The organism is Arthrobacter rhombi, from assembly GCF_900163545.1.
In the GTDB taxonomy this organism is placed as follows: Bacteria; Actinomycetota; Actinomycetes; order Actinomycetales; family Micrococcaceae; genus Arthrobacter_H; species Arthrobacter_H rhombi_A.
In genome coordinates this window covers 1-56943 of record NZ_FUHW01000033.1, presented here as the reverse complement: position 1 = coordinate 56943, position 56943 = coordinate 1, and the positions used below count along the sequence as shown (strand labels likewise).

Annotated in this window: 53 protein-coding genes, 1 tRNA gene, 1 other RNA gene and 1 pseudogene (1 of these 56 only partly in view); 26 read left to right on the top strand and 30 right to left on the bottom strand. The window is 64.7% G+C overall.

The features are described from left to right. The 9 genes from FM101_RS09615 to argS all read right to left on the bottom strand — a co-directional run. Positions 1-196, bottom strand: the 5' portion of a protein-coding gene (locus FM101_RS09615) for an L-threonylcarbamoyladenylate synthase (RefSeq protein ID WP_428844154.1). Its footprint begins 593 nt before the window's first position; the window shows 196 of its 789 coding nt (coding positions 1-196); it begins with the start codon at positions 194-196; the stop codon falls past the left edge of the window. Continuing rightward, a complete protein-coding gene (gene prmC, locus FM101_RS09610; RefSeq protein ID WP_086998913.1) occupies positions 171-1076 on the bottom strand; it encodes a peptide chain release factor N(5)-glutamine methyltransferase in 906 nt (301 codons plus the stop codon). The genes FM101_RS09615 and prmC overlap by 26 nt, the downstream gene beginning before the upstream one ends. A 7-nt stretch (positions 1077-1083) precedes the next feature. Then, positions 1084-2166: a peptide chain release factor 1 gene (gene prfA, locus FM101_RS09605; protein ID WP_086998911.1), complete on the bottom strand. Its 1083-nt coding sequence runs from the start codon at positions 2164-2166 to the stop codon at positions 1084-1086. A gap of 149 nt (positions 2167-2315) precedes the next feature. Next, on the bottom strand, positions 2316-4466 hold the full coding sequence (rho, locus tag FM101_RS09600) for a transcription termination factor Rho (protein ID WP_086998949.1): 2151 nt from the start codon (positions 4464-4466) through the stop codon (positions 2316-2318). Positions 4467-4780: 314 nt separating this feature from the next. Then, complete coding sequence (thrB, locus tag FM101_RS09595) at positions 4781-5797, bottom strand: homoserine kinase (RefSeq protein WP_086998908.1); 1017 nt, start codon at positions 5795-5797, stop codon at positions 4781-4783. Positions 5798-5800: 3 nt separating this feature from the next. Next, a complete protein-coding gene (gene thrC, locus FM101_RS09590) occupies positions 5801-6901 on the bottom strand; it encodes a threonine synthase (protein ID WP_086998906.1) in 1101 nt (366 codons plus the stop codon). Beyond that, entirely contained in the window at positions 6902-8209 is a 1308-nt protein-coding gene (locus FM101_RS09585) for a homoserine dehydrogenase (protein WP_086998903.1), read from the bottom strand. A gap of 7 nt (positions 8210-8216) precedes the next feature. Next, positions 8217-9635: a diaminopimelate decarboxylase gene (gene lysA / locus FM101_RS09580; RefSeq protein WP_086998900.1), complete on the bottom strand. Its 1419-nt coding sequence runs from the start codon at positions 9633-9635 to the stop codon at positions 8217-8219. 2 nt (positions 9636-9637) lie between these two features. Next, the gene (gene argS, locus FM101_RS09575; protein ID WP_086998897.1) at positions 9638-11278 is read right to left on the bottom strand and encodes an arginine--tRNA ligase; all 1641 of its coding nucleotides are present in this window, start codon (positions 11276-11278) and stop codon (positions 9638-9640) included. 161 nt (positions 11279-11439) lie between these two features. On the opposite strand from argS, the gene FM101_RS09570 reads away from it, so the two are divergent. The 7 genes from FM101_RS09570 (at position 11440) to FM101_RS09540 (ending at position 16944) form a co-directional block, all read left to right on the top strand. Beyond that, positions 11440-12210, top strand: coding sequence for a DUF4129 domain-containing protein (locus FM101_RS09570; RefSeq protein ID WP_158225929.1), 771 nt, complete (start codon positions 11440-11442; stop codon positions 12208-12210). Continuing rightward, positions 12207-12704, top strand: coding sequence for a hypothetical protein (locus tag FM101_RS09565; protein ID WP_086998891.1), 498 nt, complete (start codon positions 12207-12209; stop codon positions 12702-12704). Before FM101_RS09570 ends, FM101_RS09565 begins: the two co-directional genes overlap by 4 nt. Then, positions 12701-13705 (top strand): AAA family ATPase, encoded by a 1005-nt coding sequence (locus FM101_RS09560; RefSeq protein ID WP_086998888.1) that lies wholly within the window; start codon positions 12701-12703, stop codon positions 13703-13705. Before FM101_RS09565 ends, FM101_RS09560 begins: the two co-directional genes overlap by 4 nt. After that, positions 13702-15087 (top strand): DUF58 domain-containing protein, encoded by a 1386-nt coding sequence (locus FM101_RS09555; RefSeq protein ID WP_086998885.1) that lies wholly within the window; start codon positions 13702-13704, stop codon positions 15085-15087. Before FM101_RS09560 ends, FM101_RS09555 begins: the two co-directional genes overlap by 4 nt. Beyond that, complete coding sequence (locus FM101_RS09550; RefSeq protein WP_086998882.1) at positions 15084-15683, top strand: hypothetical protein; 600 nt, start codon at positions 15084-15086, stop codon at positions 15681-15683. The genes FM101_RS09555 and FM101_RS09550 overlap by 4 nt, the downstream gene beginning before the upstream one ends. 86 nt (positions 15684-15769) lie before the next feature. Beyond that, a tRNA-Arg gene (locus FM101_RS09545) sits at positions 15770-15842 on the top strand. Between the two features lie 259 nt (positions 15843-16101). Then, the gene (locus tag FM101_RS09540; protein WP_086998880.1) at positions 16102-16944 is read left to right on the top strand and encodes a hypothetical protein; all 843 of its coding nucleotides are present in this window, start codon (positions 16102-16104) and stop codon (positions 16942-16944) included. Positions 16945-17035: 91 nt separating this feature from the next. Here the strand turns inward: FM101_RS09540 and FM101_RS09535 are convergent, their stop codons facing one another. Then, positions 17036-17482, bottom strand: coding sequence for a universal stress protein (locus FM101_RS09535; protein ID WP_086998878.1), 447 nt, complete (start codon positions 17480-17482; stop codon positions 17036-17038). A 207-nt stretch (positions 17483-17689) separates the two neighbouring features. Further along, positions 17690-18580, bottom strand: coding sequence for a LysR family transcriptional regulator (locus FM101_RS09530; protein WP_086998875.1), 891 nt, complete (start codon positions 18578-18580; stop codon positions 17690-17692). A 70-nt stretch (positions 18581-18650) separates the two neighbouring features. On the opposite strand from FM101_RS09530, the gene FM101_RS09525 reads away from it, so the two are divergent. The 7 genes from FM101_RS09525 to FM101_RS09495 all read left to right on the top strand — a co-directional run bounded on the left by FM101_RS09525 (position 18651) and on the right by FM101_RS09495 (position 23199). Next, entirely contained in the window at positions 18651-19691 is a 1041-nt protein-coding gene (locus FM101_RS09525; protein ID WP_086998872.1) for a YeiH family protein, read from the top strand. 48 nt (positions 19692-19739) lie between these two features. Next, positions 19740-20192, top strand: coding sequence for a universal stress protein (locus FM101_RS09520; RefSeq protein WP_086998869.1), 453 nt, complete (start codon positions 19740-19742; stop codon positions 20190-20192). A 138-nt stretch (positions 20193-20330) separates the two neighbouring features. Further along, a complete protein-coding gene (locus tag FM101_RS09515) occupies positions 20331-20960 on the top strand; it encodes a biotin transporter BioY (RefSeq protein ID WP_179204291.1) in 630 nt (209 codons plus the stop codon). Between the two features lie 61 nt (positions 20961-21021). Beyond that, positions 21022-21708, top strand: a complete 687-nt coding sequence (locus tag FM101_RS09510) for an energy-coupling factor ABC transporter ATP-binding protein (RefSeq protein ID WP_086998863.1) — start codon at positions 21022-21024, stop codon at positions 21706-21708. After that, positions 21702-22298, top strand: a complete 597-nt coding sequence (locus FM101_RS09505) for an energy-coupling factor transporter transmembrane component T family protein (RefSeq protein WP_086998859.1) — start codon at positions 21702-21704, stop codon at positions 22296-22298. The genes FM101_RS09510 and FM101_RS09505 overlap by 7 nt, the downstream gene beginning before the upstream one ends. Then, positions 22295-22624: a CHY zinc finger protein gene (locus tag FM101_RS09500; RefSeq protein ID WP_086998856.1), complete on the top strand. Its 330-nt coding sequence runs from the start codon at positions 22295-22297 to the stop codon at positions 22622-22624. Before FM101_RS09505 ends, FM101_RS09500 begins: the two co-directional genes overlap by 4 nt. Before the next feature lie 65 nt (positions 22625-22689). Then, a complete protein-coding gene (locus FM101_RS09495) occupies positions 22690-23199 on the top strand; it encodes a DJ-1/PfpI family protein (protein WP_198962415.1) in 510 nt (169 codons plus the stop codon). 215 nt (positions 23200-23414) lie between these two features. On the opposite strand, the gene FM101_RS09490 is transcribed toward FM101_RS09495, so the two are convergent. Then, a complete protein-coding gene (locus tag FM101_RS09490; RefSeq protein ID WP_245806675.1) occupies positions 23415-23846 on the bottom strand; it encodes a VOC family protein in 432 nt (143 codons plus the stop codon). A gap of 257 nt (positions 23847-24103) precedes the next feature. On the opposite strand from FM101_RS09490, the gene FM101_RS09485 reads away from it, so the two are divergent. Then, positions 24104-24985 carry an SDR family oxidoreductase gene (locus FM101_RS09485; protein WP_179204290.1) on the top strand — a complete coding sequence of 294 codons (882 nt, stop codon included), beginning with the start codon at positions 24104-24106 and terminating at the stop codon, positions 24983-24985. 283 nt (positions 24986-25268) lie between these two features. Here FM101_RS09485 and FM101_RS09480 read toward each other — a convergent pair whose 3' ends face one another. The 3 genes from FM101_RS09480 to FM101_RS09470 form a co-directional block, all read right to left on the bottom strand. Further along, the gene (locus FM101_RS09480; RefSeq protein ID WP_086998849.1) at positions 25269-26060 is read right to left on the bottom strand and encodes an ABC transporter ATP-binding protein; all 792 of its coding nucleotides are present in this window, start codon (positions 26058-26060) and stop codon (positions 25269-25271) included. A 1-nt stretch (position 26061) separates the two neighbouring features. Continuing rightward, positions 26062-26973 (bottom strand): ABC transporter permease, encoded by a 912-nt coding sequence (locus FM101_RS09475; RefSeq protein WP_086998846.1) that lies wholly within the window; start codon positions 26971-26973, stop codon positions 26062-26064. A gap of 90 nt (positions 26974-27063) precedes the next feature. Then, positions 27064-28071 carry an ABC transporter substrate-binding protein gene (locus FM101_RS09470; protein WP_086998843.1) on the bottom strand — a complete coding sequence of 336 codons (1008 nt, stop codon included), beginning with the start codon at positions 28069-28071 and terminating at the stop codon, positions 27064-27066. A 332-nt stretch (positions 28072-28403) separates the two neighbouring features. Here FM101_RS09470 and hrpA point away from each other — a divergent pair, with 332 nt between their 5' ends. Further along, positions 28404-32402 carry an ATP-dependent RNA helicase HrpA gene (hrpA, locus tag FM101_RS09465; protein WP_086998840.1) on the top strand — a complete coding sequence of 1333 codons (3999 nt, stop codon included), beginning with the start codon at positions 28404-28406 and terminating at the stop codon, positions 32400-32402. A gap of 73 nt (positions 32403-32475) precedes the next feature. On the opposite strand, the gene FM101_RS09460 is transcribed toward hrpA, so the two are convergent. After that, positions 32476-32904, bottom strand: coding sequence for an HIT family protein (locus FM101_RS09460; RefSeq protein ID WP_086998836.1), 429 nt, complete (start codon positions 32902-32904; stop codon positions 32476-32478). Between the two features lie 59 nt (positions 32905-32963). Beyond that, on the bottom strand, positions 32964-33803 hold the full coding sequence (locus FM101_RS09455) for a sulfurtransferase (RefSeq protein WP_086998833.1): 840 nt from the start codon (positions 33801-33803) through the stop codon (positions 32964-32966). 87 nt (positions 33804-33890) lie between these two features. Between FM101_RS09455 and FM101_RS09450 the strand changes: the two genes are divergently transcribed. Together FM101_RS09450 and map are read left to right on the top strand one after the other, a co-directional pair. Continuing rightward, a complete protein-coding gene (locus FM101_RS09450) occupies positions 33891-34994 on the top strand; it encodes a PLP-dependent cysteine synthase family protein (protein WP_086998830.1) in 1104 nt (367 codons plus the stop codon). A gap of 63 nt (positions 34995-35057) precedes the next feature. Further along, positions 35058-35825, top strand: coding sequence for a type I methionyl aminopeptidase (gene map / locus FM101_RS09445; RefSeq protein WP_086998828.1), 768 nt, complete (start codon positions 35058-35060; stop codon positions 35823-35825). 21 nt (positions 35826-35846) lie between these two features. Here the strand turns inward: map and FM101_RS09440 are convergent, their stop codons facing one another. Then, on the bottom strand, positions 35847-36509 hold the full coding sequence (locus FM101_RS09440) for an MBL fold metallo-hydrolase (protein ID WP_086998825.1): 663 nt from the start codon (positions 36507-36509) through the stop codon (positions 35847-35849). Between the two features lie 125 nt (positions 36510-36634). On the opposite strand from FM101_RS09440, the gene FM101_RS09435 reads away from it, so the two are divergent. Next, on the top strand, positions 36635-37075 hold the full coding sequence (locus FM101_RS09435) for a Fur family transcriptional regulator (protein WP_086998822.1): 441 nt from the start codon (positions 36635-36637) through the stop codon (positions 37073-37075). On the opposite strand, the gene FM101_RS09430 is transcribed toward FM101_RS09435, so the two are convergent. The 4 genes and pseudogenes from FM101_RS09430 to FM101_RS09415 all read right to left on the bottom strand — a co-directional run bounded on the left by FM101_RS09430 (position 37072) and on the right by FM101_RS09415 (position 41303). Then, entirely contained in the window at positions 37072-37953 is an 882-nt protein-coding gene (locus tag FM101_RS09430; protein WP_086998819.1) for a metal ABC transporter permease, read from the bottom strand. The genes FM101_RS09435 and FM101_RS09430 overlap by 4 nt on opposite strands. Then, positions 37950-38714, bottom strand: a pseudogene (locus FM101_RS09425) (metal ABC transporter ATP-binding protein); the annotation flags it as partial. The pseudogene FM101_RS09425 and the gene FM101_RS09430, both read right to left, overlap by 4 nt. Positions 38715-38892: 178 nt before the next feature. Then, positions 38893-39984 (bottom strand): hemolysin family protein, encoded by a 1092-nt coding sequence (locus FM101_RS09420; RefSeq protein WP_086998813.1) that lies wholly within the window; start codon positions 39982-39984, stop codon positions 38893-38895. Continuing rightward, positions 39981-41303, bottom strand: coding sequence for a hemolysin family protein (locus tag FM101_RS09415; RefSeq protein ID WP_086998810.1), 1323 nt, complete (start codon positions 41301-41303; stop codon positions 39981-39983). The genes FM101_RS09420 and FM101_RS09415 overlap by 4 nt, the downstream gene beginning before the upstream one ends. Before the next feature lie 456 nt (positions 41304-41759). Between FM101_RS09415 and FM101_RS09410 the strand changes: the two genes are divergently transcribed. The 3 genes from FM101_RS09410 to FM101_RS16210 all read left to right on the top strand — a co-directional run bounded on the left by FM101_RS09410 (position 41760) and on the right by FM101_RS16210 (position 46439). Beyond that, complete coding sequence (locus FM101_RS09410; RefSeq protein WP_086998808.1) at positions 41760-45563, top strand: multifunctional oxoglutarate decarboxylase/oxoglutarate dehydrogenase thiamine pyrophosphate-binding subunit/dihydrolipoyllysine-residue succinyltransferase subunit; 3804 nt, start codon at positions 41760-41762, stop codon at positions 45561-45563. Positions 45564-45668: 105 nt separating this feature from the next. After that, the gene (locus FM101_RS09405) at positions 45669-46274 is read left to right on the top strand and encodes a GDSL-type esterase/lipase family protein (protein ID WP_086998806.1); all 606 of its coding nucleotides are present in this window, start codon (positions 45669-45671) and stop codon (positions 46272-46274) included. Between the two features lie 90 nt (positions 46275-46364). Then, positions 46365-46439 carry a 50S ribosomal protein bL37 gene (locus tag FM101_RS16210; RefSeq protein WP_428844155.1) on the top strand — a complete coding sequence of 25 codons (75 nt, stop codon included), beginning with the start codon at positions 46365-46367 and terminating at the stop codon, positions 46437-46439. 59 nt (positions 46440-46498) lie between these two features. Here FM101_RS16210 and rsrA read toward each other — a convergent pair whose 3' ends face one another. Next, complete coding sequence (gene rsrA / locus FM101_RS09400) at positions 46499-46765, bottom strand: mycothiol system anti-sigma-R factor (RefSeq protein ID WP_086998803.1); 267 nt, start codon at positions 46763-46765, stop codon at positions 46499-46501. Next, positions 46765-47421: a sigma-70 family RNA polymerase sigma factor gene (locus tag FM101_RS09395; protein WP_179204289.1), complete on the bottom strand. Its 657-nt coding sequence runs from the start codon at positions 47419-47421 to the stop codon at positions 46765-46767. Before FM101_RS09395 ends, rsrA begins: the two co-directional genes overlap by 1 nt. A 280-nt stretch (positions 47422-47701) precedes the next feature. Here FM101_RS09395 and FM101_RS09390 point away from each other — a divergent pair, with 280 nt between their 5' ends. From FM101_RS09390 to hisN, 4 genes are read left to right on the top strand one after another with little or no spacing between them, the layout of a single operon-like run. Beyond that, positions 47702-48229, top strand: a complete 528-nt coding sequence (locus FM101_RS09390; protein WP_086998796.1) for a DoxX family protein — start codon at positions 47702-47704, stop codon at positions 48227-48229. A 10-nt stretch (positions 48230-48239) separates the two neighbouring features. Further along, entirely contained in the window at positions 48240-49565 is a 1326-nt protein-coding gene (gene aroA / locus FM101_RS09385; protein ID WP_086998794.1) for a 3-phosphoshikimate 1-carboxyvinyltransferase, read from the top strand. A 2-nt stretch (positions 49566-49567) separates the two neighbouring features. After that, the gene (gene rsgA, locus FM101_RS09380; protein WP_086998791.1) at positions 49568-50671 is read left to right on the top strand and encodes a ribosome small subunit-dependent GTPase A; all 1104 of its coding nucleotides are present in this window, start codon (positions 49568-49570) and stop codon (positions 50669-50671) included. Positions 50672-50711: 40 nt separating this feature from the next. Then, positions 50712-51584, top strand: a complete 873-nt coding sequence (hisN, locus tag FM101_RS09375; RefSeq protein WP_086998788.1) for a histidinol-phosphatase — start codon at positions 50712-50714, stop codon at positions 51582-51584. A gap of 3 nt (positions 51585-51587) precedes the next feature. On the opposite strand, the gene FM101_RS09370 is transcribed toward hisN, so the two are convergent. The 6 genes from FM101_RS09370 to ftsE form a co-directional block, all read right to left on the bottom strand. After that, complete coding sequence (locus FM101_RS09370) at positions 51588-52037, bottom strand: YrdB family protein (protein ID WP_086998785.1); 450 nt, start codon at positions 52035-52037, stop codon at positions 51588-51590. A gap of 172 nt (positions 52038-52209) precedes the next feature. Next, positions 52210-52596, bottom strand: a transfer-messenger RNA (tmRNA) gene (ssrA, locus tag FM101_RS09365). A gap of 119 nt (positions 52597-52715) precedes the next feature. Next, the gene (gene smpB / locus FM101_RS09360; RefSeq protein WP_086998782.1) at positions 52716-53195 is read right to left on the bottom strand and encodes an SsrA-binding protein SmpB; all 480 of its coding nucleotides are present in this window, start codon (positions 53193-53195) and stop codon (positions 52716-52718) included. Between the two features lie 167 nt (positions 53196-53362). Then, the gene (locus FM101_RS09355; RefSeq protein WP_086998779.1) at positions 53363-54844 is read right to left on the bottom strand and encodes a M23 family metallopeptidase; all 1482 of its coding nucleotides are present in this window, start codon (positions 54842-54844) and stop codon (positions 53363-53365) included. Between the two features lie 149 nt (positions 54845-54993). Further along, positions 54994-55908 (bottom strand): permease-like cell division protein FtsX, encoded by a 915-nt coding sequence (ftsX, locus tag FM101_RS09350; protein ID WP_086998776.1) that lies wholly within the window; start codon positions 55906-55908, stop codon positions 54994-54996. Then, positions 55905-56687: a cell division ATP-binding protein FtsE gene (gene ftsE / locus FM101_RS09345; protein ID WP_086998773.1), complete on the bottom strand. Its 783-nt coding sequence runs from the start codon at positions 56685-56687 to the stop codon at positions 55905-55907. The genes ftsX and ftsE overlap by 4 nt, the downstream gene beginning before the upstream one ends. Positions 56688-56943 lie beyond the last annotated feature (256 nt).

Sequence of the window (56943 nt, the reverse complement as noted above, 5' to 3'; positions counted from 1 at the left end):
TGTTCCGTCCCCGGCCCTTGGCGGCCAGCAAGGTGGCCACCGCCTGTGCCGAAAAGGCGTCGGCGGCGATCCCGTAGACGGTGTCCGTGGGCATCACGATGCACTGTTTGGCCGTGATGGCCGTCTGTGCGGCGGCGATTCCTTCGGAGCGGGCGGGTTCGGTGGTGCAGTCAAAGCGTTCGGTCACGGGGTCCATTCTTCCATGTCGATCCGGCGGGGACGGCGGTCTCGGCCAGGTAGGCGGCTGTCACCCGGTCGGCGTCGTTGAGGTCACGATGGCCGATGACATCACGCCATCGACCGCTTTGGGCGAAGAGTTCTAGCATCGATGGTGCCTGGACTTCAGCGTGTTCCAGGGCCAGGTAGCCGCCGGAAACCAGCAGGCGGGCCCCCGTGGCGATCACCGCCCGCGGCAGGTCCAATCCGTCGTCCCCTCCCCCATACAGGGCCAGCTCGGGATCGTGGTCACGGACCTCGGGGTCCCGCGGGATGGCGCCGGGCGGAATATAGGGCGGATTCGAAACGACGATGTCGAAGGTCCCGCCCTGGGTCGCCAGGGCGGTGCGCAGATCCTCGGCGAGCAGGGTGACACCGTGCGGTGCTGTGTTGCGCTGCGCCCACGGAAAGGCTTCGTCGCTGAGTTCGACGGCGAAGACCTCGGATCCGGGGACTTCGCTGGCCACCGAGGCGGCGATCGCCCCGGAACCGGTTCCCAGGTCCACGACCCTCACGCTGCCCTGTTCGGCCAGCACGGCCCGGGCCCGGTCGATGGCCAATTGGGCCAGGACTTCGGTTTCGGGGCGCGGGATGAAGACGCCGGGCCCCACCGCCAATTCCAGGTGACGGAAATAGGCGATACCGGTCAGATGCTGCAACGGGATTCGTTGGGCCCTGCGGGCCACCAGTTCCTCATAGCCTTCGGGCGTCGGCGCCCCCGCCAGGGCCATTGCCAAGACACGCCCGCGCGAAACCGACAACAGGTGGGCGGCCAGCAGTTCGGCATCGGCACGTGGAGAAGGGACACCGGCGTCGCGCAGTTGTCCCACCGCCGTGCGCAGTGCCTGCTCCAATTCCACCGGAACCCTACTTCTGGTCGTCGCCGATGGCGTCCAGACGGGCCTGTTCGTCCATTTCGATGCAGGAGTTGATCAGCGGCTCCAATTCGCCGTTCATCACATGGTCGAGGTTATAGGCCTTATAGCCGGTCCTGTGGTCGGCAATCCGGTTTTCCGGGTAGTTATAGGTGCGGATGCGTTCCGAACGGTCCATGGTGCGCACCTGTGACTTGCGGACCTCGGAGTTCTCCGCGTCGATCTGTTCCTGCTGGTGGGCCAGCAGACGCGACCGGAGCACGCGCATGGCGGCCTCACGGTTCTGGATTTGGGACTTCTCGTTCTGCATGGCCACCACGATCCCGGTGGGCAGGTGGGTCAGACGTACCGCCGAGTCCGTGGTGTTCACGCTCTGGCCACCGGGACCCGAGGAGCGGTAGACATCGACTTTGAGGTCATTGGGGTGAAGGTCCACTTCCTCCGGCTCGTCGACCTCGGGCAGCACCAGTACGCCGGCGGCCGAGGTATGGATTCGCCCCTGGGATTCGGTGACGGGCACCCGCTGGACGCGGTGCACCCCTCCTTCAAATTTCAGGTGGGCGTAGACGCCCTGGGCCGGGTCGTTGGATTTGCCCTTGATCGCCATCTGGGCGTCCTTATAGCCGCCGAGATCGGATTCGTTGAAGGAGATGAGCTCCGTCTTCCACCCCATATGTTCGGCATAGCGGGTGTACATCCGCAGCAGGTCTGCGGCGAAAAGTGCTGCCTCGTCGCCGCCTTCACCGCCCTTGACTTCGAGGATCACGTCACGCGAGTCGTTGGGGTCCCGCGGGATCAGCAGGCGGCGCAGCTTTTCCTCGGCTACCGGCAGTTCGGCCTCCAGCGAGGTCACCTCATCGGCGAATTCGGCATCTTCGTCGGCCATCTCACGGGCAGCCTCGAGGTCTTCGGTGATCTGGACGTAACGCTGATGCGCTTCCACGATGCCGTTGAGCTGGGCACTGCGGCGGCCTAGTTTCCGGGCCTCGGCTTGGTCCTGATAGACGGCAGGGTCGCTCAGTCGCGCCTGAAGTTCGGCGTGCTCGTCGAGCAGGGACTGGATGGACTCGAACATGGCTGTACTTCTTTCTCGGCACCACTGGCGGTTGCGGGTTCTGTGTGGGCACCAGTCTAGGGACGAACGGGCCTTCTCTGGGGCTTAACGCATAACGCCCGGCCCGGTCGACGCACGATGGCGGGACCGGATCCGGGCGGTACGGGTAGCTAGGAGTCGGACTTGGACCCGAGGGTCGTCTTGGACACCAGCATCAGGAATTCCGCGTTGGACTGCGTTTCGCGGATCTTGGAGGTGAGGAGCTCCAACGCCTGCTGCGTCTCCAGGCCGGAGAGCACACGGCGCAGACGCCACATGATCTTGATCTCCTCGGGCGAGAGCAGGTTCTCCTCGCGACGAGTGCTCGATTCGCGGACGTCCACTGCGGGGAAGATCCGCTTATCCGCCAGCTGGCGGGACAGGCGCAACTCCATGTTGCCGGTTCCCTTGAACTCCTCGAAGATGACCTCGTCCATTTTGGAGCCGGTTTCCACCAGTGCGGTGGCCAGGATCGTCAGCGAGCCGCCGTTCTCGATGTTGCGGGCGGCACCGAAGAAGCGCTTCGGCGGGTACAGGGCCGCCGAGTCGACACCACCGGAAAGGATCCGGCCCGACGCCGGGGCGCTGAGGTTGTAGGCACGGCCCAGGCGGGTCATCGAGTCCAACAGGACGACGACGTCCATCCCCATTTCCACGAGGCGCTTGGCGCGTTCGATGGCCAGTTCGGCCACCGTGGTGTGATCGTCGGCGGGGCGGTCGAAGGTCGAGGCAACAACCTCGCCCTTCACCGTGCGCTGCATATCGGTCACTTCTTCGGGGCGCTCGTCCACGAGCACCATCATGAGGTGGACCTCGGGGTTGTTCACCGTGATGGCGTTGGCGATCGACTGCAGGATCAGCGTCTTACCGGCCTTCGGCGGCGAGACGATCAGGCCACGCTGGCCCTTACCGATCGGGGCGACCAGGTCGATCACGCGGGGCCCGACGAGCTTGGCCTCGGTCTCCAGGCGCAAACGCTCGGAGGGGTAGAGCGGGACGAGCTTATTGAACTCGACCCGGTCCTTGTTTTCCTCGACCGGCTTGCCGTTCACCGTTGTCAGCTTCACCAGGGCATTGAACTTCGCCCGCTGGTTGCCCGAGTTGTTGTTGTTCTCGCCGTCGCGTGGGGCGCGGATGGCGCCAACAACGGCGTCGCCCTTGCGCAGGTTGTGTCGCTTGACCTGGTTCAGCGAGACGTAGACGTCGTTGGGTCCTGGCAGGTAGCCGGAGGTGCGCACGAAAGCGTAGTTCTCCAGGACGTCCAGGATCCCGGCCACCGGCAGCAGGACATCGTCCTCGGTGACCTCGGTGTCATCGACCTCGGGCTGATTGCGGTTGCGTCCGCGACGGTTGTTCCGGTCGTTACGATCATTGCGGTCGTTGCGATTGCGGTTGCGGTCGCGGCGGTTGTTGCGCCCGCTGCGGTCGTTGGAGTCATTATCCCGGCGGTTGTCGTTATCCCGGCGGTTGTTGTTATCGCGCTGGTTGTCCTGCTGGTTGTCCCGGCGGTTGTTATTGTCCTGCTGGTTGTCCCGGCGGTTGTTATTGTCCCGCTGGTTCTCCTGCTGGTCGTTCCGGCCCGCATCATTCTGCTGGCTCTTCTGGTTCTCTTCGCGGTGTGTCTCGCGGGAGTCAGAGGAGTTTCCGGAATCGTTGTTGTCGCGGCGGTTGCGTGAACGACGGTTACGCGAACGGTCGTTCCCGCGGTCCTGGCGTTCGTCCGTGTGACCCGAGGACTGCGAACCTTCGTGCTGCTGGCCGTCATCCTGGTTTGAAGCCTGTGGGGCCTCGTTGCCTTCAACGGTCTCGGGGGAACGGCGTGAGCCGCGGCCTCGACGCTGGTTGGAGCCGGACTCGTTGGAGCTCTCGGTATCGGCTTGAGGGGTGGAGGCGGCCGGCGTCGAATCCTTCGACTCGGTCGGCGTGCTCGCCCCGTCGCTGCTGGCCCGACGGCTGCGCCCACGGCCACGGGCCGGGCGCTCCTCGGAATCGCTCTGCGGGGCAGCCTCTACCGGCGCCTTCTCGGCGGTCTTCGCCTTCTTGGCGGAGCCATCCTCGGATCCGGTCTTCGGGGTCTTTTCGCGGTCCGCGACGGAGCCGCCGCGCTGGTGGTTCGAGATGGCGGTGACCAGGTCACCCTTGCGCATCCGCGATCCGCCGGTGATCCCCAGTTGTGACGCCAACGCCTGGAGCTGGGCGAGCTTGAGCCCGGCCAATCCGGCGTTCTGTGGTGCCGTCGACGTTTCTTCCACGCCTGCGGTCAGGCTGGTGGTTTCGGTCACGAAGGTTCCTTCCCCCTCGTCGGGCGGATCATATCGGAACGATCCGCTGGGTTGTCTTCCGGTACTCCGCTTCAGATGCGGGCCGGCTGCGGACATATCGACAAACGCCGATAGTGCCCTGAAGCATTCATCCTGTGTGGTGGCCGCCGGTTCCCCGGCAATCGAGGCACGGCCAGCATGAAAGCCGCACACGGTCTGCTGCGGGTCGACACAGGGGAACCGTAAAAATGGAGTTCGCGAAGTGCACGATCCGTGCGTTCCCCGATCCCGATGGTGACCAAACGTCTCCGTCGCGGATGGCGGGGGTATTACCGCTAGTGCGACTCCACTCTAACACCCGTGAGGTCGATGCCGGGCATCAGGACACGCCACGTCACGGCGGTGGACACCGATTCGGGGTTGCGCCCTGCCGCCCCGGCAGCGGAAATGAGTTCGACGACGGTATCGGCTTCCTCAGCCGACGTCGCCAGAACGAGCACCGTGGGGCCGGCACCGGAAACCACTGCCGCATGCCCTGCGGCACGCAGTCGCGAGATCAGTTCGGCCGAGGCGGGCATCGCCGGGGCCCGTTGATCCTGGTGGAGCCGGTCCTCGGTGGCCGTCAGCAACAGCTCCGGGTGACCCGCGAGGGCGTGGACCAACAGCCCCACATGGGCTCCATTCGCCGCGGCAACACCGTGTGCGACGGTTCCGGGCAGCAGCGAACGGGCCATGCGGGTGGAAAGCTCGGTGTCGGGGATCGCCACGACCGGCAGGATCGAGGCGTCCAACTCCAACGCCGTGCTGCTGGCCCCGTGCCCGTCCTGCAGCGATAAGGTCAGGGCCCCATATACCGCCGGGGCCACATTATCCGGGTGGCCTTCCAGCCGGGCGGCGGCGGCAAAAAGCGGTTCGCGCTCGATGAGGTCACGGCGCAGGGTCTCGGGCAGCAGGGCATCGGCCGCTGCCAGCCCCGAGACGATGGCCGCCGCAGAGGAACCCAGCCCCCGGCCGTGCGGGATCACGTTATGCGCGTGCAGCCGCAGTCCCGCCGGCGCGGCGCCGGCATCGGCCCAGCGGGCGAGGATGGTGCGGGCCACCAGGTGGTGGGCATCGGTGGGCAGGCATCCAGCCCCCTCCCCCTCAATATCGACCTTGACCCCGGTTTCCGCCGTCGTGGTGACCGTCAAGGTATCGCGTAGACCCAAGGCCAACCCGAGGCAGTCATAACCCGGCCCCAGATTGGCGGTGGTCCCGGGCACCGAGACTTTCACGCGCTGGCCGGGGGCGATCACCGGGCCCTGGACCCGTGCCTGGGGAACGGGAACGCCCGGGGAATTGGTGCGGTCCATTCTTCAGGCCAGGCCGAGGGCGTCGGCCACTGCGACGACATCGAAGTCCACCTTGGTGGGGGTGACGTCCGAGCCGTCCGCATTGCGCAGCGCCCATTGCGGATCCTTGAGTCCGTGACCGGTGACCGTGATGACGATCTTCTTGCCTGCCGGAACGTTCCCGGCGGCGTGGTGCTTCAGCAGCCCGGCGACCCCGGCTGCGGAAGCCGGTTCGACGAACACCCCTTCCTTGGCCGAGAGCCAGCGGTGGGCATCGAGGATTTCCTCGTCGCTGACGGCATCGATCATGCCGCCTGATTCATCGCGGGCGGCTTCGGCCTGGGCCCAGGAGGCGGGGTTGCCGATCCGGATCGCAGTGGCGATCGTATCGGGTTCGGTGATCGGGTGACCGGCGACGATGGGGGCCGAGCCGGCAGCCTGGAAACCCCACATGATCGGCCGTTTGGTGGCCACGGGGGCCAATGTGCCTGCGGTGGCGGATGCGTAGGGCTCGGAGTACTCCTGGTAGCCCTTCCAGTAGGCGGTGATGTTCCCGGCGTTGCCCACGGGCAACAGGTGGTAATCCGGGGCATCTCCCAGGAAGTCGACCACTTCGAAGGCACCGGTCTTCTGGCCTTCGATGCGTGCAGGGTTCACCGAGTTCACCAGGAATACCGGATAGTTCTCGCTCAATTTGCGGGCCACGTCCAAGCAGTTATCAAAGTTGCCGTTGACCTGCAGGAGTTCGGCACCGTGGGCGATGGCTTGGGAGAGCTTGCCCATGGCGATTTTGCCGTCGGGGACCAGCACGGCGCAGGTGATGCCCGCCTGGGTGGCGTAGGCGGCAGCGGAGGCCGAGGTGTTGCCGGTGGAGGCGCACACGACGGCCTGGGCGCCGGAAGCCACGGCAGCGGTCATGGCCATGGTCATCCCGCGGTCCTTGAAGGAGCCGGTGGGATTCATCCCCTCGACCTTCAGGTACACCTCGGAGCCGGTGAGTTCGGAGAGGGCCGGGGCAAAGACCAGCGGGGTGCCGCCCTCCCCCAGGGTGATCACCCGGGTGGACTCGTCCACGGGCAGTCGGGATGCGTATTCGCGGATAACACCGCGCCACTGGTGGGCCACTTAGTTTCCTTCGACTCTGAGTACGGACGTCACGGCGGTGACGACGCTGAGTTCCTTGATATCTGCCACGGTGGCGGCCAACGCCGCTTCGCTGCCACGGTGGGTGACGAAGCGTAGCGAGGCCGAGCCGGGGGCATCCCCCTCGACGTCCTCGGGGCTTTGGCGCATGGTTTCGATGGACACCTTGTGGTCGGTAAAGATCTTCGCGATCTTGGCCAGCACGCCGGTCTTATCACTGACCTGCAGACCGATGCTGTAGCTGGTCCGCACCGCGTCGATGGGAAGGGCCTTGACCTGGCCCACGGTGGCTTCGGTGCGTCCGGGGCCACCCAGGACGACGCGTCGGGCCGCGGAGACCACATCGCCGACGACTGCGGAAGCCGTGGGTCGTCCACCGGCGCCCTGGCCGTAAAACATCAGTTCGCCGGCGTTGTCTGCCTCAACGAACACGGCGTTGAAGGCCCCGTGCACGGCAGCCAGCGGGTGGACGCGCGGAATCAGGGTCGGGTGGACCCTGACCCCGACGCCCTCGGTCCCGCTACCATTGCCCAGCCGTTCGGCGATCGCCAAGAGTTTGATGACCATTCCCTGTTCGCGGGCGGCGGCGACGTCTTCGGCGGTGACGGAGGTGATGCCCTCGCAGTCCACATCGTCCAGGTCGAAGGGGGCGTGGAAGGACAGGGTCGCCAGGATCGCTGCCTTCGAGGCGGCGTCATGGCCTTCGATGTCCGCCGTCGGGTCGGCTTCGGCATAACCGAGTTCCTTGGCCTTGGTCAAGGCATCGTCGAAGGCCGCGCCGGTGGTGTCCATCGCGTCGAGAATGTAGTTGGTGGTCCCGTTGACGATGCCCATGACCTTGGTGATCCGGTCACCGGCCAAGGAATCGCGGATGGGCCGCAGGATCGGGATCGCACCGGCCACGGCTGCCTCGTAGGAGAGCTGGACACCGGCTTCATTGGCTCGGGCGGCAAGTCCTGGCAAGTCCTTGGCCAGCAGCGCCTTATTCCCGGTGACCACGGTGGCTCCGCCATCGATGGCCCGGCGGATCAAGGAGGCTGCCGGTTCCAGACCGCCCATGAGCTCGATGACGATATCAGCGGAGTCCACCAGTGCCTCGGCATCGGTGGTGAACAGCCCTGCGGGCAATTCAACATCGCGCGGCGCCTCGAGGTTGCGCACGGCGATGCCTGCTAGTTCCAGTTCAGCCCCGGTCCGTTCGGCAAGCACTGCGGCGTCGTCCAGCAAAATCCTGGCGACTTGCGAACCGACATTGCCGCAGCCGAGGAGGGCCACCTTGAGTTTTTTCACGTGTTACCTACGCTCCCATGTCACGGGCCAACAAATCGTCTTCGGTTTCCCTGCGGATGATGACGCGGGCGACACCGCCACGAATGGCGATCACCGCGGGCCGGCCCAGGTAGTTGTAATTACTGGCCAAAGCCCAGCAATACGCACCGGTTCCAGGGACCGCGAGGAGGTCGCCCGCCGCGACGTCGTCCGGCAGGTAAACATCCCGGACGACTATGTCACCACTTTCACAGTGTTTTCCAACCACACGGGACATAATCGGTTCGGCATCCGTCACACGCGAGGCGAGCACCGCACTGTAGTCAGCCTCGTAGAGGACCGGGCGGGCATTGTCGCTCATCCCACCATCGACCGAAACGTAGCGTCGGGGCAGTGTGCCGTTCCCGTCCTCGACCTGAACGGTCTTGCGCACTCCGGTCTCGTAGAGGGTGAAGGTACTCGGTCCGGCGATCGCTCGTCCGGGTTCGATGGAGATCCGTGGGACCGCCAACCCCAACACAGTGGCTTCTTCGTCGACGACGGCGGCCATGGCCCGGGCCAGTTCGGCGGGCTCCCGCGGGGTATCCGCTTCGGTATAGGCGATCCCGTAGCCACCGCCCAGGTCCAGCTCGGGCAGTTCCACCCCGTGTCGATCCCGGATGGCGCCCAGGAAGCCGAGCATGGTGCGGGCGGCGATTTCAAACCCTTCGGCTTCGAAGATCTGCGAGCCGATATGGGCGTGGACGCCCAACAGGTTCACTTCAGCTGCCTCCAGTGCCCGAGCCACGGCCACCGCTGCCGGCGAACTACCGGTCGCATCGGGGACCATCGACAGACCAAATTTCTGGTCCTCATGGGCGGTGGCAATAAATTCGTGGGTACTGGCATGGACCCCCGGGGTCAGCCGGAGCATCACGTTGGCGATGGCACCCTGCGTGCCGGCGATCAAGATGATGCGTTCGAGCTCATCCTGGCTGTCCACCACGATGCGGCCCAACCCCATCTCCAGGGCGGTGCCGATCTCAGCGGCGGATTTGTTGTTCCCATGCAGGGACAGGTTCGCCGCCGGCACTCCGGCGCGCCGAGCCACCGCCAGTTCGCCGCCCGAACAGGTGTCCAGCCGCAGGCCTTCCTCGGTCACCCAGCGGGCCACCTCGATGCTCAGGAACGCCTTGCCGGCATAGTAGACGTCGACCCCGCCGCAGAGTTCGGCGAAAGCGGAGTCGAAGGCGTCACGAAAGCCGGCGGCACGGGCCCGGAAGTCGTCCTCGTCCAGCACGAAGAGGGCGGTACCGTATGCGCGGGCCAGCTCGGAGACGCGCAGGCCCTGCACGGCCAGTTCGCCGTCCTCGGTGCGGGCCACCCCGGCGGCCCATTGGACCCGGCGCAACTCGTTGATGTCCCTCGGGTAGCTCAACCAGTCGGGAGCCAGATTCGATGCGGCCACGGTTACATCTTCTCCGGTGCCGAAACGCCCAACAGGTCCAATCCGTTGGCGAGCACCTGGGTGGTGGCGTCGTTGAGCCACAGGCGGGTGCGGTTGATGTCCTCGACCGGTCCGTCGGCCAACGGGGTGATGCGGGCCGCCGCATACCAGCGGTGGTAGGCCCCGGCCAGCGATTCGAGGTAGCGCGCCACACGGTGCGGTTCCCGGAACGAAGCCGCCTGACCCACCACCGAAGGGAACTGCCCCAGCATGGCCAGCAGGTCGTTCTCGGTCGCGTGGGTGAGCAGGCCGGCATCGAATCCAGTGCGTTCCACACCCTTGGCCACGGCATTTCGGGCCGCGGCGCAGGACCGTGCATGGGCGTACTGGACGTAGAACACCGGATTGTCGTTGGTGTTCTTCTTGAGCAGCTCGGGATCCAACGCCATCGGCGAATCTGCCGGGTAGCGCCCCAGCGAGTAACGCAAGGCATCAGCCCCGAGCCAGTTGATCAGGTCCCGCAGCTCGATGATATTGCCCGCGCGCTTGGAGAGCTTGGCGCCGTTGACGGAGATCAGCTGCCCGATCAGGATCTCGATGTTGTGGTCCGGGTCGTCACCGGCACAGGCGGCAATGGCACGCAGACGCGAAACGTAGCCGTGGTGGTCGGCGCCGAGCAGGTAGATCTTCTCGTCGTAGCCGCGGTCCTTCTTCGAGAGGTAATAGGCGGCGTCTGCGGCGAAATAGGTGGGTTCGCCGTTGGCCCGGACCATCACCCGGTTTTTGTCATCTCCGAAATCGGTGGTGCGCAACCACACGGCGCCGTCCAGGTCCTCCACATGGCCCTGTTCGCGCAAACGCGCCACTGCGGCCTCGACGGCACCTTCGGAATGCAACTGCTGCTCGGAGAAGAACACGTCGAAGCTGACCCCAAAGTCCTTCAAGGTTTCCTTGATGTCCTTGAGTTGGGCCGCATAGGCCAACTCCCGCACCACGGGAAGTGCTGCCTCCTCGGTCAGTTCACGGATCCGCGGGTGCTCGGTAGCGACCTGAGCCGCCAGCTCGGCGATGTATTCACCCGGATAGCCACCCTCGGGCACCGGCAGGTCATGCAGGCGGTTGTAGACCGAACGCGCGAAGACATTCATCTGCTTGCCGGCGTCGTTGATGTAGTACTCGCGCGTCACCTCGGCCCCACTGGCCTTGAGCACGCGGGCGATCGAGTCGCCCAACGCGGCCCAGCGGGTATGCCCGATATGCAGCGGACCGGTGGGATTCGCCGAAACGAATTCCATGTTCACCACATGCCCGACCAAGGTCTCGTTTGAGCCGTAGGCGGCCCCGGCCTCGACGATCGATTTGGCCAGCTCGCCGGCGGCAGCAGCGTCGAGGGTGATGTTCAGGAAACCGGGCCCGGCGATGTCGACGGAGGCGACCCCGGGGATCGAGACCAGGCGTTCGCGCAATAAACCGGCGAACTCGCGCGGGTTCATACCGGCCTTTTTTCCCAGCTGCAGGGCGATGTTGGTGGCCCAGTCACCGTGGTCACGGCTCTTGGGTCGTTCCACCCGCACGTCGTCGGGCACATCGACGGTGAATTCACCGGCGGCAACGGCTTCGCGCAGGCAGGCGGAAATGGCGAGGGAGAGTTCTTCAGGAGTCACCCACCAAGGATAACTGTCAGGTAGGCCCGACTCCGATTCGATGACCGCACTGCCCCGACCGGTCCCTCACCAGGCTCCCGTCATCGTGCACCCCTGCCGTCAGAATGCTCCTACTGGTAGATTCACCCACCAGCAGGTCAACGATGACCAAGAGGATGGCAATGGGACGAACCACGGGCGGGATACCGCGTCCTACCGCGGCATTTCTGGCGGTTTTCCTCGGTGCCCTGCTGGTCGTTTTCGGTGCGGCGAGCCTGCCGTCCCTCAGCCACAACAGCCCGGCGGGGCTCCCCCAGCAGACCGGGGCCTTGAGCGCGGATGCCTCCCCGTCGGCAGCACCGGAATCCGAGGGGCCGATCGAAGGTACGGTGGCCCCGCAGAAGCAGCCGGACCAGGACACCATCTCGTCCATCGGCCAGACGATCGCCGCCACCATCTTTGCCGGCATCATCCTCTTGCTGGCCTTGTTGGTGCTTTCCATGCGCCGCAGGGACCGTGCCGACGCCCAACCCGAAACCGCTGTGGCCGACGAGATCGCCCGCGAAGCCACCTTGCGCGCCGAAGTGGCTGCGAGCCTCTCAGGTGCTGGGGCCACGCTTGCGGAAGCCACCGCAGATCAGCGCCCCTCCCGCCTGATTGCTTCCTGGGCCGAGCTCGAACGCCTCGCCGCGTCGGCCGGGCAGCAGCGCCGCGGCTCCCAGACACCCACCGAGCACGCCGGGGCCATGCTGGCAGCCTTCGGGGTCTCCAGCGCCCCCTTGGCCCGTTTATTGGCCCTCTATGAGCGGGCCAGATACGACGTCGGAGCCCCAGGATGGGAACCCGACGCGGCCCAGTGGCGCCGCGCCAGCGCCGATTTCATCCTGCTCGCCGAAGAAGTCTCGGCTGCCGGCCGACACCGTCCTCCCCGCCCCGCCAGCGTGAACGCATGAACCGTCCACAGCCGGGAAAACCCGGGAAATCTGCGTGGATCGGCCCGCTGTCCTTCGGCGTCATCGCCTGGGGTTTCTGTCTCTACACCCGTATCGATGCCGGCCATACCGCGATTTTCACGGCCCTCGGCGTCTGTCTGGGCTACGTGTTCACGATCCTTCCACTGTTGACGTTCTCCACCCGGCTTCCGCTGGATCCCGGGCGTCCACCCAACGGCAACCAGGGCTTCCGGGCCTTGTCCTTCTCGCTGCTCTCCAAGCGCCTCAGCCGGCATTCCCCGGCGGCCCAGGCCTTGGAGCACGCCGTCCGCACCGCGGTCCGGTTCGCAGGAGAGGCCGAAACGGTGGGCCCGGCCACCGCGGTGGCCCACCGTGAGCTGGAGGCCGGCCGCGATCTCACCTCCCGGCAGGCCACCGCAGCGGCCTACGAAGTCGATATCTGGCTCTCTCAGGACCCATCTCTGCCCCCTCCCCCGATGAAAGGTCGCTCATGACCGATCCCGCAGCAGGCCCCCAGCCGATGGAAAGCGCCACCGCCGAAGAAGTGACCGCGCGTATCGCCGCCGCGGGCGCCGCAGTCTTGGAGGGGGTCGGGCAGGCGGTGATCGGCACCCGTGACCCGTTGCGGCTGGCCTTGGCCGCCGTCCTGGCCGGGGGCCACGTCTTATTTGAGGATATGCCGGGGTTGGGCAAGACCCTGGCGGCCCGGTCCCTCGCCCAGACACTCGGACTGGGTTTTCGTCGATTGCAGTGCACACCAGATCTGCTGCCCTCCGATGTCACCGGCTCCTCGATCTTCGATCCCGTCGCCCGCAGCTTCGACTTTCAGCCCGGCCCCGTCTTCACCGGTCTGCTGCTGGCCGACGAAATCAACCGCACCTCCCCCAAAACCCAATCCGCACTCTTGGAGGCCATGGCCGAAGGGCAGGTCTCCGTCGAGGGCGCGACCCATCCGCTCCCCGTTCCCTTCCATGTCTTCGCCACCTCCAACCCGGTGGAGTTCGAAGGCACCTATCCGCTGCCGGAGGCACAGCTGGATCGTTTCCTGGTCCGGCTGGCGCTGGGGTATCCGCTGGCGGGGGCCGAAGCGGACATCGTGTCCAAGAGGTTGCTGCGCGGTCTGGTGGAGCCGGTACTGGGCGCGGTCTTGGATCCGTCCTCGCTGCGCCGGCTGCAAGAGGATTTGGCGGTGGTTCCTGTTTCGGCGGACATCATCGCCTATGCGGTACGCCTCACGGCAGCCAGCCGGGAGCTGGATGACGTCCAGGTCGGGGCGTCACCCCGGGGCTCCCAGGCGTTGGTGTTGATGGCCCGGGCCGTCGCGGCACTGGATGGGCGGGCCTATGTGGTCCCGGAGGACATCAAGGAAGTGGCCGTTCCGGTGCTGGCTCACCGGCTGGTGCTCTCCCCTGCGGCGTGGGCCCGAGGAACGGATCCCGTGGCGCTCATCGACGAAGTCACCGGCTCAGTTCCGGTCCCGGCCACGGCACCGTGAGCCCCGGATCCGGCGGCCGGCCAGCCACGACGGACCACCCGGCCTCCCGACTGGTGGATACCCGACGGCAGCCTGCGGTGGCCGGCCCCGCCGCCAGATCCCCGCAATGGGGGGTGGCAGTGCTCTTGGCCCTCCTTTTCGGCGTCGGGGCTGCCATCGCCCGCCGCCCCGATATCGCGGTGCTCGGGGCCCTGTTCGCCCTGATCGCCGTCTCCACGCCGCGACGTTTCGGCAACCAGCATGTCCCCACCGTCGAATTCGATCGCTCCACTCGTGGGCCCCTCTTGGGAGGGGCCCGACGCCGGATCCTGTTCCGTGATGCTGCCAATAACACGCAGGCGGGCCCCGCATTGATGGTCGTACGAGCCGTGGCCCCGGGTGGGCGGGAATCGGCGGTGGTCACCACGACGGCGGAATCGACCGGGCTCGGCATCCGGGTCCCGCGCGGTGGGCGGCGCGATCTATTGGTCTACCGGGTATCGGCCTTCAGCCCCGATCTGGGCATCTGCCGTCACGAGGCGGAGACCGGAAAACTCACGGCCATGCTCCAGCCGCAACCCGACCCGGTACGACGTCTGCCCATCCCTTCGGCGCTACGTGCCCATGCGGGGAACCATCACGCCCGCCTGCGTGGAGGAGGGACCGAACTGCGAGATGTCGGCCCACTCAAACCCGGCGATGACCGCCGCCATATCGACTGGAGGGCTTCGGCCCGCAGTACCGACGCCTCGGGCATACCCCTGGTCCGCCGCTACCTGGCCCCAGCCGACGCCGGGGTGACCCTGGCGATCGACGCCCGGGTTGATTTCCCCGGCCGCGTCGCCGCCTGGATCGACCCGACCCTGGACGCGCTGCGCATGGAGACCAGTCTCCAGCTCACCCGCAGTGCGGCCGGCTCCCTGGCCGCCGCCTACCTGGCCCGTGGTGACCGGGTCGGAATGCTGGACGCCGTCGGGTTCTCTTCGCCGGTCCGTCCGGCGGCCGGGTACCGCCAGCTGGAACTGGTGCGTCGGCGCCTCGCCGCCCTGATGGTTTCCGCCAGCAGCTTTCTGCCCAGGCGGTTACCGACACCGGCGCCGGGAACACTGGTCTATTTCTTCTCCCCCCTGCTGGACCACGACGTCGCTTCGATTCCGGCGCGCTGGGTGAGGGCGGGTCATATCGTCGCCGTCGTCGACACCCTGCCCGAACCAGATGCCACCGATCTCCCCTTCTCCGAGGCCCAGGCCCTGACCCTGCTCATGGCCACCCGTGCCGCAGTGCGGGCCGAGTTGGCTGCCGAGGGCATCGAGGTGTTGCCCGCGGCGGGCCTGCGGGAATCCGTGGAACGCTGGGGACTGTCCCGGGCCCGTGCCAACTCCCTGCCCGGAGGTGTCCGATGAACATGTTGTCGCGTCGGTTCCGTCCCGAACGCCGTCCCCCGTCGATGGAGCCGTTGGCCGTCGGGACATATCCGGCCTCACTGCTGGCCGTCCTGGCGGCTGGTATGCTCGTGGCCGGCTGCCTGCCAGCGGCGGTGCTCAACGCCGAGGGGTGGGACCCTCTGGCTCTCGGTTCCGGGGTGACCGTCGTGGTCGCCGTCGCCGTGCTGGTCCTACGCTGGCCCCAACACGTCACGGCCCTGATTGCCTTACTGTTATTGGGCGCCGCCTACCTGCAGGTCAGCACGGTGGGGTTGTGGACCCTGCCGCTGTATGTTGTGGCCGCCCATGGCATTTATCTGTTGTTGGCGCTGGCTGCCCTGGCACCACGATCGGCCCGTTTCACCCGGGACGCGCTCCTCGAAGCCGCCCGGGCCGCTGCGGCGCCGCAAATCGCTGCCCAGCTTCTCACCGTCGTCGTCTTCCTGCTCTCCTGGTGGGCCACACCGGCCACCGGCGCCTTCGGGGCCCTGGCCGGCATCGCCTCGGCAGGTATTTTGATGGCCGGCGCTTGGGCGGCCTCACGGGTTGCCCGGCGCCCGGAGAATCCCGACTAGTGCCCCGGGGCCGCCCGGGTTGCACGTGGGCGTCCGGTTCCTGCTAAGCTCTTTGAGGTTCCCCGCCGCGCAGCAATCTGCGGCACGCCCTCGTAGCTCAGGGGATAGAGCGTCTGCCTCCGGAGCAGAAGGTCGAAGGTTCGAATCCTTTCGAGGGCACATATATTTGGGTCACCAGGATCAGGTCCCCGGCTTCGGCCGGGGACCTTTTTCGTGTCAGGACCTGCCGCCCTCCTCCGCAGCGCCTTCCGGCCACCCGCAGCACTGTCCAGCACCAGAGGGGCACGTGTCTAGCCCCCCAGTCATCCATCGGATAGGTTAACCCAAGTGGCGCGGATCCCCGCTACCCATCGAGCGGGGGCCGATCACCATTTCAAGGCTTCTTCCCATCACTTGCCCTCATCCGACGGAGGAACATATGTCCAAGAAACCGCTTTACCTCACCATCCCCCTGGCGGCCGCGCTGGCCTTGACCGGCTGCTCCGGTTCAGCGGACTCAGCATCCGATGATTCCCCCGCGGCGGCATCATCCTCGACCCCGGGCGCCGCCGGCGAGGCATCGACTTCCGCCCCAGCGGCCAACGCCCAGTCCTCCAGTGCCCCACCGGCGCAATCAGCTGAGAGCGGTTCGTCCCCTGCAGCCAAAGGTTCCGACGCCGGGAATGGCGCAGCCCTCTCCGATACCCAGCTCAAGAAGGCAGTGACCGACTTCTTCGACGAGGATCCAGGAGCTCAGATTCTTTCGGGGAAGACGTTGCGCGCCCAGGCAGGTGCCGCCGGGGCCATGGTTGAGGGAATGAAGATTTCTCCCGAAAAGTGCAATTCAGCCCAGGGCATCGACATAGAATCAGAACTGAAAAAGAACAACATCGCGGTCGGCACGTATCCAAACCCTGAGGACCCGATGCAGTCCATCTCGATCACGATCATGTCCGCGGGCGACCCCGCAGAAACCCAGGCCACCTTCGATGAGGGAATAGACGCCTTGGACGACTGCCAGCAGATGGACGTTGAACTCATGGGCATCAAGACCAAGATGAAGATGGAGGAAGCCAAGGTCACGACCAAGGCGCCCTCATCGGTGGCCTTGCGCACGGTGATCACCGTGCAGGGCACCGAGATCCCCGGCTCCAACGTCTCGCTGCTCGACGACGGGCTGCAAGTACAGCTGCAGGTCCAAGGCAAGGAAGCAGATCAGAAGGCCATGCAGAATATCGCCGATGAGGCGCAGCGTGTCCTCGACAGCCTGAAGTCGGCGTGACCTTCACCGGAGCACAGCGCCCCGCGCTCTAGCGAGGCTCCGGGCCCCCGGAAGTACTCCGTGGGCCCGGAGCAGGGCACCGTCGCTGGACCTACTTCTTCGGCTTGCCCCGACCTTCAGGATTCGGGACCACCACAAAGGGGGATTTGGAATGGCTCGCGCAGTGCTGGCTCACCGACCCCAGCAACATCCCGGCGAAGGCACCATGGCCGCGCGTACCCAGCACCAGCAGCTGCGCCGATCCCGAGGCGACGACGAGCACTTCGGCAGGGAGGCCATGTTCGATCCGCTGGATCACCCCCGCATCACCACCCACGGCGTCCTGCACGGTATCGTCCAGCATCTTTTGGGCATTCTCTTTGACCTCAGCCCGGCTTCCGGCGTAGGGAGGCATAAACCCGAAAGAGTACGGGACATTCCAAACTGCGAGTGCCTCAACGGGGGCCTCGTACCGGCGCCCGTATTCGACAGCCCATTTCAGGGCGGCCTTGGAGTCGTCCGAACCGTCGACGCCCACCACAATAGGATTCGTTGCCATGCTGTGCTCACCTCTTCCGGTGCGCCGCAAACGCACCTTTGACGATCAAGCCCACACCGGACTGCCTTGTCGGTGGCACCAAATAGCAGGTCACCACGCGAACGGGTCGTGACCCCAAAGCGGAGCAGGCCAGTGAATCAGGTGACCCGCCAGCCTGGCCGGACCACACCGTCCACCCGTGCTCACCGTAGCAGGACCGGCCCCGGTCTAGTCGGCGGCGATCGCCACGAGTTCCGCGATCGGCCCGGCTAGTCGCTGCGGCCCCAACCAGACGGCCGTCAGGGGACGGTGTGGCGTTTCGCCATCGAGCGGAACCCGCAACAACGTCCCGGAAGCCAGCTGCTCCCGCAAGGCCAACTCGCTGAGCACCGCGGGCCCCGCACCGGAGGCCACGGCAATGCGCACGGCGGCATTACTGTGAAGCACCTGCGCCGGCTCCGCCGCCTCGCGTCCGGCCAGGAGCTGTTCAAGTGCCTCCCGGGTCCCCGACCCCCGTTCGCGGACCACCAGCGGGGTCCGGGCCAACTCTTGCAACCCCAGGCTCCCGTGTCGCTCCGACCACGGGTGCTCCGGACCCACGACGACGGCCAACTCGTCCTCCTGAACCACAGCGGCACTAATCCCCACCGGCAGATGCGGCGTCTCCACGAAGCCCAGTTGCAAGGTCCCGTGCTGGACCTTGGAGATCACCTGGGCCGAATTCAGGACCTGGAGCTGTACGCGCACCTCAGGCAAACGCCGGCGCAATTCTGCCAGCCACGCCGGCAGCAGGTTTTCGGCCACCGTCTGGCTGGCCCCGACCCGCAACTCGACAGGCCCTGCGGTCTTCCCGGCGCCCAACACTCCCATAAAGTGCCGGGACTGCTTCAACAATGTCCGCGCTGCCTCGGCCAGTTCCACGCCCCGGGCGGTGGGCACGGAACCTCGAGGGCCGCGTTGCAGGAGCGGGGTGCCCGCCGTCGCCTCGAGCCGGGAGATCAGGCGGCTGGCATTGGACTGTGCCATACCCATGCTGCGCGCCCCGGCACCGACGCTGCCTTCATCCACCACGGCGACCAGCAGTTCGAGTGCATGCAGATCCGGCCAGTTCAAACCCATACGCTCATGATATGACCCCATGCCGAACCGATGGCTACCGGCGGTGGGCGCGGCGTGAAAACCTCGGTTCATGAGCACCAATACCCAAACACGTCCAGGCGTCGCAACCCGCGGCGGCCACCTTTTCCAACGCTTCGCCCCCGGACTGTTGGTGTGCGCGGTCGCCACCGCCCTCTCCATGACGCTGAGTCATCTGCTGCCCGGCGTCAGCGCCCTGATCATCGCCATCGTGCTGGGCATCGCCACCACGAATCTCCTGCGACTGCCCGAACGCACCGCCCCGGGAATCACCTTCGCCGCGAAGAAGCTGCTGCGCCTCGGCATCGTCTTCCTGGGCCTGCAATTGGTCATCGGGGACATCGTCTCCTTGGGCGCACCGATGCTGGTGGTCATCGTCTGCATCGTCGCCGGTGGCATCTTCGGCACCCTGTTGATGGGTCGGCTGATGAAGATGCGCCCGGGGCAGGTGCTGCTGATCGCCTGCGGTTTCTCCATCTGTGGTGCCGCAGCCGTCGCCGGGGTCGAAGGCGTCGCCGATTCCGAGGAGGAAGACGTGGTCACCGCCGTCGCCCTCGTGGTCATCTTCGGCACCTTGATGATCCCCCTGGTGCCGCTCCTCGGCCAGGCCCTCGGGCTCAGCAACGAGCTCAACGGCCTCTGGGCCGGTGGCTCCATCCACGAGATCGCCCAGGTCGTTGCCGCCGGCGGCATCATTGGTGGCGGCGCGCTCGCTGTCGCAGTGATCGTCAAACTGGCCCGTGTCTTGCTGCTGGCCCCCGTTGTCGCCGTGTTGAGCATCCGCCAGCGCCGCAACGGCAATATCGCTGCGGCCGATGGCAAGCGCCCACCCATCGTTCCCCTGTTCATCATCGGCTTCCTGGCCATGATCGCGCTGCGTTCCACCGTCGAGCTGCCCGGCGGGGTCCTCGAGGCCGGCCAGTTCGCCCAGACCGCGCTGCTGTCTGCGGCAATGTTCGGCCTCGGCTGCGGAGTCAAGATCCGCAACCTGGTCCGCGTGGGCGTCCGCCCCTTCATCCTGGCTGCCGCCTCCACCGTCTTGGTCTCCTGCATCGCCCTCGGCGGCATCATGCTGGTGCACCTGGGCGACTGATCCCGGCGACACCCCGCCCGGTCACGCACACCCACCGAAAGGCCCGACATGAATGCCCCTGAATCCCCCGCCCTCATCGCCGTCGGCATCGATGGTTCCCCCTCTTCCGCAGCCGCCCTGCACGAGGCCGCCGAACTGGCCCGATCATTGCGGACCGGCCTGCGGGTGGTGACATGCTGGCAGGTCCCGCAGTTCTACACCGCCGACATCGAACTGCAGGACTCCGCGTTCAAGGACGATGCGCAGGCAGCCCAGGACCGCCTGCTCGACCAGGTGTTCCCCGACGGCTGCCCCGTACCGCTCGAACGCCTGCTGCGCCGCGGACGCCCCGGGGTCGAACTCACCGAGGCATCCGCGGACGCCCGGATGCTGGTGCTGGGGAACCGGGGCCATAATGAATTCGTTTCCATGCTGCTGGGCTCCGTCAGCCTAGAGTGCATAGCCCATGCGGGGGTTCCCGTGCTGACGGTGCGATCCGATCACCATCCTTCCCTGACCTGAGGGCTCAGGACGGCGGAGGCCGCTGCGCGCACCTGGGCGCCCGGTTGTGGATTCCAGTGCCACCCAGCTAAGGTGAACACCGTTCAAATGAACATTGTTCAAGTGTTGAGGCCGGGCGACCGGCCCGAGAGGGATCCCATGAAACCCCGTCGTCTCGAAGCCGCAGATTTGGCCCGCATCGCCGTCTTTACCGCCATCGTCGCCGTATTGGGCCTGCCGGGCGGGCTCTCCGTCTTCGGCTCCGTCCCGATCACCGCCCAGACCCTGGGAGTGATGCTCGCCGGTGCCGTTCTGGGCCCCTGGCGCGGGGCGCTGTCGATGATCGTCCTGCTCATCCTGGTGGCCATCGGGCTGCCCTTGCTCTCCGGCGGTCGCGGCGGGCTCGGGGTCTTCGTCGGCCCCTCCTCCGGGTATCTCGCGGGGTGGATCGTCGGGGCCTTCGTCATCGGACTGATCGTCCACGGTGGACCACGACTGTCCCGGTGGCGGACGATCCTGGGGATCCTCGTGGGCGGCATCGTGGTCATCTACGCCTTCGGCATCCCCGTCCAGGCGTTCGTCACCCGCCTGCCCCTGGGTCCCACGGCGCTGCAAAGCCTCGTCTTCCTGCCGGGAGACCTCTTGAAGGCCGCCATCGCCGCCGCCATCACCATGACCCTGGCCCGCGCCTACCCCCGGGCCTTCCGCCGGCGGGAGGCCAGCACCCAGGCTCCCGTCACCGTCTCCGCCCCTGCGGACGGCGAGCGCCCCGCCGAGAGCATCCGGTGATGTTCCGGCCGCAGAGCGCCGCCATCGCTCGTGCAGTGGCCGCCCCTTTCGAGGTCTGGCGATGAATTCCATCTCGCTGGACCAGGTGGGCGTGCGCCTGGGCGAAACGACCGCGCTTGAAGGGATCTCCCTGAACGTGGACTCCCGCAGGATCGCGATTATTGGGGAGAACGGATCCGGTAAATCGACCCTCGCCCGGGTCATCGGCGGGCTGGTGGCCCCGACCTCGGGGACCGTGCGTGTCCACGGCGTAGACCCGGTGAAGCAGAAACGCGAGTTGCGGCGGCTGGTGGCCCTTATTTTCAGCAACCCCGATGCCCAGATCATCATGCCTACCGTCGGCGAGGATGTGGCGTTTTCGCTGCGTTCCGAGAAGCTTCCTCGCCCAGAAGAAGCGGCCCGCGTGAGCGAGGCACTCTCAGCTTTCGGTCTGTCCGAATTGGCTGATCGTTCCGCCCATGAACTCTCGGGTGGTCAGAAACAGCTCCTGGCCCTGTGTGGGGCCTTCGTACGACGCCCCGAACTGGTCATCGCCGATGAGCCCACGGCCCTGCTGGATACCCGTAACTCACGCAAAGTGGCCGACCACTTATTCCTCGGCGGGGCCCACCAACTGGTGCTGGTCACCCATGACCCACAGCTGGCCCTACGCTGCGATACGGCAGTACTGATCGGTTCGGGCCGGGTCCAGTCCGTCGGGGAACCCGCCGAGGTGCTGGCCACCTACGAACAGTCCCTGGCATGCTGAGTCTCTACCGCCCGGGCAACGGCCTGCTGCACCGCCTGCCCACCGGCCCGAAGGCCCTCCTCCTGATGCTGGTGGTGCTGGGCCTGTCCTTCCTGCCGTCGACGTACTGGGCCGCAGGGATGGCCTGGGTCGTGGCCGTACTCGGGTATCTTCTGGGAGGCCTGGGCCTCTCCGAACTCTGGCGTCAACTCATCGCCGTGCGCTGGCTCATCGGGATCACCCTGCTCGCCCAACTCATCTTCATGCCCCTCGAAGCCGCGGCGGCCAATTCCTCCCGCGTCGTCGCCGCCATCCTCCTGGCAGGGTTATTGGTGCTGACCACCCGGCTGACCGACCTGTTGGCCGCCGTCGAACGAGGCCTGTCCCCGCTGGCCCGTCTGGGGGTGGACCCGGAAAGGGTCGCCCTGCTGCTGTCGGTGACGATCACGACGGTGCCGGTGCTGGCCCGCCTGGGATCCGGGGTGCGCGAGGCCCAGCGCGCCCGCGGAGCCCGCGGCGGCCTGTCGACCTTCGTGGTGCCGTTCCTGGTCGTCGCGCTCAAACATGCTGACGAACTCGGAGAGGCACTCTCGGCCCGGGGTGTGCAATGAGCCGGCCACGGGTTCTGGGCCAGGTGGTGGACGGGCAGACCCGCTGCGCGCACTACCAGACGGTTCTGGACGTCATCGCGATCCGGTTCCATTGCTGCGGTGAGTACTATCCGTGCCACCTCTGCCATGCGGAGATTCCCGGGCAGCACGCGGCCCGATGCTGGCCAGTCACCAAATACGACGCGCGGGCCGTGATGTGTGGAGTGTGCGGGTACGAGCTCGGCATCGCCGAGTACCTCGCCAGAACCGACTGTCCTTGTTGTGGCGCGCGGTTCAACCCGGGCTGCAAGCTCCACGCGGACCTCTACTTTGCCCCGGCCATCTGAGTTTGTGCACCAACCCGTGTTCGACAGCCGTCGAATTGCCGGCCATCGGGTGAGATCATCGGGGCATGGACCAGCCCTTCAGAATCACCTGCCTGCTGTTCCCCCGGGTCACGCAGCTTGATCTCACGGGCCCAGTACAGGTGTTCTCACTCGCTCCGAACGTCGTCATCGACCTGGTCTGGCACGATGTGGGACCCGTGCCCACCGATACGGGTTTTTCTCTTCTGCCCACCACAACCTTTGCCGAGGCTCCGCCAGCAGATCTGCTGATGGTGCCCGGCGGCAACGGGGCCTTCGACCTGTTGAACGACGAAGCAGCGTTGGCTTTTGTTCGCACCCAGGCACGGAATGCTCGCTATGTGTCCAGCGTCTGCACGGGCGCTTTCGTCTTGGATGCTGCCGGCCTCCTGACCGGAAGGCGTGCCACCACCCATTGGGCCTCCCGCCCGCTCCTTGAACGCTTCGGTGCCATCTCAGGAGGGGCGGGTGGTCTGGGACGGAACACTAGTCACCGGAGGCGGAGTAACCAGTGGAATCGACGTCGGATTGGAGATCATCGCGAGGTTGTGGGATGAGGAGACGGCCAAGCGTGCCCAGTTGATGATCGAGCACGACCCCCATCCGCCCTTTGATGCCGGGGCACCCGGTAGGCCTGACACGGTTCCTGACGTCGTCCACCAGATCACGGACAACAATCACCGCATTCGGGGTCCGTTGGTCGACGCGGCGGTATCGCGGCTACGGGCGCACGACGGCGGCTGAGGTCTCCGCCTATCCTCGTGCCCTCCCCTCATCGCCCCCGACTCGACATCTGCTGGATCGCCCACGCATTCCCGTCCGGATCCGACAAGAAGATCATGCCCACATTGTCCAGGGGATGTGCCGTTGGTTCGGGGTTCTCGCCCAGGACCTGAACTCCACTGGCTTCGACCTTTCGTTCGGTGAGGATCCGGTGGGCCCGTTCAATATCGGAGACCACCAGTTGCAGGCCCTTCATCGAACCGGGCGGCATCTCGGGGACCACACCGCCAGCACCGAGCACCATCGAACATCCCGAGCCCGGAGGCGTCAGTTGGACGACGCGCCGGCCCTCTCCGAGGTCGTAGTCGTGGTCCAGGTGGAACCCGAACTGGTCGCGGTAGAACGCCAGGGACCGGTCGAGGTCCGAAACCGGGACGACCACCACCTCGAGGGTCCAGTTCATCTCGTTTTCATTTTCCATGCCGAGAACGTACCAACCCTCCCACCCCGGGCCAAGGGTTGCCGGGCAGCAGCTGTCAACCAGCTCACGGGTGATGGCTGTCCTACCTGCGCCACCGTGTGGAACACGGAGCATCCTGAGCAACGACGGGCTGAGTCCTGCGGATGAAAGCCATCATCACTACAGACTCGACACGACCTCATGACTTATTCGTCCAGCCCGTGCCTTCTTCACCCCCATGTCGGGTACGGTCCGGTACAGAGGGGATGGAGGCCCAGATGAACCAGCTCGTCGTGGTGGCGGGAGCCAGCGGCTACGTGGGCCGGCATGTGGTGGAGGCGTTGGATCGCTGCGGCTACCGGGTCCGGGCCTTGGTGCGTTCGCGGGAACAAGCGGAGGCGCCCGGCACTTTCGGCGCACCGGCACTGCAGGGGCACGTCGCCGAGTGGAGGATCGTCAATTATTTGGATCCGGCGACACTTCAGGGCGCCTGCGATGGGGCAGAGCGTGTGGTCTCTGCCTTGGGGGTCACCCGGCAGAATGCGAGTCCCTGGGATGTCGACTTTCTGGGCAATTTGCGGCTGCTGGAGGAGGCGGAGCGTCAGGGGCTCGCTTCCTTCCTCTACGTCAACGTTCTACACAGCGCCAGCGGAACCTCTGTGACGTTGCGTTCCAAAAACGCCTTTGCCGAAGTGCTGCGGCGCAGCACCGTAGCGGGCCAGATCGTGAACCCTTCGGGATGCTTCTCCGACATCACCGACTTCCTGCTTCTGGCCCAGAAGGGGATCGGTTTTACCCTCGGCGACGGTTCGTCCCGTCTCAACCCGATCCATGGTGCCGATCTCGCCGAATTCATCGTGGGGCATCTCGACGGGCCGACGGCGAGCTGGGATATCGGCGGGCCGGAGATCTTCACCTACCGGGAACTGGAATCACTCGCTTTCAGGATCGCGGGTCGGAGGCAGCGCATCCTGCCGGTGAGACCCGGGGCGCTGCGCCCGCTCCAGTGGGCCGCGGATCGGTTCTCGCCGCGGGCAGCAAACCTCACCCGCTTTTTCCTCGAATCCCTCCAACTCGACGCGGTAGGTACCCCCGTCGGACACCGGCGGCTCGAGCCCTATCTCCGTGCCCTGCCAGCGGCCCGCAGGGGCAGTAGATAAGAAACGGACCCGCCCGTTGAATGGACCCCCGTGGCGGATGGCAGGAATCAGTTCGAAGGAATTTTCTTGTTCGCGGTGTCCTCGGGCGCGAGACCCTCCGTGGGGAAAAGGTAGCGAGAGACCAGCGCCGCAATCACTGCGCCCACCAGCGGAGCAAGCATGAACACCCATAGTTGGCTCAGGGGCGTCGCCGCCAACGAAGAGCGCCGGGAAACATCCCGAACAGCAGGACCCGCGGCCGGATCATCCGGCCACGGGTCCTGCCCTGCTGCGGTCCAGGGACCTACTGCAGCATGGTGCGGTCGTCGAGTTGGGCGCCCTTGATCTTCTCGAATTCCTTGAGCAGTCCGGGCACGGTCATTTTCGACTTGGCCTCGGCATCGAGATCGAGGATGATCTCGCCGTCGTGCATCATCACCAGACGAGTACCCAATCGCAGCGCCTGCTCCATGTTGTGGGTGACCATCAGCGTGGTGAGCCCGTGGCGCTCCACGATCTCTTCGGTCAGCCGGGCCACCAGGGCCGCCCGTTGTGGGTCGAGGGCAGCAGTGTGCTCGTCCAGCAACAGGATCTGCGGTCCACTGAACGTGGCCATGAGCAGCGAAAGTGCTTGCCGCTGGCCACCGGAGAGCAGCCCCACCTTGGCCTTGAGCCGATGTTCGAGGCCTAGCTCCAACGACTCGAGCTCGGTGGCGAATTGGTCTCGCCGCCGTTTGGTCACACCCATGCTCAAGCCGCGGAATTTTCCGCGATTCAAGGCCAGGGACATGTTCTCCTCGATCGACATGCTCGGCGCGGTGCCAGCCATCGGATCCTGGAAGACCCGGCCAATGAACTTCGCCCGCGCATGGTCTGCCAGTTTGGTGACGTCTTTGCCGGCGATCTTCACATTGCCGACGTCTGGCTGTAGTTTTCCGCCCACCATGTTCAGCACCGTGGATTTACCGGCACCGTTGGATCCGATCACGGTGACGAATTCGCCTTCGGTCAGTTGGAGATTGATGTTGCGTAGCGCCTTGCGCTCATTCACCGTCCCGGCGAAGAACGTCTTGGACAGGTTGTTGATTTCCAGCATGCTAGGACACCGTCTCCTTCTGCTTCTCCGCTGCGTTGGTGATGGTGCGCATTCTGCGACCGAACTTATTGAAGCCCTTCCACTGCGGCAGGACCAGCGCGAGGACCACGAGGATCGCGGAGATCAGCTTCATGTCGTTCGGCTCGAGGCCGGCATCGAGGGCCAGCTGGATGAAGACACGGTAGAGCACGGCACCAAAGATGACGGCCAGTGTGGCGATGAAGATGTTCCGGGTGCCGAAGATCGCCTGGCCGATGATGACCGAGGCCAGGCCAATCAGGATCAGGCCGATACCCATGCCGACGTCGGCGAAGCCCTGGTACTGCGCAATCATCGCGCCGCAGAGGCCGACCAGGCCGTTGGAGATGGCGAGGCCCAGAATCTTCTGGTTATCGGTACTCACGCCCAGGCTGCGGATCATCTGCTCGTTGTCGCCGGTGGCCTGCATGGCCAGTCCGATGTCGGTGTGCAGGAACCAGTCCAGGATGAACTTCAGCACCAGCGCCAGCACCAAGAAGATGAGGATCGAGACGACGCCGCCGGTGAGCTGGGCTTCGCGCAGCGGGGAGATCAGGGTGTCCTCCCCCAGCAGCGGGACGTTGGCCTTGCCCATGATGCGCAAATTCACCGAATATAAGGCGATCATGGTCAGGATGCCTGCCAGCAGGCCGTTGATCTTGCCCTTGGTATGCAGCAGACCGGTCACGACGCCGGCGGCCGCGCCGGCCAACAGGGCCAGCGCGGTGGCTAGAAGCGCTGGCATGCCGTTGACGATGCTGATGGAGGCGACGGCGGCACCGGTGGTGAAGCTGCCATCGACCGTCAGGTCGGGGAAGTCGAGGATGCGGAAGGTCAGGTAGACCCCCAGCGCCATGATCGCGTAGACCAGGCCCAGTTCAACCGCAGTAAGCATGAAGAGATCCTTGTGTTGAGAGGGAAGAATGCGGGGTGCCCGGCCGCTGGAGGGCGGCCGGGCACCGTGATCCGGTGGATCGGCGCGGGGCTACTTCTTGTAGACCTCGGCGGCCTTGTCGATCATTTCCTGCGGGATCTTCACGCCGACCTTCTTCGCGGCGGCGGTGTTCACATACAACTCGACATCCGTCAGGGTCTCCACGGGCATATCGGCCGGCTTCTCACCGTCCTTGAGGATCTTCACGGCCATGTCGGCGGTCTGGACACCGAGCTTCTCGTAGTTGATGCCGTAGGTGGCCGTCGCGCCACGCTTGACCGACTCGCCGTCGGCGGCGATCACGGGGATCTTCTTGGACTGCGCGGTCTGCAACAGGCCTTCCAACGCGGACACGACCGCATTGTCGGTCGGCACGTAGTAGGCGTCGACGTCCAGTGCCTGCGCGGCCTGCTGGACCTCTGAGGAGGCGGAGATCGCCTTCTCCTTGATCTTCAGATCAAGGTCAGCCGCGGCTTCCTTGGCCCACTTCACCTGGACGGTGGAGTTGACTTCACCCGAGGAGTAGACGATGCCGACGGTTTTGGCGTCGGGGGCCAGTTCCTTGAGAAGCTCCATCTGCTCCTTGACCGGGTTCTTATCCGAGGTGCCGGTGACGTTTCCGCCGGGTGCCTCAACACTCTTGACCAGCTTGGCTTCCACCGGGTCGGTCACGGCAGAGAAGAGGACCGGGGCGTCGGTGATCGATTGGGCGGCGGCTTGGGCTGCCGGTGTGGCCACCGCAAGGACGAGGTCCAGCTTGTCCTGAGCGAACTGGCCCATGATCGCCGTGTTCGTTGAGGCATCCGCCTGGGCATTCTGCAGATCGTAGCTGACCTTGTCGCCGGTGTAGCCGGCGTCCTTCATGCCCTTTTTGAAGCCCTCGGTCACCGCGTCCAACGACGGGTGGGACACGTACTGCGAGATGCCGATCTTCACGGGCTTGACCTCATCCGCGGAGCCGCTGGAGTCGCCTGACCCTCCTGAGGATCCGCAAGCGGTGGCGAGCAATGCGGTGGCCATCAGGCCTGCGGCAAGCTTGCCGACGCGAGAAACGTTCATGGTGTTTTCCTTTCACGGGTCACGAGTTGAATTCCGGTCAACATCACCTTTGCTGCCCACCGGATCCCGTCCCCCACTGCGAGTGATTCGACAATCTTTTGACCACCTGGTGCCTAAAGACACCTTGATACTACCTGTGAATCAACTCACATTGTCCATACGACTCCGGGGTGCATGGACGCACCTGAACGCCTCGACCCCCATTGAAGACAAAACGTGTCCTATGCCACATTTATCGGGCATTCCGTACTTCATCTCCCGCTCCCTCTGCGACACCAAGGACCACGGCTCAGGCGAAGCTGCCGATCCCGCCCCCTTAGACTGTTTCAACCATGGCTGTAAAGATCACCTATCCCGAGTCCCTTCCGGTCAGCGCCCGTCGCGACGACATCATGGAAGCCATCCGCAACCACCAGGTCGTCGTCATCGCCGGCGAAACCGGTTCCGGCAAAACCACCCAACTTCCCAAAATGCTGTTGGAACTGGGGTTGGGTGACGGCGGGATGATCGGCCATACCCAACCCCGCCGATTGGCAGCGCGTACCGTCGCCGAACGCATCGCGGAGGAAACCGGTTGCGAGCTGGGAACGGAGATCGGCTTCCAGGTCAGGTTCACCGGGCGGGTTTCGGCCTCCACCCAGGTCAAGGTCATGACCGATGGCATCCTGCTGGCCGAAATCCAACACGATCGCCGGCTGCGCAAATACAACGCCATCATCATCGATGAGGCCCACGAACGCAGCCTGAACATCGACTTCCTGCTCGGCTACCTCAAACGGCTGCTACCGAAGCGTCCCGACCTGAAGGTCATCATCACCTCGGCGACGATCGACCCGGGAAAATTCGCCACACACTTCGGCTCCCCCGCCACCGACGGCAGCGACGAGATCGTCCAGGCCCCCATCATCGAGGTCTCCGGCCGCACGTACCCCGTGGAGCTGCGCTACCGCCCCCTGAATCCAGCCGAAGGCCGCGAGGACGACGACGAGGACTATGCCGCCGACGAGGATCGTGACCCGCTCGACGCGGTGTGCGATGCCGTGGACGAATTGGCGGCCGAGGCGCCGGGCGACATCCTGATTTTCTTCTCCGGCGAGCGCGAGATCCGTGACGCCGCCGAGGCCCTGCGTGCCCGGGCGCAGACCAACCCCCGGCTAAGAGGCACCGAGGTGCTCCCGCTCTTCGCCAGGTTGTCGCTGGAGGAACAACATAAAGTCTTCCATCCGGGTTCCCACCGTCGCCTGGTGCTGGCGACCAACGTCGCCGAAACCTCGTTGACCGTCCCGGGCATCAAATACGTCATCGATACCGGCACCGCCCGGATCTCCAGGTATTCACATCGCACCAAGGTTCAGCGGTTGCCCATCGAACGGGTCTCCCAGGCCAGCGCCAACCAGCGTTCGGGTCGTTGCGGTCGCGTCTCGGACGGTATTGCCATCCGGCTGTACTCCGAGGAGGACTTCGAGGCCCGACCCGAATTCACCGATCCCGAGATCCTGCGCACCAACTTGGCTGCCGTCATCCTGCAAATGTCTGCCATGGGGGTCGTGGAATCCCCCCGCGACGTCGCGGATTTCGACTTCGTCCAGCCCCCGGATTCCAAGGCAGTGAACGACGGCGTCGCCCTGCTGCGCGAACTCGGCGCCGTCGGAGAGGGAACCTCAGCGAAGGTGACTCCGATCGGGCGGCAGTTGAGTCAGCTCCCCGTCGATGTCCGGTTGGGTCGAATGATCGTGGAGGCCGGCCGACGCGGCTGCGCCAAGGAGGTCATGATCCTGGCCGCCGCACTGACCATCCGTGACCCCCGCGAACGCCCCTCCGAAGACACCGGCCAACGGGCCAACGCCACCGGTTTGCACCGCCGCTTCGAGGACTCGACCTCTGACTTCTCGGGGTTCCTGAACCTGTACGCCTACCTGCAGGAGCAGCAGAAGGAACTCTCCTCGTCGGCGTTCCGCCGACTGTGCAAGAAGGAATTCATCAACTACCTGCGGGTGCGCGAATGGCAGGACCTCTTCGCCCAGCTGCGCCAGCTCTCCAAACCGTTGGGCATCACGCTGACCACGGGCCCGGTGGACCCGGCAGGGCTGGAACGTGAAATCCACACCAGCCTGCTGTCCGGGCTGCTGGGACATATCGGCGCCTGGGATGAACGCAAACGTGAATATTCCGGGGCCCGTGGCACCCGGTTCTCGATCTTCCCCGGTTCGGCCCTGTTCAAAAAGAACCCCGAATGGGTGATGTCCGCCGAACTGGTGGAGACCAGCAGGCTGTGGGCCCGGGTCAACGCCCGCTTCGACCCCCTCTGGGTGGAGGAGGTCGGTCGGCACCTGTTGAAGTATTCGCATTCCGAGCCCCACTGGTCCCGCAAGATGGGTTCGGTCATGGGCTACGAGAAGGCCACCCTCTACGGTCTCACCGTCATCCCCCAGCGCCGCATCCAATATGGACGTGTCGATCCGGTGGTGGCCCGGGAACTGTTCATCCAGCACGCCCTGGTGGAAGGCGATTGGAAGACCCACCATAAGTTCTTCCAACGCAACCGTCGCCTGCTGGCCGATATCGACGAACTCGAGACCAGGATGCGTCGGCGGGATCTGGGCGCCACCGACGAGGACCTCTTCGAATTCTACGATCAGCGGGTCGGTGCCGGCGTCGTCTCCGAACGCCACTTCGACAGGTGGTGGAAGAAGGCCCGGGCCAACGACCCCACCCTGCTGGACTTCGACCCGGAGGAACTCTTCAACGCCGACACGGAGGAGCTGAACCAGGAGGACTTCCCCCGGACCCTGCACCATGGGGACCTCGAATTGGAGCTGTCCTACGAGTTCAACCCTGCCGCGTCGGCCGGTGAGTCAGACGGGTTGACCGTGCGGGTGCCCGTGCTGTTCTTGAACCAGCTGGACCCCGAACGTTTCCGCTGGCTCATCCCCGGTCTCCGCGAAGAGCTGGTCACCGCCTTGATCAAGTCCCTCCCCAAGGCCATCCGCAAGAACTTTGTCCCGGCCCCCGATGTGGCCCGGCAGGCGGTCACCGCACTGAAGGCTGACTTCGATCCCACCACCGATGACCTCGAGCCCTCCTTGGAACTGGTGTTGCGCCGCCTGCGCGGGGTCGTGATCCCTCCGGGGTCCTGGGACTGGTCCAAGATCCCCGGGCACCTGCTGGCCACCTTCCAGGTGGTGGATTCCAGGGCCAGGATCCTGGACGAATCCACCGACCTGCCCACCCTGCAACGCACCCTGGCCCAGCACAACCGGCAGGCCCTGGCCGAGTCGATGGGCAGCGCCGGACCGGCCCTGCTGGCGGCAGCACGCGAGGCCGAACAGCGTCACGGCAAGGACCAGGCAGGTACCAAGCCAGAACGCGGCAGTGGCCGGGGAACCCCCGGACCCGGTCGGGCGGGCGGGGCGGGGGCCGCCTCCCCCAGCCGTGAGAGGCCGAAACTGGAACAGACCGGGCTGACCGCCTGGCCCGAAAGGATCGGCGACGGCGGCCGGATTCAACGCAAGGTCAGCACCACGGTGGCCGGGGCTGAAATCACCGCGTTTCCCGGCCTGCTCGATACCGGGGACACGGTGTCGTTGACGGTGTTCCGCAACGAGGATGAGCAGCTCACCGCGCATCGGGGCGGGGTGATCCGGCTCCTGCTGCTCGAGGTCCCCTCCCCGGCCAAATATGTGTTGGAACATCTGAACAACCAGGAGAAGCTGGTCTTCACCCAGAACCCCCACGGTTCGGTGGAGAAGCTCATCGCCGACTGCACACTGGCGGCCCTGGACCGGCTGGTTCCTGCCGACCTGCCCTTCACCCAGGCCGAGTTCAGGGCCCTGTTCGAGTCGGTGCGGGCCGAGCTGATCGACACGGTCTTCAAGGTCACCGCCATCGTCGAACGCGTACTCTCCAGTGCCCGGCTGGTGGGCAAGAGGATCTCCAAGGCCTCCTCGTTGGCACTGGTCAACGCGTTGGCCGATATCCGCAGCCAGTTGGAGAATCTGGTCTACCCGGGCTTCGTCGCCGGAACCGGGTACGCGCATCTCTCTCAGCTGCCCCGCTATCTGGACGGAATCGCCAAGCGCCTGGATAAGTTGGAGGCCGGGAACGTGTCACGGGACCACCAGGCGATGCTGGCCATCCAGGCCTTGGAGGATGAATACGATGCCGCCCGGGCTGCCGTACCTGCCGGGGCACGGATTCCTGCCCCCCTGGGCAGGATCAAGTGGATGCTCGAGGAGTTGCGGGTGAGCATGTTTGCGCAAGAATTGGGCACCGCCTATTCGGTATCCGAGAAGCGGGTGCGTACCGCCTTGCGCCAGGCGACCACCACCTAGCCGGCCGGCCCGAAGGGCCGAGGCACCGCCGTCGTCCGCTGGGCAGGGACGACGGCGGTGCTGCGGGCTGGGGTTATTGGTTCGGCACCATATCGGTATGCCCGTCCTCGCGCAGTGCGGTACGCAGCCGCTCGGCGTTATCGTCCAGATGGGATTCCTTCGGGTCGGTATCGGCCCGGGAGAGGTCGAAGTCGGCCAGCGAGTTCGTCGGCCAGACATGCACGTGCAGGTGCGGGACCTCGAAGCCGGCGACCATCAGGCCGGCACGTTCGGAGCCGAACGCCCGCTTCTGGGCCCGGCCGATGACCCGGGCGACAGCGTTGAGCTTATTGAGCAGCTCGGGTTCGATATCGGTCCAGTCGTCAACCTCCTGACGTGGCACCACCAGGGTGTGGCCGTCGGTGATCGGGCCGATCGACAGGAAGGCGACGACGTCGGGGTCCTTCCAGACGAACCGTCCCGGCAACTCCCCGTTGATGATCTTGGTGAACAGCGTGCTCATGGTGTCCCTCTCTTCGGTAATGGTCACGAATCTACGTGGCCTGATCGGCTCCGGGCCAGTCAGCCGGTGGGGCCGGTGGCCACCTCCCGTGCGGGGTCGGAAGAAAACTGCGAATAGGAGCCCGGATACAGGGCCGCGCCGATCCCGGCGATCGCCAGGGCGGCGATCTCGTGGGCGGCGGTCACCCCTGAGCCGCAGTACACGGCCACCGGAGGGCCTCCTACTGCCGGGCCAAGGGCGGCGAACTTCTCGCGCAGGGTTTCCGCCGGCAAGAATTTGCCGTCCGCGGCAAGGTTTCCCGCGGTGGGGGCGTTCAGGGCCCCGGGGATATGTCCGGGGCGCGGGTCCACCGGTTCGGTTTCGCCGCGGAAGCGCTCCCCCGCGCGGGCATCGAGCAAGACCCCGGTGGAAGGGAAGGCTGCCGCGCCGTCGGCGTCCACGACCGGCAGGGACCCGGGGTGTGGGACCCAGCTTCCCGGCGTGGCGGTGACCTGCCCCGTGGCCACCTCGCCCCCTGCCGCCGTCCAGGCGGCCCATCCGCCGTCGAGCAAAAACACCTCCGAAAGTCCTGCGTCCCGCAGCAGCCACCACGCACGTGCGGCAGATAGCCCACCCACCGCGTCGTAGGCCACCACGGTATCCCCGGGTTCAATCCCCCAACGCCTTGTCGCAGCGGCCAGCCTCTGCGGTTCCGGGAGCGGATGACGGCCGGCTTCCGGACGGGCCGGGGCCGCCAATTCGGTGTCCAAATCCACATACACGGCCCCCGGAATATGCCCGGCCAAGTGGTCCTCTTCCCCGGTGGACGATCCCAACGCCCACCGCACATCCAGGATAACGGTGCGCTGCCCGGCGGCCAACCGTGCGGCCAACGCCTCGTCGGTGATCAAGACCTCCATGTCCGAACTTCCTCCCTCATGCCCCGCCGCCTGTTCCGGGGCCGCGACCATGGCGAGCCCGGGTAGGCTGAACGAGTGGATTCAACGATGCTGCCAACACTACCGCCGCCCGCCGGACGCGCCTGGGTCAACCAGGCTGTCCTGGCTCTGGAAGCCGATACCGCCCGCTCGGCCGATACCCACTTGCACCGGATCGGCTTGCCGGCTCACTGGGGTATCGAGCTCTACCTCAAGGACGAGTCCACCCACCGTTCGGGCTCGCTGAAGCACCGCCTGGCGAAGTCCCTGTTCCTCTACGGTCTGGTCAATGGATGGATCACCGAGGGGACCACCATCGTGGAATCCTCCAGCGGAAGCACCGCGGTCTCCGAGGCGTATTTCGCCCGACTGCTGGGGCTGCCCTTCGTGGCGGTGGTTGCCGCGACGACGTCGGAGCAGAAGATCGACCTGATCCGTGAGCTCGGCGGGACCTGCCACCTGATCCAGGACGCCGCGGCCGTCGACGCCGAGGCACGCCGGCTGGCCGCCGAGACCGGCGGGCACTATATGGACCAGTTCACCTACGCCGAGCGGGCCACCGATTGGCGGGGGAACAACAACATCGCCGAATCGATCTTTTCCCAGCTCGAACTCGAACCGCATCCGGTTCCCGCCTGGGTGGTTGCCGGGGCCGGCACCGGCGGAACCAGCGCCACCTTGGGGCGCTACATCCGCTACCACCAGCACGAGAGCCGGTTGGCCGTCGGCGACCCCGAAGGCTCTGCCTTCCTGCCGGCCTGGACGGCCTGGAACGACGGCGGTGATCCGTTGGCCGTGACCGGCGCCCCGAGCCGGATCGAGGGGATCGGTCGTCCGCTGCCCGAACCCAGCTTCGTGCCCTCGGTGATCGACCTGGTCCAGACGGTGCCCGACGGAGCCTCGGTGGCAGCGATGCGCCATCTCTCCGGCTGGGCTGGCCTGCACGCGGGACCGTCCACCGGCACGAACATGTGGCAGATCTGGCGGCTGGTGGCTCAGATGCGGGCCGCCGGGCAGCAGGGATCCGTCGTTTCACTGATCTGTGACGGCGCCGAGCGCTACGCCGGCTCACATTACGACGCCGCATGGCTAGAACGCGCGGGCATCGACACCACCCCCTACGAAGGGGTCATCGAAGCCTTCCTCGCCGACGGCGACTGGGTGGAGCCGTAGGGCCCGCAGAGAATGACCGGGGCTAGTTTTTGGCCCAACCTCCCGAGTTGGAAGAAGTGCCGCATGATCGAAATTCTGAACCAGAGCCAGCTGGACCGGGCCAAGGACAGCGGTGCCCTGGTCGCCACCATCCTGCAGGCCATGAAACGCCGGGCCACCGTGGGCACCAATCTGCTGGACATCGACCGGTGGACCCACCAGATGATCACCGAGGCCGGTGCCCGGTCCTGCTACGTCGACTATGCCCCGTCGTTCGGGCGCGGGCCCTTCGGCCACTACATTTGCACCGCAGTCAACGACGCGGTCCTCCACGGTCTGCCCCACGATTATGCCCTGGTCGACGGCGACCTGCTGACCCTGGATCTGGCAGTGATCCTGGACGGGGTCGCAGCGGATGCGGCCATCAGCTTCATCGTGGGTTCTTCACGCCCCGCCGAAAGCGTTGCCTTGATCGAAACCACCGAGGCCGCCCTGGCCGCCGGTATTGCCGCGGCAGGTCCCGGGGTCCGACTCGGAGATATCTCCCATGCCATCGGCACCGTCCTGGATCGTGCCGGATACCCGATCAACGTCGAATTCGGTGGCCACGGCATTGGTTCGACCATGCACCAGGACCCGCATGTCCCCAATACCGGGCGCCCCGGACGGGGCTATAAGCTCCGGCCCGGGTTGCTGCTCGCTCTGGAGCCGTGGGTCATGGCAGATACCTCGAAGCTCGTGACCGACGACGATGGCTGGACGTTGCGCAGCGCAACGGGTTGCCGGACAGCACATACCGAACACACCATTGCAATCACCGAGGACGGCGCTCAGATCTTGACGCTTCCCTAGCCGCTGCGAGGGCCCAGCCCCTCAGGCCTCGCGGCTATCCCCGACCTGCAGGTACTCGAATGCGGTGCCGTACCGGGCTCCGAACCGGGTCACATGCCCAGTCATCATGCCCAGCCCGGTCTCGTTGAGCAACCCGTCATGGATGGGGTAGGCGTGGGACGCGCGGACCGAGGCGACGAAGTCCAGCACCTCGGCCAGTTTCGACCACGGGGCATGCAGCGGCACCAACAGGGTCTGCACCGCGACCCCGTTCGGCACGATGAACGAGTCCCCCGGGTGGTAGAGGCTGCCGTCGATCACGTACCCCAGATTCGCGACGACGGGGATCTGCGGGTGGATCAGCGCATGCTGACCGCCGAAGACGCGGACCTCAAAACCGGCAATATGTTCTGCGTCGTCGGGGGCGAGAACATGAATCCTGTCCCCCGCTCCCCCGAGTGCCGGGTGGGCCAGGAGCTGGTCGACCACCACCTGTGGAGCGTAAAGATGCACCCCTGCGGTGCGGTCAACGATCGGCAGAACGGCAGCGGCGTCGATATGGTCGGCGTGTTCGTGGGTGACCAGGATGGCTTCGGCGCCGGCCAGGGCCGTGGGCACGTCGGTGAAGGTCCCGGGGTCGATGACCATCACGCGTGAACCTTTTTCCAGGCGGATGCAGGCATGTCCGTGTTTGATGAGCTTCATACCCCCAGCCTAGTTCGCCGCTGCCGCGCTGATAAGCTGATTCTTCCAGTCGTCCGCAGCCCGTCCGGTCGACCGAGGACCCCTCACGTCGGGCCCGAAGCAAGACTCCAGGAGCACAGCAACGCATGTCGGAAAAGGTCGTCCCCCAGCGCGGGCGGGAACAGCGCGTCACCAAGCAGCGGCTCGCCGTCGAGGCCGCCATGGGCCGGTTGGAGGACTTCGTCTCGGCTCAGGAGCTTCACCGCCTGCTGCAGGACCAGGGCGATAAGGTCTCCTTGGCCACCGTTTACCGGATCTTGCAGTCCATGGCCGAGGACGGTTTGCTCGACGTGGTCCGTTCCGGCGAAGGCGAGGCGGCCTATCGTCGGTGCGAGGCCGAGACGCACCACCATCATTTGGTGTGCCGAACCTGCGGCAAGGGTGTCGAGGTCCAGGCTCCCGCGGTGGAGACCTGGGCGGCGCGGGTCGCCGCAGAGCACGGTTTCACCGAGGCCTCCCATACCGTGGAGATCTACGGGTACTGCCCCGAATGCACGCTCAATCGCCAGGGAGCCGAACGCGCTTAGGCGGCGAGCTGCGGCGTCGCTTCCTGGATCCGCCGCACCCGTGTCCGGCGCCAGTCGATCACCCGGCACACCACGTAGATTGCGAAGGAAATGGTCGTCACGTAGGGGCTGATGGGGAGGCGGCCGGCCAGGGCAAGCATGATGCCTCCCACGACGCTGGTCATCGCGAACACGATGCTCAGTGCCACCGTCAGGCCGGGGCGTGCGGTCACGCGGATCGCGGCGGCGGCAGGGGTGATCAGCAGGCTGAGCACCAATAAGGCCCCGACGACCTGGATGGACAGGGCCACGGCCAGTCCCAGCAGGAGCATGAACACCACCGAGAGCCGTCCCGCGGGGATCCCCCGGGCTGCGGCCACCGACGGATCGACGCTGACGAACATCAGGGGACGCCAGATGATCAGCAGGCCCACGATCACCACCACCGAGCACACGGCCAGAACCCCCAGCTGCACGGAGTCCACGGCCACGATCTGACCGGTCAGCAACCCAAATTTATTGGCGCTACGGCCCTCATAGAGTGAGAGGAACAGGATTCCCAGGCCCAGCCCGAAGGGCATGAGGATGCCGATGATGGAGTTGCGGTCCCTGGCGTTGGCCCCCATCAGGCCCAGGACCAGGGAGGCGGCGATACTCCCCACCAGGGAGCCGGCCACCACGTTGGCTCCGATGAGCAGCGCGAAGGCGGCACCGGCAAATGAAAGTTCGGCGATCCCGTGGACGGCGAAAGCCATATCGCGGGTCATCACGAAGACGCCCACGAGCCCACCGACGAGACCCAGTATGGCCCCGGCGATAATTGAGTTGGAGACCAAGGGGAGCAGCTCGGCATAGTTCTCGAAGCTGAAGATCGTCTGCCAGATATCGTTCGCGTTCATGCCTGGCCTCCTTCCGTGCTGGCCGTTGGCGCCGCCTCGGCGTCGGAGGGATGATGATGGCTCAGGGTTTCGGGCATGCCGACCACAACGATGCGTCCTTTACTCCGGAAGACCTCGATGGGGCTGGAGTACAGCTCACTGAGGACCTCGGATCGCATGACTTCTTCCGGGGTACCGACATGGAATCGTCCACCCGCCAGATAGAGCACCCGGTCCACGTACTGCAGGATCGGGTTGATCTCATGGGTGACGAAGACGACGGCGCTGCCCTGATCACAGGCCTGTCGGTGGATCAGCGCGGACACTGCCTGCTGGTGGTTCAAGTCCAGTGACAGCAGTGGTTCATCGCAAAGGAGTAGTTCGGGGTTCCCGGCCAGGGCTTGTGCGGCGCGCAGCCGCTGTTGTTCGCCACCGGAGAGCAGCCCGACGGGGCGATCGGCATAGGCCGTGGCCCCGACGCGCTCGAGGAGCTCATCGACGCGGGCCGTGATCTCCCGACGATGGAAGATCCGTGGACCCCAGCGGTGCCCATCCACCCCGAGGGCCACCAGATCCCGGGCTCGTAAGGCCGTATCGGGTGGGAAACCCCGCTGCTGAGGGATGCTGCCGATGCGTTGGGAGCCCCGGGTGACCGGACGTCCGCCGATTTCCACGCTGCCGGTACTGAGTTCCTGCAGCCCCAGCAGCACCTTGAGCAGGGTCGATTTACCGGCGCCATTGGGACCCAATACCGCCAGAAACTCTCCCGGCTGGACCTCTAGATCCAGCCCGCTGAAGAGCCGGCGCGGGCCGAAGTTCAGGCCGGCGCCTCGTAAGGTCACCGCCGGTGTCGTTTCTGGCTGGTGGGTGGGTGGCACGGGCGGTCTTCCTCGAGGGTAGGGGGGCTATACGGAAGGGAAACGCGCCACACGTCGGGAGCGTCGTGGAGCGCTCTCCACCCTAACCCAAATGAGACTCATTTTCATTATCGGCTTGTTGGTTGAAGCGGCGGATGCCCCGGCGTTCGTTGGAATCGTTGATCTCCCCCACCAGCTGCTCCAAAACGTCCTCGAGGAAGAGAATGCCCAGTGTGGTGCCCGCGGCATCGTTGACACGAGCCAGATGCGATCCGGTGCGTTGCATGATCGCCAACGCGTCTTCGACCTCGACGTCTGCGCCGAGGTTGGCCAGATTCCGCAATCGGGTGACCGGGATCGGCTGGTCGTAGCGGGACTGCGGAATGGACATGACGTCCTTCAAATGCAGGTACCCGGCCAGGTTCTCCTCGGCATCGGTGATCACGAAACGGGAGAACCCGGTCCGCCCCACGGCTTTCTCGAACTGGGCCGGCGTCGTCTCCTGGGCCAGCGTGACGACCTCCCGCAGGGGAACCATCGAGGTTTCCGCGGTGTAGTCGGAGAACTCCAGGGCGCCGTGGATGATGCCGCTACCATCCTCGACGAGTCCTGACCGGGTGGATTCCTGCACGATCGAGTGGACCTCTTCGAGCGTGAACGAGCTCGTCACCTCGTCCTGCGGTTCGACCCTCATCAACTTCAGCGCGTGGTTGGCCAACCAGTTCAGCGAATAGACGACCGGGTGCAGGATTCTGGACAAGAAGATCAGCGGCGGCGCCAGGAGCAGGACGGCCCGATCGGCCACGGACACCGAGATGTTCTTGGGGACCATCTCACCGAACGTGACGTGCAGGAAGGTCACGATCACCAAGGCGATCACGAACGCTGTGGTGTCGGCCACCGGCACGGGCACGCCCAGCGCCTCTAGAGGTCCGGCAAACAGGTGGTGGATGGCCGGTTCTGCCACGTTGAGGATCAACAGCGAGCAGACGGTGATCCCCAATTGGCAGACCGCCAGCATCAAGGAGACATGCTCCATAGCAAATAATGCTGCGCGGGCCCGCTTCACCCCATTATCGAGCAACGGTTCGATCTGGCTGCGTCGAGCGGTCATGACCGCGAATTCGGAGGCCACGAAGAAGGCGTTGCCCAACAGCAGGATGACGAGCCACATGATTCCAAGCCAGGGATTCATCGCTCCTGCCCTCCTTCCGGGTCCTCGTGTTCAAGGGCTTCGAAGCTCAGCCGGTCCACGCGGCGGCCGTCCATCGCCTCCACAAAGAGTTCCCCGTTTCCGGTGTCGACAAAATCGCCGACGGCGGGGATCCGCCCGAGCATGGCCATGACATAGCCACCGATGGTTTCGTAGGAGGGGTCGTCGGGGATCTTCAGCCCGGGGACCTGGTCCCCGAGTTCGTCGGGTCGCAGCAGGGCGGGGAAATGCCAGCGCCCCGTCGCCGAAACCAGTACCCCTGGCTGGGTCCTGTCATGTTCATCGGTGACTTCACCGACGATTTCCTCGACCAGGTCCTCGAGCGTGACCATACCGGCGGTTCCGCCGTATTCGTCCAACACCATCGCCACCTGTTGATTGGCCTCGCGCAGATCGGCGATGAGCGAGTCCAGGTGCACGGTCTTGGGGACGGAGATGATCTCCTCCATGATGGTCGCCGCGACCAGGCCCGCCCGTTTATGCCGCGGCACCGCGACGGCCTTCTTGACATGGCAGACCCCTTCGACGTCGTCCGCCGAATCCCCGATCACCGGGAAACGTGAGTAGCCGGTGCGGCGTGCCGTCTCAATGACGTCCTCCAGCGGTTGGTCCAGCTCAACGGTCTCCATGCGGATCCGCGGGGTCATCACGTCGGCGGCCGAGCGTTCAGAGAAGCGCAGGGTACGGGAAAGGAAGGTGGCAGTATCCCGGTCCAGCGTTCCCATTTCCGCCGAACGGCGGACCAGCGAGTTCAGTTCCGCAGGACTACGGGCCCCGGAGATCTCCTCCTTGGCCTCCAGACCCACGGTATGCAGGACCTTGTTGGAAAACCCGTTGAGCACCACGATGGCGGGTTTGAAGATGGTGGTGAACACCAGTTGTGGTCGGGCGATGGCCCGCCCGATATCCAACGCCCGGGCAATGGCCAGGTTCTTGGGGATCAGCTCGCCGATCAGCATGGACAGGACGGTCGCGAAGATCATCGCGACCACCAGGGACACCGGTGCGGCACCCGCGCCAAGTCCTGCGGCTTCCAGGACGGGGGTGAGCAGTCGTCCCACCGAGGGTTCCATCACGAAGCCGGTGAGCAACGTGGTCAGCGTGATCCCCAGTTGGCAGGAGGAAAGCTGCGTGGACAATGACTTCAGACAACGCATGAGCGGTTCCGCACCGCGTTCGCCATCGGCCATGGCACGTTGGACCGTGCTTTGGTCCAAGGCGACGAGCGAGAACTCAACGGCGACGAAGAACCCGGTCCCGGCGATCAGGAGCAGGCCGAGCGCCAGGAAGATCCATTCCACCTACGTGCTCACCGCCGTCGTTCCCCGCACGGGCATCGCCGTACGACGGCGGGATGCGCGGTAGGTGGGTTTCATCGGTTCGGGAAAACCCGGTCTGGAAGGCTCCGATGAGCCGGCCGATGAACTGGGCATGCTGAGACGGTTTGAGCCGGCGCTGCGCGTGGACGCGACGGGCCGGCACACTGAGTGGCTGTCCATAAGGGTTCCAGTCTACAGAATCGCACCCACCCCCGCGAGGAGCCCTGCGTTGGCGCGGGTGTCTTTGCGCACAGTCCCCGTCCGGGGCGCTGACGCCCGCCATGACAGGGAACACATCCATGCCGAACAGGCCGCGTCTAATTGGCAACGCCGCGCGGAAAGTCATTAGACTGGCCAGAGGTCCAAGGCAATGCCAGCGGACCGGCCCGGACACGAACGGGACCAGCGACGAGGCAATCAGGGAGAAGAGGCGTAATCGTGCCAGATCAACCACACCACCGACTGACCGAGGAGTTCGGCGGGAACGAGTGGCTCGTCGAGGAGCTCTACCAGCAGTATTTGCGGGATAGGAACTCCGTAGACAAAAAGTGGTGGAGCATTTTCGATTCGTTTGATTCCTCCGGAAGGCCTCCCTCCCAGGACTCTGCGCCGGCCCAGAAGGCCCCCGCTCAGACCAGCTCCTCCCCCAGCCCTCGGGCTGCTTCCTCGGCTCGGGTCACTGAGGCCCCCGCGGAAAAGAAGACCGCCGAGAAGGCGCCTTCCACGGCTGCCACCCCGGGCGACACGCCCAAGGACACCCCGGAGACGTCGAAGGCCAAGCCTGCTGATCCGGCTCCGAAGGCCTCCCCGATCCCCGCCGAACTGCCCAAGTCCAATGCCGGCGAGCAGAAGCCCGAAGAAGACGTGGTGAAACCGCTGCGTGGACCGTCGAAGGCCATCGCCAAGAACATGGAGGACTCCCTCGAGGTTCCGACGGCCACCACCGTGCGCGCCGTCCCGGCCAAGGCCCTCATCGACAACCGCATTGTCATCAACAGTCATTTGGCGCGCTCCCGTGGCGGCAAGGTCTCCTTCACCCACATCATCGGCTTCGCCGTCATCCGGGCCCTGAAGCTCTTCCCCTCGCAGAATGTGAGCTACCGCGAGGTCGACGGCAAGCCGTCTTCGGTTCAGCCGGCCCATGTAGGCTTCGGCATCGCCATCGACATCCCCAAGCCTGACGGTTCCCGGATGCTCGCGGTGCCGAATATCAAGAAGGCCGAAACCCTGAACTTCTCGGAGTTCTGGAACACCTACGAGGACCTGATCCAGCGCGCACGCGGCAATAAGCTCACCGCCGACGACTACGCCGGGACCACCGTGTCGCTGACCAACCCCGGCGGCATCGGTACCGTCCATTCGGTCCCCCGCCTCTCCAAGGGCATGGCCACCATCGTCGGTGTCGGAGCCCTGGAGTACCCCGCCGAGTTCCGCGGCGCCAGCGAGAAGACCGTGGCGATGCAAGGCATCGGCAAGGTCATCACCCTGACCTCGACCTATGACCACCGCGTCATTCAGGGCGCCGGTTCGGGCGAATTCCTGCGACTGGTCGAGTCACTGCTGCTCGGCGAGCATGGCTTCTACGACGAAATCTTCGAAGCCCTCCGCATCCCCTACGAGCCGGTGCGCTGGGTGGTCGACAACCAGGTCGACGTCGACCTCCAGGTCAATAAGATCGCCCGCATCCAGCAGCTCATCCACGCCTACCGCGTCCGTGGGCACCTCATGGCGGATATCAACCCGCTGGAGTACGTCCAGCGCCGCCACCCCGACCTGGATATCCGCACCTACGGTCTGACCCTGTGGGATCTGGAACGCGAATGGGTCACCGGCGGCTTCGGCGGTGCCGACCGGCTGACGCTGCGCAAGATCCTCGGGGTGCTGCGTGACTCCTATTGCCGCACCACAGGCATCGAATACATGCACATCCAGAATCCCGAAGAACGCTTGTGGTTCCAGGACGAGATGGAGCATGAATACACCAAGCCCAGCCGTGCCGAGCAGTTCCGCATCATGGGCCGCCTCAACGCCGCCGAGGCCTTTGAAACCTTCCTGCAGACCAAGTTCGTCGGCCAGAAGCGCTTTTCGCTGGAAGGTGGCGAATCACTGATTCCGCTATTGGACGGCATCATGTCCGACGCCGCCGATCAGGGGATGGACGAAGTGGGCATCGGCATGGCCCACCGCGGACGCCTCAACGTGCTGACCAACATCGCCGGCAAGACCTACGCCCAGGTCTTCCGCGAGTTCGAGGGAACCCAGGATCCTCGTTCCGTGCAGGGCTCAGGTGACGTGAAATACCACCTGGGCACCGAGGGCAAGTTCACCTCGGACAGCGGCAACGAGACCCGCGTCTACCTGGCAGCCAATCCCTCACACCTCGAGGCCGTCGACCCGGTGCTCGAGGGCATCGTGCGGGCCAAGCAGGATCGTCTGGATCACGGCACCGAATCCACCGGCTTCAGCGTCCTGCCGATCCTCATCCACGGTGACGCCGCCTTTGCCGGGCAGGGAGTGGTCGCCGAAACCCTGAACCTGTCCCAGTTGCGCGGCTACCGCACCGGTGGGACCATCCACGTGGTCGTGAACAACCAGGTCGGTTTCACCACCTCCCCGACGGCTTCGCGGTCCTCGGTGTACTCCACCGATGCCGCCAAGATCATCCAGGCACCGGTCTTCCACGTCAACGGCGACGATCCCGAGGCAGTGGTCCGGGTCGCCCAGCTGGCGTTCAAATACCGTCAGAAGTTCAATAAGGACGTGGTCATCGACCTCGTCTGCTATCGCCGCCGCGGTCATAACGAGGGCGACGACCCGTCGATGACCCAGCCGATGATGTACAACCTCATCGAGGCGAAGCGCTCGACCCGCAAGCTCTACACCGAGGCGCTGGTCGGACGTAACGACATCACCCAGGACGAGGCCGATCAGGCGCTACGTGACTACCAGGGCCGGCTGGAACGGGTCTTCACCGAAACGCACGAAGCCCAGACCTCCCCGATCCCCGTGGTCAGCTCCAACGATGCGTCGGTCAACGACCTGGAGCTCCCGACCTCGCAGCTCGAGGATGCCCCGTCGGCGAGCCCGATCAAGACCGCCATCAGCCCGGAAATGCTGGCGACGGTGGGTGCTGCACATCTGCAGATCCCCGAGGGCTTCACCATCCACCCCAAGCTCAAGGCACTGCTGGAACGCCGGGACGCCATGTCCCGCGACGGCGGAATCGACTGGGGCTTTGCCGAGATCGCTGCCTTCGGTGCGCTGTCCATGGAAGGTGTTCCGGTACGTCTTTCCGGCCAGGACTCGCGTCGTGGCACGTTTGTCCAGCGCCACTCGGTCTTCCACGACCGCAAGACCGGCGATGAGTGGATGCCGCTGCGCAACCTCTCCGAGGACCAGGCCAAAATTTGGTTCTACGATTCCCTGCTGAGCGAATTCGCTGCCATGGGCTTCGAATACGGCTATTCGGTCGAACGCCCGGATGCGTTGGTGCTGTGGGAAGCGCAGTTCGGGGACTTCGTCAACGGCGCCCAGACGATCATTGACGAGTTCATCTCCTCCGCCGAGCAGAAGTGGGGGCAGCGGTCCTCGCTCGTCTTGATGCTGCCGCACGGTTACGAGGGGCAAGGTCCCGACCACTCCTCGGCACGCATTGAGCGCTTCCTGCTGATGTGCGCTGAAGAAAACTTGATCGTGGCCAACCCGTCCAATGGCGCCAACCACTTCCACCTGCTGCGCCGTCAGGCCTACACCCGCCCACGCAAACCGCTGATCATCTTCACCCCGAAGCAGCTACTGCGTCTGAAGGCCGCAGCCTGCTCGGTCGAAGACTTCACCCAGGGCGGGTTCCAGGAAGTCATCCCCGATGCCCTGGACCTCAAGGGTTCGGAGGTCGAACGGGTGCTGATGGTCTCAGGCCGTCTGTACTACGACCTCGAATCGGCTCGGAAGAAGGCCGGCGACGAGAAGACGGCGATCATCCGCGTCGAGCAGCTGTACCCGCTGCCGCTCGAGCAGATCAACGCCGAACTGGCCAAGTACCCCAACGCCAAGCTCTACTGGACCCAAGATGAGCCAGCGAACCAGGGCCCGTGGCCATTCATCGGCCTGAACCTGGCTCCGGAGCTGGACCGTCAGGTGGAACTGGTTTCGCGTACCGCGTCGGCAGCGACATCGACCGGTTCGCATAAGCGCCACGAAGTGGAACTGGCCGAACTCCTGAAGCACGCCTTCGGGAAGTAGCCGGCGGCAGAACGAAGCATCAGCCGAAGGGCGGGACCGTACGTCCCGCCCTTCGGTGTAGCAGGCCCGCTGTTTCGGTGGGCGTACCGCGCAGAAAGGTCTTTCGTGGAACAACGAACCATTCGCATCGCCGCCATCGGCAATGAGATCCTCGCCGGGCACGGTGACCCGCGTTCACTGGGTTGGTACGGTCGAGTCTTGGCCCGCACTACAGGTGAGGATTTCCGGCTCCAGAGTTACACGCTGGCCTCTCCTGACGAGGGGACCGAGGCCCTGGCCGAACGGTGGTTGCAGGAGGCCGGGCGACGTTTCGGGGAAGGCTGCGACAACCGTCTGGTGGTTGCCCTCTCCGACTACGACCTGGACCTCGGTCTTTCCACCGCCCGCAGCAGACTGAACCTGGCCAATATTCTTGATGCTGCCTCGCAGATGAGCATCAAGGCCATGGTCGTGGGCCCGATTCCCTCCCTCGATCAGGAGCGCAACGCCCGGTTGTCCGATTTATCGGCAGCTTACGCCGACGTCGCCTCCCGTCGGCACCACGCCTACGTGGATACCTTCACCCCGTTGCAGAATCATGAGCAGTGGCGCAACGATCTGGCAGCCAACGGGGGCTTGCCCGGACAGGCCGGACACGGGCTCATTGCCTGGCTCGTTCTTCACCGCGGTTGGTACAGCTGGCTGGACCTTGCCGAACCAACCGGCGGATAGCCCCTCTGTCCTACGGAGAATAGGAACGGAGTCCGTGGGTGTGACAAGATGAAGGGCAGCTAGAATCCCCGAGAAGAGCAGGAGGCAGCGATGAGCAAGCGTGCACGTAAGCGCCGCAGCCGCGCCAAGAAGGGCGCGAACCACGGTAAGCGTCCGAACACCTAAATCAGGTGAACAGCGAAGAGCCCACATCCAGTTGGATGTGGGCTCCTTTGTTTGATGAATCAGTCGTGCCCGATCTCCACTCGCAACTCGCTGATCCGGCTCATGATCCGTGTCTTGAGCGTATTCGGTGCCACTTCTTGGCAGCTACGCTTCACGACCGAACGGATAATGCATTCGAGATCGTATTCGTGAGCGCACTCCTCACAATCTTCGAGGTGCTCGCGGACGTCCTTGAGATCGTCCACCGACAGCGCCCCGTCGAGATATTCGTAGAGACGGGCAATCCGGTCGTCGCTGCAGTCGCCCATTGATTGACAGTCGCCCATCATTTCCTCCCTTGTCCGGCCGCCGCCGGGCGGCCCGTCGCCTGCTGCGCCTTCCCCAGTCCCCGGGTGGCAGCATAGTCGGCGAGCATTTCCCTGAGTTGCTTGCGTCCTCGGTGCAACCGCGACATGACGGTACCGATGGGAATGCCGAGGATCTCGGCGACTTCCTTATAGGCGTAGCCCTCCACATCCGTGAAATACACGGCCAGGCGGAACTCCTCGGGAATCGCTTGCAGTGCCTGCTTCACGTCGGAATCAGGCAGATGGTCCAACGCTTCGGCCTCTGCTGAGCGCAGTCCGGTGGACGTATGCTCCGCAGCCTTCGCCATTTGCCAGTCCTCGACCGTATCGGTGCTTGAACGCAACGGTTCGCGCTGACGCTTGCGATAGAGGTTGATATAGGTGTTCGTCAGGATCCGGTACAGCCAGGCCTTCAGGTTGGTGCCGGGCTTGTACTGGTGGAACGCCGAATAGGCCTTGGTATAGGCCTCTTGGACCAGGTCCTCGGCATCGGCTGGATTGCGTGCCATACGCATCGCCGCCGAATAAAGCTGGTCGACATATTGCAGGGCGTCTCGCTCGAACCGGGCGCGCTGCTGCGCTTCGGTCTCGCGGCCCTCGGGGACGGCCTCGGTCCCTTGCTGTGAAGTGCTCATCACGGCCCAGTCTAGACCGGGTGCCGTGCCACTGTCCGTGGGCTGGGCCACGCGTTCGGCACAGGTCAATGTTGGCATGGTCGGCAGTACCCCCTTTTCGTAGGCTCGGTGGGCCGGAATTGCTGCTGAACCGCAGCTCCATCACCGGTCTCTTGTCCGTATCAACAGCGCAATTTGTCCGAGTATTCCCTTTCGTCCGTGCACGAGGCACCGTCGGAACCGAAAAAGTGCGAGACTAGGACAAGCATGTGAAAGCACTCCCGACTCCTTGGAGGAATCGATGTCCCTGGCTCGCCTGATTGCCCGTCCCCTGCTGGCTTCCAGCTTCGTGTTGACCGGTTTGGACCGCGTCCGCAAGCCCGAGGAAAGTGGTGAGCGACTGCGCCCCACCTTGCGTCGAGCCGCTTCGGTGTTCCCTCAGCTAGAAGCAGTTGCTGCGAAGCCTGCCCTGGCCGCTCGTTGCATCGGCGCAGCTCAGGTGCTCTCCGGTCTGATGTTGGCGTTGGGTAAGTTCCCTCGCTTCTCGGCATTCGTCCTCGTCGGATCCTCCGCCGTCACCGGTTTCAACGACAACGCCGCCGAGTCCCGGCTGCTGACCTCCAACCGGGTCAAGAACCTTTCCCTCGCCGGCGGCGTCCTGCTGGCTTCCGTGGACACCGACGGCGCTCCCTCGCTGGCTTGGCGTGCCCGCCACCTCGGCAAGGATGCCCGCAAGCAGCTCGCCAAGGCCAATAAAGAGCTTTCCAAAACGGTGCGTGACGGTGCACAGGATGCCCGCAAGGCCGCGGAAGACGTGGTCGGGCGCTAGAACACACATCATGGGCAGCAGCATCCTTACCCCCGAGTCCACCTCCGACTGGCTGGCCCCGCGGGCCCATGGCCTCATTGATGCCACCGTGCAGGTTCCGGCATCGAAGTCGTTGACGAACCGCTACCTGGTGTTGGCCGCACTGGCAGATGGGCCCTCGCGACTACGCAAACCGCTGCGTTCACGCGATTCCGACCTGATGATCGAAGCTCTTCGTGTGTTGGGCGCCGGCATCGACGAACTCGACAGTGACGACGGAGCCGGGCAGGATCTGCTCATCACCCCGATCGACCGCTCGGCGGTACGGGGTGAGGTCACCGTGGACTGTGGTCTGGCCGGGACGGTCATGAGATTCGTCCCGCCGTTGGCCGCGCTGCTCAATGCCACCGTGCTCTTCGACGGCGACCCTGCAGCGCGGGTGCGCCCCATGGCCCCCGTCGTCACCGCGTTGAAGGATTTGGGGCTGCACGTCCAGGACGAGGAAGCCGGCCTGCTACCGTTCACGGTCGCCTCAACCGGTTCGGTGGCCGGAGCAGGGCTCCGGGTCGATTCGAGTGGTTCCTCGCAATTTATTTCCGCTTGGCTACTCGTCGGCGCCTTTTTTGAGCAGGGGTTGCGGATTGAGCACGTCGGCAATTCGGTGCCCAGCCTGGACCATATCCACATGACGATCGCCACGCTGCGCGAGGTCGGGGTCCAGGTCGATGAACCAGCCCCCAACCAGTGGCTGGTCCATCCCGGAAGCGTCAGGGCCTTCGACGTTGCCGTCGAACGTGACCTGTCTAATGCTGGCCCTTTCTTGGCTGCCGCGCTGGCAGCAGGGGGGACGGTCAGGGTCCCGGACTGGCCTGCTCAAACCACACAGGTCGGTGCGCGCTGGCCGGAGATCCTCACCCGCATGGGTGCCACGACTTCTTATGACGACGGTGTGTTGACGGTCAAGGGCCACGGAACGATCAAAGGCATCGACCTGGCTGACGCTTCTGAACTGGCCCCGACGGTGGCGGCCCTGGGAGCCTTGGCCAGCTCCGAGACCCGTCTGACGGGGATCGGACACTTGCGCGGGCATGAGACCGACCGGTTGGCGGCCCTCGTCGCTGAAATCAAGGCCCTCGGTGGCGATGCCGAAGAGCTCGCCGACGGCATACTCATCCGCAGGCCCGTCGACCGGGGAGGCGTCTTTCACAGCTACGAGGACCACCGGATGGCCACTGCCGGGGCGATCATCGGCCTAGCAGTTGATGGGGTGCGGGTCGAAGACATCGGGACGACGGCGAAAACAATGCCTGACTTCCCCGGGATGTGGCAGGAACTGGCCGCGACCGGCGGCGCCTGACGATGGCACGTGATGCTCGCAGTTGGGACGAGTCAGACGTCAGGATCCGCCCCAATAAGAAGGGCTCCCGCCCACGAACCAAGGACAGGCCCTCCTATCACGAGGCCGTCATCGGACGCATCATCACCGTTGACCGTGGACGCTACACCGCGATCCTCGACGAGGACACCGCCACCGAGCGGATCGTCATCGCGGCCCGTGCCCGTGAACTGCGCCGCTCACCCGTCGTTCCCGGCGACTTTGTCGCACTCGTGGGCGACACCACCGGCCAACCCGACACTCTCGCCCGCTTGGTCAGGATCCAGGATCGCCGCACGGTATTGCGACGCAGCGCCGATGACACCGATCCTGTGGAGCGCGTCGTCGTGGCCAATGCCGACCAATTGGTCATTGTGGTCGCAGCTGCCAACCCGGAGCCACGGACCGGTTTCATTGATCGTGCACTGGTCGCCGCCTTCGATGCCGGCATCGACGCCATCCTGTGCGTCACCAAGGCAGACATCAGGGATCCCCGTGAGCTGCTGGAGAATTATCGGCACTTGGACATGAACATTGTCACCAGCAAAAGCATCGGAAGTGACGTATCTGGGGTCGATGCCCGCTCAGCAGACGGCGCTTCGGCACGTTTGGAAGAGGGCGCCATCGTCGAGCTGCGACGGCTCATGGCCGGACGCGTCAGCGTGGTGTTGGGACACTCAGGGGTCGGCAAGTCCACCCTGGTCAACGCCCTGACCGGAGCCCAGCGTGCCACCGGTGGCGTCAATGCCGTCACCGGCCGCGGAAGACATACCTCCTCCTCGGCCATCGCGCTCAGGGCCGAGGAAGCGCCGGCGGGAACCTGGATTATCGACACGCCCGGTATCCGTTCCTTTGGACTGGCCTTAGTCGATCCGGACAACATTCTGGACTCCTTCCCTGACCTGGTTCAGGGTTCGGCAGACTGCCCACGTGGTTGTCGGCATACCCCCGACTCCCCCGGCTGTGCATTGGATGCCTGGGTCCGTCGGCCCGAGGCGGACGCTTCGGGGGTGGCTCGGCTGGCATCCCTTCGGCGCCTGCTGGGTGTCGAAGAGAAGGTCGAGGGCAAGGAGCTGGGGTCGGTCTAGGACCACGGCTCGGACGCATTCCTGCGGTAGGTTTGAGGGCATGACCCGCGACGTAATGAGCTATAACGACGACCTCCGCTTGGCACATGCCATTGCTGATTCCGTCGACTCCCTGACCATGTCCCGTTTCAAGGCACAGGACCTGCAGGTAGAGACCAAACCCGACCTCACCCCGGTCACCGATGCCGACCGGATGGCCGAAGAAGCTATTCGCAGCCAGTTGGGCCGCACTCGCCCCCGCGATGCGGTTCTGGGTGAAGAATTCGGCAGCACCGGCCACGGCTCCCGCCGCTGGGTTATCGACCCCATCGACGGGACGAAGAACTTCGTGCGCGGGGTACCGGTGTGGGCCACCCTGATTTCCCTGATGGATGAAGGCCGCGCCGTGGTCGGGCTCGTTTCGGCACCGGCGCTGGGCCGTCGCTGGTGGGGGGCCGAAGGGACGGGAGCCTATACCGGCAAATCTCTGGCATCGGCCACTCGTTTGAAGGTCTCGGGGATCAACGACCTCGCCGATGCCTCCCTGTCCTATTCAAGTCTGGGTGGTTGGCGCGACCGAGGGCAGTTGGAAAACATGCTCGACCTGCATGACGCCGTCTGGCGTACCCGGGCCTTCGGGGACTTCTGGTCCTATTGCTTGCTAGCGGAGGGCGCCGTTGATATCGCCTGTGAGCCAGAACTGAACCTCTACGATATGGCGGCCCTCGTTCCGATCGTCACCGAGGCTGGCGGTCGCTTCACCTCACTGGACGGTGAAGACGGCTGCATGGGGGGCAACGCGCTGGCCACCAATTCCCTGCTGCACGAAGCCACCTTGGACGTGCTCAACGGTTCAGGCGGATCCGGGACACCAGATGTCGATCACCTCGCCCTGCAGCGGGAAGAACATGCTTCCCCGTGGGAACGCGCCTGATCCTCAGCGTGCGGCGCGTCGTCCTGCGGGACGACGACGTTTGCTGCGCTGGGCTACCGCGCCACTGGCCAGCTCCTCGCGCTTCAACCAGTTCATCACGATACTGACGAGGGTTAGCACCAGCATGATGCCCGCAAGCCAGCCGTGTCCTGCACTCCACAAAGCCGCCACTCCCACGAGGAACAGCACATGGGCCACCACGGGGTGGATCGGCCACCCCAAACGCCACGGCGCCTGCGGGGAGAGCAAGAGGCCCCAGAGGACGACGAGCGGGATCAAGAAGACGAGAACGGCCACCACGGGCGCCAGGGGCAGGAACTTGATCGCCCACAAACCGGCAGCACAGAGCAATGCCACTTCCAGGACGAACGCCAGTATCCCGGCCGGACGGATCGGCGTTCCGGAAGGCTCGTCTGTCACGACTTCCGCAGCGTTCTGCGGTTCATCTTCCATCCCTTCATCCTTTCCCTTCGGCGGCAGCCCGAGAGCGGGCGAGCCTCAATATTTGGTACACCAGCTAGAACATTTCGTTTCCGGTGCTTCTTCCATTCTAAGCATGCCGCCACGGTAGACGGGACAGCACACAAAAGGCCTCGGAATCACGAAGATTCCGAGGCCTTTTAAAACGTGGAGATGGGGGGAATTGAACCCCCGTCCGATGTGGTGTTGCCAAGACTTCTCCGGGCGCAGTTTGCTTTGGGTTTTCTCTGCTCCAACAGCCGTCTCACAAACATGCGGCTGGACCCTTGCGGGATACCCCGAGCACAGTCATCTAAGTTATGCCCCACACCCCGATGACAAGGGTGTGTGGCAGTGGCTATCTAAACGACGCCAGGATCAGGGTCGATAGCAATCCCTGGCTGACGGACTGTCTGGCTGCTTAGGCAGCGAGAGCGAAGTCAGTGCGCTTTGAGTTGGCACTTGTGTTTTGCAAAGAGCGTTTACGAGATAACTTTGCATCCTCGGCCCGCTTCTCCTGTCGCGACTCACATCGTCGAAACCGATCATCCCCGTATGAACTTCTCAAATGCGGGTTTCCCCGCTCAACCCCACGGGTGAAAACCCGCGAGACATCAAGCATAACCCACGATGGGCGGGATTCATTCCCACCTACCGCTCCGGCTACCAAATTTACGATGCGCTGCGGTTTCTCTCCCGTAGCGCCCGGAGCGCATCACGGTTGTCCTGCTTTTCGCGCAAGGTCTGGCGCTTGTCGAATTCCTTCTTACCCTTCGCCACGCCGATTTCCAGCTTGGCTCGACCATCACGAAAATACAGTTGCAGCGGCACGATGGTGTAGCCGGGGTCTTGAATTTTTCGAGTGATCTTGACCAGTTCCTCGCGGTGCAGAAGAAGTTTTCTCCGCCGTCGGCCAGCATGGTTCGTCCACGATCCGTTGAGGTACTCAGGAATATAGATTCCCTCAATGTAGAGCTCTTCGTTGTAGAACTGTCCGAAGCCATCAACCAGGGAGGCTTTTCCTTCACGCAGCGACTTGACTTCGGTTCCGCTGAGCACCATTCCAGCTTCGTAGGTATCCAGGATCTGGAAATCGTGGCGAGCCTTGCGATTGGTCGCAACGACCTTACGCTCGGTGGTGTCCTTGGGCATGCCTACCTCCTCCTGTGTACGTGGTGACTCCGGGCCGGGGCCACGGTCAGTCGAACATCAATCCTACGTCATGGGTTTGAGCTGCCCAGCCGTCCCGGCCCATTGCTCGAGCCTCACACCACAGACGAAAGTGCCCGGCCTCAGGGGCCGGGCACTGTGCGTGATTGCTAGAGCAGTCCCGCCGGGTTGACGACCTTGCCGTCGAGAATCGTTTCAAAGTGCATGTGGCAGCCGGTGGAGTTGCCGGTGGTCCCGACGTAACCGATCAGTTGGCCCTTGGAGACCTTCTGGCCGGCATGAACCACATAACTGCTGAGGTGGTGGTATCCCGTCACGAGTGCGTGGCCGTTGACGACGCCGTGACTGATCTGGACCTTGTTCCCCGAGGTCGGTGACATGGTGGCATACCAGACTTCGCCTCCGGCTGCTGCATGCACTGGAGCCCCGCAGCGGCCTCCGAATCCCCAGTCCAGGCCCGCATGGACGTATCCGCCCCTGCCTCCGTAGTCGATGGTTCCCGCGGGGGTGGGACGCCACCCAAAGGTCGAGGTGATGTATCCGCCGGAGGTCGGTTTGGACAATCCCCAGCTGCTCGTACTGCTAGAGGGCTTGCTGCTGCCCTGGCTGGGGGCCTTCTTGGCCGGGCTACTGGCCTTTTTGCTTTTGGTTCGTTCGGAAGCGGCCTTACGGTCTGCAGCGTCGGCTGCGGCACGCTTTGCCGCGGCATCGGCAGCATTGGCCCGGGCAGCCTTCTCAGCTGCCGCGCGCTTGGCCCGGGCAGCGGCTTCGGCCTTCGCCGCTCGTTCTGCTGCTTGTTCAGCGGCCACCTTTGCGGCTCGTTCGGCCGCAGCTTTGGCGGCTTCCTCCTTGCGCTTGCGCTCGGCAGCCTCGCGGATCAGCCGCTCTTGGCGTTCCTTGATCTCGGCAACGACCTGGTCGTGCTCTTCCTCTTGCTTCTTGATCTGGGCTTTGATCTGGGGACGCTTGGCGTTGAGTTTTTCGCTGGCTTCCTGAGCACCGTCAATGAGGTCATCAACGTGGCGTTTCGACGCTTCTGCCTCGTCCCGTGCCGTCTGCTCTCGCACCAGGGCCGCCTCGGCTTGGCCCTTAAGGTCGCTAATCTCTTCTTCGACGGCCGTTAAACGCGCCTGCACGTTGGCATCGGTTGCATGTTGTTGGCTGAGGTCACCAAGCACCGCGTTCTGGCTTCGTAGCGCCTGATTGGCCAAACCCAAGCTATCGGCGAGGCTTCCTTGCTCAGAGTTTGAGTTGAGCATCAGGCTCAAGTTGCTGGATACTCCCCCGCGCTTATAAGCCTGAGTCGCGATCTGACCGATGGCTTTACGCGTATCCTCCATCTTTTCCGCGTCCTGGACCATTTGACTGCTGATCTGGTCCTTCGAGGCTTGGGCTGCATCTACCCGTGCTGAGAGTTCATTCACCTGATCGGTGGCACTCTGGACGCTGGCACGGGCGGTCGAAAGTTTCTCCTGCGCGGCAGGGAGCTTGTCCTGGTAACCCTTAAGTCTGTCAGCCGTCTTCTGGATGTCGGCATCCAGGAATTCCATATCGGTTTCCAGGGAATCGAGCTGCTTCTCGACTTTCTGCTTATGGTCATCCAATTTGTCGGCCTGGGCCACGGGAGCCATAAGCGACAGGGACAGCAAGCTCACCAAGGCGCCACTTATTACGGCACGGGACAGGGTCCGTCTATTGCGGTCCGCCACAGGGTCGGTCCTTTCAGTGGGTCGGCAGGTTCGTGCCCGAAGGGGCCCGGGGAACACGGGCTCGGAACAACCTAAACCTTCAGGTAACGCCTTAAGGTCAGGACCGACGATACACCAGCCAGAACGATACCCAGCGCAAGCAAGCCCGGTGCGACAAGGAATACCTCACTGGTGGCAATGAACGCAGTGTCGGGGTACTCGATCGCCAACTTGCCCTGGATCAGGTACTTGACCACGGCCCACAGTGTCCCGGAAGCCAGCACGGCTCCGATGAGGGCGGCTATCACCCCTTCCAGGACGAAGGGCAGTTGGATCACTGCCTTCGAGGCACCCACCAAGCGCATGATCCCTGTCTCCCGGCGTCGGCTGAAAGCCGAAAGTCGGATGGTTGTCGCCACCAGCAGGACGGCGCAGAAAATCATGACGACGGCGATCCCCACGGCCACCAAGGAGGCAATGTTCATGACCGAGAAGATCTTTTCCAGCAAGTCACGTTGGTCAATGACAGTGTCCACGCCCTTCATCGGGGTAAACAGCTCGTTGATGACGTCGTACTTTTCCGGGTCCACCATTTTGACGCGGAAGGACTCCGGAAGCTGGTCCGCTGTCACGGTGTCCACGATCGGGGAGTTCTTGAACTGTTCGCGGAAATGTTGGAGCGCTTGGTCTTGCGACTCGTACTCGTAGCTCTCCACATACGGTTTAACTGCCGCAGAGTCCAGCTGGCTCTTAATGGCAGACCGTTGCGAATCGGTCACCGCCCCGTCGGCACATGTCTGCGAGCCGTAATCGTCGCCACACAGGAAGATAGCGACTTCGACCTTGTCGTACCAGAAACCCTTCATCTGCGTGATTTGCATCTGCGTCAGTGCAGCGGCGCCAACAAACGTCAACGAAATAAAGGTCACCAAGACGACTGAAATGACCATGGAGAGGTTTCGACGTAGACCTGAGCCGATCTCACCAAGAATAAATGCGAGCCTCATGCCTCGTCCTCCTCGCCATCGAAGGGAGCGATCGCCTGATCCTGCGGGTCGGCAGTTCGCAACTCACGGGAACCATCCCGATTAACGATGGGGATCATGGCCGTGTATTCGCCGGCTTGTTCGTCGCGGATGATTTTGCCTTCGTCCAGTTCGATCACCCGGCGGCGCATGGAGTTGACGATATCCGTATCGTGCGTGGCCATGACCACGGTGGTGCCGTTTTGGTTGATTCTGTCGAGGATGTTCATGATTCCCACACTGGTGGCGGGGTCGATGTTTCCGGTCGGCTCATCCGCCAGCAAGATCCCTGGCTGGTTGACGATGGCCCGGGCGATAGCGACTCGCTGTTGTTCGCCACCGGAAAGTTCATTGGGCATCCGTCGTTCCTTGCCCTCCAAACCAACGGTCCTGAGGACTTCAGGGACGGTACTCCGGATGGCGGCCCTCCCCTTTCCGATGACCTGCATCGCAAAGGCAACATTGGAAAAGACATCCTTGTTGGGCAGCAGTCGGAAGTCTTGGAAGACGACGCCTATGCCACGACGCATGCGTGGAACCCTCCAGTTGGGGATTCCAGCCACGTTCTGTCCGGCGACATGGACCGAGCCGCGTGATGCCTGGTCCTCGCGCAAGACAAGTCGGATGAACGTCGATTTACCGGAGCCGGAGGCCCCCACGAGGAAGGCGAAGTCACCGCGATTGATCTCGACATCGATATCATCCAGCGCCGGACGGGACTTTTGGTCGTAGACCTTGGTGACGTGCTCAAATCTGATCATGGCAGTTCTGCCCACACGGACCACCGGTCAGTGTCCGAAAATGCGGGGCTTTGCTGGGGGAACGTACAGCACCGGCATTGAGCACTCTAGCCCCGTCGTTCTGCATCCGGGCGCAGGCGGCTGCGTGTGTCGGGGTCATAGTCCCAACAGCACGGGCCCGGCCCTTCAAGGACCGGGCCCGTGTGCACGACGGTTGCCATCGACTAGGCGTTGGCGAGTTCTCCACCCAGGGTCAGTTCTGGTTCGGTCGCGGCCC

Excerpts from the sequence above, each read along its gene's own strand:
- prfA (WP_086998911.1), bottom strand. The coding sequence starts at position 2,166 with ATGTTCGAGTCCATCCAGTCCCTGCTCGACGAGCACGCCGAACTTCAG.
- thrB (WP_086998908.1), bottom strand. The coding sequence starts at position 5,797 with ATGGACCGCACCAATTCCCCGGGCGTTCCCGTTCCCCAGGCACGGGTC.
- FM101_RS09570 (WP_158225929.1), top strand. The coding sequence starts at position 11,440 with ATGGGACGAACCACGGGCGGGATACCGCGTCCTACCGCGGCATTTCTG.
- FM101_RS09565 (WP_086998891.1), top strand. The coding sequence starts at position 12,207 with ATGAACCGTCCACAGCCGGGAAAACCCGGGAAATCTGCGTGGATCGGC.
- FM101_RS09560 (WP_086998888.1), top strand. The coding sequence starts at position 12,701 with ATGACCGATCCCGCAGCAGGCCCCCAGCCGATGGAAAGCGCCACCGCC.
- FM101_RS09550 (WP_086998882.1), top strand. The coding sequence starts at position 15,084 with ATGAACATGTTGTCGCGTCGGTTCCGTCCCGAACGCCGTCCCCCGTCG.
- FM101_RS09540 (WP_086998880.1), top strand. The coding sequence starts at position 16,102 with ATGTCCAAGAAACCGCTTTACCTCACCATCCCCCTGGCGGCCGCGCTG.
- FM101_RS09535 (WP_086998878.1), bottom strand. The coding sequence starts at position 17,482 with ATGGCAACGAATCCTATTGTGGTGGGCGTCGACGGTTCGGACGACTCC.
- FM101_RS09530 (WP_086998875.1), bottom strand. The coding sequence starts at position 18,580 with ATGGGTTTGAACTGGCCGGATCTGCATGCACTCGAACTGCTGGTCGCC.
- FM101_RS09525 (WP_086998872.1), top strand. The coding sequence starts at position 18,651 with ATGAGCACCAATACCCAAACACGTCCAGGCGTCGCAACCCGCGGCGGC.
- FM101_RS09520 (WP_086998869.1), top strand. The coding sequence starts at position 19,740 with ATGAATGCCCCTGAATCCCCCGCCCTCATCGCCGTCGGCATCGATGGT.
- FM101_RS09515 (WP_179204291.1), top strand. The coding sequence starts at position 20,331 with ATGAAACCCCGTCGTCTCGAAGCCGCAGATTTGGCCCGCATCGCCGTC.
- FM101_RS09510 (WP_086998863.1), top strand. The coding sequence starts at position 21,022 with ATGAATTCCATCTCGCTGGACCAGGTGGGCGTGCGCCTGGGCGAAACG.
- FM101_RS09505 (WP_086998859.1), top strand. The coding sequence starts at position 21,702 with ATGCTGAGTCTCTACCGCCCGGGCAACGGCCTGCTGCACCGCCTGCCC.
- FM101_RS09500 (WP_086998856.1), top strand. The coding sequence starts at position 22,295 with ATGAGCCGGCCACGGGTTCTGGGCCAGGTGGTGGACGGGCAGACCCGC.
- FM101_RS09495 (WP_198962415.1), top strand. The coding sequence starts at position 22,690 with ATGGACCAGCCCTTCAGAATCACCTGCCTGCTGTTCCCCCGGGTCACG.
- FM101_RS09490 (WP_245806675.1), bottom strand. The coding sequence starts at position 23,846 with ATGGAAAATGAAAACGAGATGAACTGGACCCTCGAGGTGGTGGTCGTC.
- FM101_RS09485 (WP_179204290.1), top strand. The coding sequence starts at position 24,104 with ATGAACCAGCTCGTCGTGGTGGCGGGAGCCAGCGGCTACGTGGGCCGG.
- FM101_RS09480 (WP_086998849.1), bottom strand. The coding sequence starts at position 26,060 with ATGCTGGAAATCAACAACCTGTCCAAGACGTTCTTCGCCGGGACGGTG.
- FM101_RS09475 (WP_086998846.1), bottom strand. The coding sequence starts at position 26,973 with ATGCTTACTGCGGTTGAACTGGGCCTGGTCTACGCGATCATGGCGCTG.
- FM101_RS09470 (WP_086998843.1), bottom strand. The coding sequence starts at position 28,071 with ATGAACGTTTCTCGCGTCGGCAAGCTTGCCGCAGGCCTGATGGCCACC.
- hrpA (WP_086998840.1), top strand. The coding sequence starts at position 28,404 with ATGGCTGTAAAGATCACCTATCCCGAGTCCCTTCCGGTCAGCGCCCGT.
- FM101_RS09460 (WP_086998836.1), bottom strand. The coding sequence starts at position 32,904 with ATGAGCACGCTGTTCACCAAGATCATCAACGGGGAGTTGCCGGGACGG.
- FM101_RS09455 (WP_086998833.1), bottom strand. The coding sequence starts at position 33,803 with ATGGAGGTCTTGATCACCGACGAGGCGTTGGCCGCACGGTTGGCCGCC.
- FM101_RS09450 (WP_086998830.1), top strand. The coding sequence starts at position 33,891 with ATGCTGCCAACACTACCGCCGCCCGCCGGACGCGCCTGGGTCAACCAG.
- map (WP_086998828.1), top strand. The coding sequence starts at position 35,058 with ATGATCGAAATTCTGAACCAGAGCCAGCTGGACCGGGCCAAGGACAGC.
- FM101_RS09440 (WP_086998825.1), bottom strand. The coding sequence starts at position 36,509 with ATGAAGCTCATCAAACACGGACATGCCTGCATCCGCCTGGAAAAAGGT.
- FM101_RS09435 (WP_086998822.1), top strand. The coding sequence starts at position 36,635 with ATGTCGGAAAAGGTCGTCCCCCAGCGCGGGCGGGAACAGCGCGTCACC.
- FM101_RS09430 (WP_086998819.1), bottom strand. The coding sequence starts at position 37,953 with ATGAACGCGAACGATATCTGGCAGACGATCTTCAGCTTCGAGAACTAT.
- FM101_RS09420 (WP_086998813.1), bottom strand. The coding sequence starts at position 39,984 with ATGAATCCCTGGCTTGGAATCATGTGGCTCGTCATCCTGCTGTTGGGC.
- rsrA (WP_086998803.1), bottom strand. The coding sequence starts at position 46,765 with ATGGGCGACTGTCAATCAATGGGCGACTGCAGCGACGACCGGATTGCC.
- FM101_RS09395 (WP_179204289.1), bottom strand. The coding sequence starts at position 47,421 with ATGAGCACTTCACAGCAAGGGACCGAGGCCGTCCCCGAGGGCCGCGAG.
- FM101_RS09390 (WP_086998796.1), top strand. The coding sequence starts at position 47,702 with ATGTCCCTGGCTCGCCTGATTGCCCGTCCCCTGCTGGCTTCCAGCTTC.
- aroA (WP_086998794.1), top strand. The coding sequence starts at position 48,240 with ATGGGCAGCAGCATCCTTACCCCCGAGTCCACCTCCGACTGGCTGGCC.
- rsgA (WP_086998791.1), top strand. The coding sequence starts at position 49,568 with ATGGCACGTGATGCTCGCAGTTGGGACGAGTCAGACGTCAGGATCCGC.
- hisN (WP_086998788.1), top strand. The coding sequence starts at position 50,712 with ATGACCCGCGACGTAATGAGCTATAACGACGACCTCCGCTTGGCACAT.
- FM101_RS09370 (WP_086998785.1), bottom strand. The coding sequence starts at position 52,037 with ATGGAAGATGAACCGCAGAACGCTGCGGAAGTCGTGACAGACGAGCCT.
- smpB (WP_086998782.1), bottom strand. The coding sequence starts at position 53,195 with ATGCCCAAGGACACCACCGAGCGTAAGGTCGTTGCGACCAATCGCAAG.
- FM101_RS09355 (WP_086998779.1), bottom strand. The coding sequence starts at position 54,844 with ATGGCTCCCGTGGCCCAGGCCGACAAATTGGATGACCATAAGCAGAAA.
- ftsX (WP_086998776.1), bottom strand. The coding sequence starts at position 55,908 with ATGAGGCTCGCATTTATTCTTGGTGAGATCGGCTCAGGTCTACGTCGA.
- ftsE (WP_086998773.1), bottom strand. The coding sequence starts at position 56,687 with ATGATCAGATTTGAGCACGTCACCAAGGTCTACGACCAAAAGTCCCGT.